Raw genomic sequence first — 43,125 nt, 5'->3', positions numbered from 1 at the left:
ACGGCGGGCGGCGGGCGCAGCCGCCGTTGCCGAACGGCCTCGCGGTGCAGATCATCTACCGTAATCAACGCGCGCAGGGCGAAGTGCGTTTGAGCGACGCGTGGCGCGTGAAGCCGAGCGACACGCTGCTCGCGGAACTGCGCGCGGCGTTCGGCGAGAGCGCGGTCGAGATCGCGTACTGAGCGCCGCGCGAAGCCTGTCCGAAGCGCCGTATCCGATTCGCCGGTTCCGCGCGCGGCCGCACGCCGCGTGGCGGAATCGGGTACATTGCCAGCCACAACCGCCCGCTCGATGGATCGTCCCTTGGCCGCCTTGTTTGCTCCCGATCGCCCGCCCCGTACCATTCTCGTCTGCAGCCCGCGCCGGATTGGCGACGTCTTGCTGACCACGCCGCTCGTGCGTTCGCTGAAGGCGCGTTGGCCCGGCGCGCAGATCGACATGCTGGTGTTTCGCGGCACCGAAGGCGTGCTCGAAGGCAATCCGGACGTGCGGCGGGTGATCGTCGTCGCGCAGCGTGCGAAGTTCGGCGAGCGCTTGCGCGATGCGATGAGGATCTGGCGCCGCTATGACCTCGCATGCGCGGCGCTCAGTTCGGACCGGCCGCGCTTCTATAGCTTCTTCGCCGGCAAGAAGCGCGTCGGCCTCGTCGATCCGGACCGCGTGACGCTGCTCAATCGCTTCATGCTCCACCGTATCGCCCTCAATCGGCACGAGTCGGTGCATACCGTCAGCAGCAGCCTGGCGCTCGCGGCCGTGCTCGGTATCGAGCCGCATGCGCAGGTCGTCGCGCCCGGCTTCGGCGACGATCCGGCGCGGCATGCGCGCTTCGATGCGAGTCTCGTCGCGCCTGCCGCGCGGCAGGCGGGGCAGGCGCTCGTCGTCGTGCATCCGGTGCCGATGTTCGAATACAAGCGCTGGCGGATCGACGGCTGGGCCGAGCTGATCCGCTGGCTGCGCGCGCGCGGCTTCGCGGTTGCGCTGTCGGGCGGGCCGGCGCAGGCCGAGCTCGACTATGCGGCGCGCGTCGCCGAGATGGCGGGCGAGCCGGTGCTGAATCTGGTCGGGAAGCTGTCGTTTGCCGAAAGCGCGGAACTGTATCGCCGCGCGCGGCTCTTTATCGGGCCGGATACCGGCGCGACGCACGTCGCGGCCGCGACGGGCGTGCCGACGATCGCGCTGTTCGGCCCGTCGGACCCGGTGCGCTGGGGGCCCTGGCCGAACGGCTGGCCGCCCGGCAACGATCCGTGGCCGCTGCGCGGCTCGGCGCAGCGCGGCAACGTCTATCTGCTGCAGGGCGAGGGCGCGTGCGTGCCGTGCAAGCTCGAAGGGTGCGAGCGCCGCCTCGACAGCCCGAGTGCGTGCCTGACGGAGCTGGCCGCGAGCCGCGTCATTGGCGTGGCGGCGCGGATGCTGGGGTGCTCGCCGTAACCGCGTCGCGGGCGCCGGCCGCCTGGTCGCGCCAGCCGCAGCCAAGCAGGATGCCGGCAAGCAGCGTGAGCAGATGCCCTTCGGTGAAGTCGAGGAGCATCGAATTCGCGAGACAGCCGAGCGCGAACGCGAACAGCCACGCGAGCAGCAGATGGCGCGAGCGCGGCTCGAGCGTGGCCGCGTCCCGCCCGATCCGGGCCAATAGGTAGACGAACAGCGCGGCGCCAATCACGCCGAGCTGCACCGCCATCAGCAGATATTCATTGTGCGGGTTGTGCGTGAGTTCGCCCTGCGCGCCGGTCTTGCCCGCCGTCAGCTTCTCGAATTCCGTGCCGAGGCCGCCCGCACCGTAGCCGATCACGGGCCGCGCCTCGATCAATTCCAGGCTCTTGCGATACCACTCGACGCGTAGGCCGGTCGAGGTGACCGCGTTCGATTCGCGATACTCGCGCACTTCGCTGACGACCTTCATCATCCGCTCGCCGGGCATCGTGCAGGCGACGACGATCACGGCCGCCGCTGCTGCGGCGATGCCGATGCCGAGCAGCAGCGGGCGGGGGCACAGCGCGTCGCGATGCTGCAGCGCATAGCGCGCGGCGATGGCGAACACGAAGAGAATCGCGACGATTTGCCCGGTGCGGCCTTGCAGCATCACGAGCACGTTGACGAGCGTGAGCAGCGCGATCGCGGCGAAGATCGCGCGCGCGCGGCGGCTGCCGGCGGCGAGCGCGAAATCGGCGGCTTGATAGAACAGCAGCGCGCCCAGCATGCCGGCGGCGATGTGATTCTTGAACACCCACGCACGCGAGAGCGGCTCGCCCGCGATATGCGCGGGGCCGATCGCGGTCAGCCCGAGATAATTGGTCGTCGACAGCACGGTGACCGTGATGAGCGTGACGAACAGGCTCCAGCAGGCGATCTTCTGCCAGCCCGAATCCTTGAACGCGATGACGGCGAGCGGCAATGCAAGCAGCTTCACGTACTTACCGACCCATGACCACGCCTCCTGCTGCGGTGCGACGCTATAGGCGACGCTTGCGGCGAGCGCGGCGAACAGCAGCAGCGCGGCGAGCGCGGACCGGTGGCGCGGCATCGACGGCAACCGACGCCAGAATTCGGGCGAGCTGACGAGCGTGAGCACGAACAGCGCGCACATGATGTTGGTGAGCGCCGTCGACAGCGGCACGCTGCACAGCGCGGCCACCGCGCAGGCGCGCGCGGCGGTCAGACGCCGCGACGCGTCGTGAGGGGCGAGCTTCATCGAGAGTTGCAATTCATCGCTCCGGAAAAAGGGGAGAGTAGTAGGTCAACGCGCGTGCGTTACGGCGCCGGCGCGAGTTCGTCGAGGCCGCACTCCGCGCGGGTGCTGCCGTTCGCGAGCCGCGCGAGCACCTTCGCGTGATTGGGTCCCTCGCGCTCGCGCGACGCTTCGCGATGCCAAAGATGCAGCACTTCGGTCGCCCAGAAGCCGCGCTTGCGCGCGACGCCCGCGTTGTGCAGCCGCGCGACGAAGTCCGCGTCCTCGTGGCCCCAGCCGGTGAACGTTTCGTCGAAACCGTTGACGGCGAACGCGTCGCTGCGCCAGACGGCGAGATTGCAGGTCTTGATGCCGCGCCAGACGAAGCCCTTGACGCGCCGCTGCGGCAGATCGGGCAGTTTCACGACGAGCGGCAGCACTTTGTTGATTCCGCCCGTCGCGCGCTCGCGCAGCCAGAACGACGCGGGTTGCGCATCGAGCGGCAGGCGCCGCGCGAGCGCCTGTTGCGTCAGGCGCGGCGACAGCAGAATGCGGCTGCCTGTCACCACGGTGCGCGGCGCGGCGAGCGTGCGGTGGCGCGCGACGAAATCGCGTTGCGGCACGCAGTCGCCGTCGAGAAAGATCAGGTAGTCGCCGCGCGCGCGGGCGATGCCCTTGTTGCGGCTTGCCGCCGCGCGAAAGCCTTCGTCGGTCTGCCAGACATGCGCGATCGGCACCGGGGCGCGCGCGGCAATCCGTTCGATTGTCTCGCGCGTCGGCGCGCCCGAGCCGTCGTCGGCGATCACGATCTCGAAGTGGCGGTCGGTTTGCGCGACGCAGCCGTTCAGCACCAATTCGAGCGCATCGGGGCGATTGTAGGTGGTGATCACCACGGTAATGAGCGGATCGCGAGTCATGGCCGGTCCTCGCGCGGCACGCTCGGCGCGTCGTGCATCAGCATCAGCTTCAAATAGCGGTAATACGTTCCTTCGGCGTTCGACACGGCAAGCATCAGGCCGGTGCGCCCGTCGAGAAAGCCGCGTTGCAGCACGTAGGTGCGCACGAACGCCCAGGCGCCGCGCGCGAGCGCCTGGGCGAGGCTGCCGCGCCGGCCCGCCGCGTGCCGCTGGCGCGCGCCGGCAGTCGAATACGAGTCGATCTTGCGCAGCACCGTCTCGAAATTCTCGTATGAATAGTGAAACAGCTTACCCGGTAGCCGTGCCGGAGCGCCGTCGAATATCAGCCGTTCGTGGACCAGATCGTCGGAGAAGCGCGCCGCGCCGCGGCGAAAGAGCCGCGGCACCCAGTCCGGATACCAGCCGCTGTGGCGCACCCACGCGCCGCAAAAGCTCGACAGCCGGTCGAGCGCGTAGACGGACGCGGCGGGCGCGGCGAGCGCCGCGCGGATCGACGCGGCTAGCTCGGGCGATACGACTTCGTCGGTGTCGATCGACAGAATCCAGTCGGTCGACAGCTCGGCGATCGCGCGGTTTTTCTGCGGGCCGAATCCCGGCCAGTCGGTTTGCACGATGACGCGTGCGCCGTGCGCGCGGGCGATGGCGGCGGTGCCGTCGGTGCTGCCGCCGTCGATGACGACGACGTCGTCGGCGAACGACAGCGCGTCGAGGCACTGCGCGAGCCGCGCCGATGCGTTGAGGGCGATGAGGGCCACGCCGAGGGTGGGTTCTGCCATGAATCGAAAGCCGGGACGGGTGCGCGTTGCGCGATGAGTATCGGACGCGAGAGTATACCTGTGCGGCGGCCGGGCCGGCCGCGGCTTCGTCGGCCGTGACGGCGGGGCGGCTATAATGTGCGGCCCCGTGTGCATGCCGGCGGCCGTCGCGGGTTTTCCCGGGCCTGGGTTCGATGCGCGCGCCGGTGCACGCCGGCCGCCGCCGTGGCCCATACCGGTATGCGGGATCCGGCCCGCGTCGGCATTGGCGCGGCGCGCGGCGGCTTCGGCAACGCTCCCCGCCTGCGGCGCGACCGCGCGCCGGCATGAGAAAGCACCGGCCGCAACCTCAGAAGGATCGCCTTGGAAACCCAGAACACTCTACGCAAGCCGACGAGCGCGGCGGGCACCTCCGCGAAATCGGTGCTCGTGCGCCTGTGGCCGTATATCAAGCCGCTGCTGGGCGCGATCGCGCTGGCCGTCATGACGATGGGCATCGTCGCCGCGACGGAGGCGGGGATTCCGGCGCTGCTCAAGCCGCTGCTCGATCACGGCTTCGGCTCGCACGGCAGCGACCGCGCGAAATGGTACGTGCCCGCCGCCGTGATCGGCCTGGCGCTCGTGCGCGGCCTCGCGCAGTATTCGTCGAATTACCTGCTGAACTACGTGTCGAACCGGATCCTGCTGAAATTGCGGCTGACGATGTTCGAGCGAATGATTCATACGAGCGCGTCGTTTTTCCAGCGGGAGACGGCCAGCACCGTGATCAACGCGATCGTCTTCGAGGTCAACCAGATCCTCAACGTGCTGACGGGCGTGATGATCACCCTCGTGCGCGATTCGTTGACGGTGATTTTCCTGCTCGGCTATCTGTTCTACTTGAATTGGCGGCTCACGCTGATCGTCGCGGTGATCCTGCCCGGCATCGGCTGGCTCGTCAGCAAGATCAACCGGCGGCTGCGGCGGCTCAACCGCGAGCATCAGACGTTGACGAACGAGCTGTCATACGTGGTCGAGGAGACCGTCGCCGGCTACAAGGTCGTCAAGGTGCATAACGGCGAGCGTTACGAACTCGACCGCTTCACCGCGATGAGCAAGCGCCTGCGCGGCTATGCGATGCGCATGGCGGTGTCGGGCGGCCTCGCGCAGCCGCTCACGCAGTTTCTCGCGTCGATCGCGCTGGCCGTCGTGATCACGATCGCGGTCGTGCAGTCGTCGAACGATCAGACCACGGTCGGCGGCTTCGTCGCGTTCGTCACGTCGATGCTGCTCGTGATCTCGCCGCTCAAGCATCTGATCGACGTGAACCAGCCGCTGCAACGGGGGATGACCGCGGCCGAGCTGATTTTCGGGCTGATCGACGAGCCGCTCGAGCCGAAGGGCGGCGGTCGGCCGCTCGCGCGCGCGCGCGGCGAAATCGAGTTCCGCGACGTGTCGTTCGATTACGGTGCGACCGAGCGGCCGACGCTCGACCGGGTCTCGTTCAAGGTCGCGCCGGGCGAGATGGTCGCGCTCGCCGGGCCGTCCGGCAGCGGCAAGACGACGCTCGTGAACCTGCTGCCGCGCTTTTTTGATCCGACGGACGGTGCGATCTATTTGGATGGCGTGCCGACATCGGATTACGACGTGCACGCGCTGCGCGCCCAGATCGCGATGGTGAGCCAGGACGTCGTGCTGTTCAACGATACGATCGCGGCGAACGTCGCCTATGGGCAGACGCCCGAGCGTGCGCGCGTGCAGGCGGCGCTCGAGGCGGCGAACCTGGCGGATGCGGTGGACGCGATGCCGGACGGCATCGATACCGTCGTCGGCGGCAACGGGATGCGGCTGTCGGGCGGCCAGCGCCAGCGTCTTGCGATTGCGCGCGCGATCTACAAGGACGCGCCGATCCTGATCCTCGATGAAGCGACCTCCGCGCTCGATTCCGAATCGGAGCGCCATGTGCAGGCGGCGCTCGAGCGGCTGATGCAAGGGCGCACGACGCTCGTGATCGCGCACCGGCTGTCCACGATCGAGCGCGCCGACCGCATCCTCGTGCTCGAAGGCGGCCGGATTGCCGAAGCGGGCAGCCACGGCGAACTGCTGCAGCGCGGCGGGCTCTACGCGCATTTGCATCGGATTCAGTACCAGCAGCAGGCGGCTTGACGGCCGCCTCGCGTCGGGCCGCTAACGCCGCCAACGACGCCAACGACGGCGCGCGCGCCGCGCCGAGCTTCCCCTTTTCAGCGCTTCAAGTCTTGGCCAGCCAGCGGCGCTCGATCTGCGTAATCGTCCAACTCACCACGGTCGCGCACGCGGTGCCGAGCGTCACCTCGCCGAGCCTGACGAGCGGCACGTCCCACAGCGGGCCGCCGCCCGGAAACAGCAGCACGATCGTCGCGGTGATCGCGCCGAGCCGCGCCGCGCTGCCGACGTTCAGGCACCAGCAGCAGACGATCGCGGCCACGATCGTCATCGCATAAGCGGCGACATGCCCGATGCCTGTCGCCGCGCCGGCGAAACCCACCAGGCCGCCGACGATCGCGCCGACGAACTGGTCGCGCGACAGACTGATCGTATCCGCGTAACTATGCTGCGTGACCGCGATCGCGGTGATCGCGGCCCATACCGCCTGCTCGGTGTGCAGCGCGCGGCCGATTCCGTATGCGAGGCACGCGCCGCTCGCCGCCTGCACGGCCATCAGCAGCCCTTGCAGCAGGCGCTCGCCGAGCGGCAGTCCCTTGAACAGGTCGAGCGCCGAGCGCTGGATCTGCTGGCGGGCGTTGTTGAAGGACTTGATCGTTTCCATCTGATCCGAATCCGTCGTCATTGCACCGGTTCGGCGGACGAGGCTTGCTCGTCGCCGACGGACGCCGTGTCGCGCGTCTCGGGCATCGCGAGCCAGACGAGCAGCGTCGCGAGCGCGCCGGCGGCCGCCAGCCCGAAGAAGCTCGCGGTGTTGCCGAAGCGATCGGCGGCGAAGCCGGCGAGCGCGGTGCTGAGCGTCGCGCCGATGCCCGCGGCGAGTCCGAACAGCCCGATGCACAGGTTGTAGCGCCCCTTGCCGCCCGCGACGTCCGCTGCGATCAGCGGCAGCATCACGCCGAACACCGCCGCGCTCAGGCCGTCGAGCATCTGCACCGGCACGAGCAGGTAAGGGCTCGACACGCCGGCGAACAGCAGCGCGCGCGCGGGCAGCGCGGCGAAGCCGAGCAGCAGCAGCGGCCTGCGCCCCCAGCGCTGCGCGCCGCGGCCCACCCACGGCGAGAGCATCGCGACGATCGCCTGCGGCACGATGATGCATGCGGCGATCACGAGCTGGACGTTTTCACCCATGCCGGCGGTCACTTCGCCTGCGGCGAGGTTGAGCATCGCCGCGTTCGATAGATGGAACAGCACGACGCACGCGGCGAAAATCAGCATGCGCCGGTCGCGCAGCAGTTCGCGCAGCGTTTCGCGCGGTTCGCCGTCATCGGCGTCCGTGCCGGCGCCGGCGCGCGGCATATGCGCGCGGGGCGGCGCGGCGTGACGCGGTAATTCGATCATCGCGAGCGCGACGAGCGCGGGCATCGCGAGCGCGGCCGTCAGCCAGAACACCGCGCGTGCGGACAGATATTCGCCGGTGAGCCCCATCAACCCCGCCGCGACCGCGCTGCCGATCGACGCCCAGCGCGCATTGCGGCCGAGCCGGTCGCCGAGGTTCTCGCGTCCGACCAGCGCGAACGAGATCGCGGCCATCGCCGGCACCAGCATGCAGCTCGCGAAGCCGTGGAACACTTCGGCGGCGATCACCGGCACGACGGTCGGGCTTGCGGCAAGCAGCACCGCGGACAGGATGATCGCGACGATCGCCCACGCGGCCGCGCCTTTCTTGTTCTTCAGCGCGTCGACGGCCGCGCCGCCCGGCACCTGGCTGACCATTGCGCTGATCGTGCCGATCGATAGCGCCATGCCGATTTCGCCCTGCGTCCATTTATGCGACGCGAGATACGACGCGATGAACGGGCCAAAGCCGGTTTGAACGTTTGCGACGAAGAAGTTGAGCCAATCGAGGGCGCGCAGGCTTCGTACGCTGAGCACGTGCCGGACCGTCATCGTTTCACACTCGACGCGGCGGCGGCCGGCATGCTTGCGCCGGCAGGCGGCGCGATGGATGAAGCAACGGGCGGCGAGACGGCGACGATCGGCCTGTCGCCCGCATACGGCGGCGATGCCTTCAGTTGCATATCGTTCATATCGAGCCACGCGCGCGGCGGCTTGTCTTTCGGCGCGAAGCGCAGCGCCGACCAGCTCGCGGCGATCGTGCGCCGGTTCGGATCGACGAGGCCGCCGACTTCCAGCACGATGGCCTGCGGATCGCCGCCGCGGCCGATCAGCACGTCGACGACGCGGCCGATCCTCGCGCCGCCGGGGCGCTCGATATCGGCGTCGATGATCCGCATGCGGCCGGTTTCGGCCAGCAAGTCGGCCGAGCCCGTGAGCGGCAGCGTCTTCGGGCGAGCCGCGGCGCTCGGCATGTCGAGCGCGATCGGCGCTTCCTTGCCGCCCGGCGTGAAGCGGAACAGCCGCCACGGCAGGATCACCTTGCGGTCGCCGACGCCCATGAAGCCTTGCAGATTCACGATCACGTCGCGCGGCGCGCCGCTTGCGTCGGCGGTCATGTCGACCGCGCGGCCGACGGTTTTGCCGTCGCGCCGCACTTCGCTGTCGAGCAGCGTGCGCACTTGGGCGCGGTCGATCGCGCGTGTCGCGATCAGCGGCGCGGGTGCGGGGGGCGGCGCAGGCGCAGGCGCGGCGGGACGGGCGGGCTTGCGCGGGCGCGGCGGCTCGCGGTGCGGCTTTTTCGGCGCGGACGCTTCGACGGGCTCGGGCGCGCTGGCGGGCTCCGGCGTGGCCGGGGGCTCGCTCGCCGGCTCGACGGGGGTGGCGACGGCTTCGACGATCGGCGCGGGCGTTTGCGGCGCACGAAACAGGGCGCAGCCGGACAGCGCGAGCAACGCGATGAACAAGGGGGCCGCAGTAGCGGTGCAACGGACGAGACGGGGGGCTGAACGCGGGAATCCGCCGCTCATGGGATCGTACTCCATGACTGGGGCAGGCCGCCGGGCACGGCGCTGCTGTCGGTGATGGCGCAGGCCCGGCGGCCTCGCGCGAGCCCAGAGTTTAACCTGTGATGAATGAGGGCCGCGAAAACAGGGGCGGGGTGGCGGCGTTTGAGGTGCCTGCGGCGTCTGCGCTGGAGGGGACGGAGGAAGGATGGTCCGCGGCGCGAAGCGTCACGCGTGCCGGGCGGCACAGCGTTGCCCGCGCGAACGGCGCCGGGCTCGCGCCGGCTTCGGCGACATGGGCGGCGGCGGTGTTGACCGCATGGCGGACTTCGCATCGATATGCGATGCCCCGAATTATTGGGGCATATGTGTGGTTTTTCTTGTGGATTTGAAATCAAACCTTGTTTTCAAGAATCGAATATTTTTTATCGATATGGCATTCATTGCCGTAATCGGATCTCGGTTTGATTTAAAAATACATCACGAAATCCCTGAATTTTTCGAAAAAATATTCATTTGACTCGCTGCGGAATGCTGCGGGCGACGAATGATCGGTCGAGGGCGAGACCTGCCGCGCCGGCGTTACGCGGTACTCGAAACGACGGCGAAGCGGCCGGGCCGTGCGAAAAAATACGTGCCTTATTCCGATTGAGATGGCGTTTAATTTATTTAGATGGAGGGATTTGAAAACAGTGGTTCGCCGGATTATTTCGTTTGTATGGATATTATTTCGTGCATTTTCCGTATGGGCGATGGCGGCGACCTATGAAATAACTCGGATGTCGGTTAAAAGTAACGGCATCCTGCGCGCCGGACGACGTTAAGACCGGCGGGCGGGTACGAGAGTGGGATCATTACTTCGTAAATATCGGCGTGACGCTCGAAACGACCTGCGACCAGCAACAATAATGGAGACGTAAATGAATTCGTTCGATAATCTATCGGAATGTGACGAGCCTGCTTCGTCGCACGGCCCGGCACTTCAGGTCGGTAAGCCAGAGGCTTCGGCCGACAGGTGTCCTCCGGCAACGGATTGCGCAATCGTAGCGGCATTTTTCTGTATTGATCTTTGAGGAGCGCACTGATGCCTAAGCAAAGCTCCTCGATTAATGGCGCTTCCTGCGCACTTTCGAGTCATCCGTCCGGAGAACCGGATTCACCGAACAACAAGCAGTCGTGCACAACCAAGGTGGTCAGGCGCGCAAGCTGGCCGCAGATGGGCGGACTCGCGTCTCTCAATGGGCTACCGCGAAAGGAGTGGTCCACGCCGGGCGCTTCGTCGATTCGCGCGCCAATATCTGCTGCGCCAGTGCCAAGCGAACCGATCCGCGCTGGATTTGGAGTGGAAATCGAAATCGACAGCGTCTTGGTAGAGGGCAATACCGGAGACGGTCGGCCGCTTCGCCAGCACGACGTTTTACTCGAGTCCCAGGATAAGAAATGGAAATTGGTATGTGACGAGACAAGGGCGGGGCTCGATCTCGAGTTCGTGACAGTGCCATTGGCGAGCAAGGACGAGGTGCGGGAGGTCGTAAAGGAAATCGCTGCCGTCTGCAATAAAATCCGCCAGAGCGGATTAGAACTCAACAAGAAAAGAGAACGCGAATCGGTCGAGGTGCAGCTCAAGAAATTGGTTGAAGGTATGAACGTGGATCTGGTGGCCGATTGCCAACTGCGGATCAAAAAGCCGGGGGCGCAGAATACGTTGCAACCTACCGGATGCCGCGATTTGCCCGTGCTGCAGACCAAGAAAACGGAAATGACGGCCGTCCTGCAAACGACGTGGGGTGTTAGTCTCGAGAAACTGCCGGAAATGATCGAGGAAGTCGATCCCTTGTATTACGCCGGTGGATCGAAATATAAAAAAGTACAGAAAGATTTCGATGAGATTGACCCGCGTTTCAGAGGCATCAAAGCCATGACGGAGAACGTAAGAAACTATGTTCTCAAACATCATGGTTTGGTTTTGAGCAAAAAGGCGGAAGGGTTTGTCAGTCTGCTGAATATGTACTTGGCCAGGGCGCAGTCGCGTAAAGCAGTTCCGTCCGGCAGCACGATTCATGTGAGATTCAGGATGGAGGCGCGCAGCGACTTTTGCTCGATATTTTCGAAGCTGCTGGACGACGGCGATCGAAGTGTCATGCGCAAGCTGCTTCTTCCGGGTGAAGGCGAAACAGTACCCCTCATGATGAAGGCTTTGAGGTGCGAGAACCCGGAGCAATGCGTCTTCGCGATGGAATATGAAACGCTGGACGGCCAGAGTAAGCAGCGGGGCAGCACGATCAAGGATTGGTTTGCGTCCATTATAAATGGTCGCGGTGAAGGCGAATTGATTAAAGATCTGATGTCGCCGCCGCGGGGCTATCGGCTGCACAACGGCAATAAAGATCAGAAAGACTATGGAATGGGGGCGGTAGGCGTTGACGAGGAAAACGGACTTGTTTTATTCGAATTCCGTGGTATGCCTGATCGTCAAAAAAATTTACCGATTCACGAATTTGAAAAAAGAGTGATGAACGAATATCGGAAGGCCTTGGAGAATAATCCGAGCCTTACGGAAAATGCCCATGAAAAAATTATGGATTTTCATGAGCGCGTGGAATTGAATAATTTGAATGCCGTGAAGGAAATAAATAGGGAAATGGAGAGGGATGCCACTGAAAGAGAGGCGGCGGCAAGCGCGAGGTATGGGTTGGTGAATAAACTTCTCGGGCGGCAGGAAAAATCGGCTGGGCAGATCAGGAAAGAAAGGCTTAGAAAGTTTTTAATCGATAAGGCCCCGGTAAAGGATAAAAAAGACGAGGCTGCGGATCAGGTCCGGAAAAAAAAGACGAAAGACGCATGGCCGCTGCCGTTCCCGTTGCCTACCAACAACCAGCCGCCCAGTGATGCGGCATTCGCGGCGGAGCGCGATGCGCCCGCCGAGGGCCGGGCCTCGAATGGCGCGCACACATCAGCGCCGGCGCATGCAAACGAACGGCCAATGGGTTCTAAAGCGGCGAATGACGCTGTATCAGTAACGAGTGCTTTATTGTCGCTTTTTTATCAAATCGGAACCGAAAACCAAGCGCGGCTGGAGAGGGCCAATGCTGAAAAAGAGGCCGAGTCCATTCGGTTCCATGCGCGGAGAAAGGCATCGTATGAACCGTCGTCGAACCCGAGATTCACCCAGCCATTGCCGGAATCAGCCTATTATCCATTCCTGGTGCCGGGCGCGAACCCAGGCCCAAGCTCAAGCTATCGTGTGCCGCCGTCCGTGACGCAACCCATGCCGCCTGCCGAAGCATTACCCCCGAGCGACGCCAGCATTGCACCAAGGGGGTTCAGAGCTAGGAGGGGCTCGATTACCGAATCGATGATTTCCCGCGAAGAAAGAGTAATGCGCGCCACGCTGCAAAGGGACGGGGAGGGCTATATCAGCCCAGAAGCGGCAGAGGAGACGCGCTGGCAGACAGCGGGCATCAATATTCAAATGGGCATCAATATTGAAGAAGATTGAATCCGCATGTACCGGCCCGGTTTCTGGAGCGGAAAGCGGCTTCGCGGGTTATCCGAGCTGCGTTCGGAAATTCCGTGATGCCGCTTCACGGCACGCGCGCAGCGCTATTTTTTTATGATTGTTGTAATGCTTACGGCCGAGCGGGGCCGCTTTCATCGATCGGGCCGGTTTTGGCGGCAGCACGGCACACATGGCTGACTGATCGAACCCCGGATGACGCGTGCTGCGCGGCACTGCCGATGCTGGACGCCCGCGCGCGACGCGTATCGCGAGCGCGTATATTCCGCCGCGCTTCCTCCGCGCGCTATCGCGAGCCGTCGTTGTGCATACCTTCGTCATTGCTCACCACGACCAGCACCTCCGCCTGCGTCGCGCCGACGATGCGTTCGACCACTATCCGCGATGGGCCGCGCAGATCGGCCCCGCGCGATGCGCTTGCCCGGCTGGGCGCCTTTGGCGAAAACCTGTCGACGCCGGGCATCACCGAGCGCGATGTGTGCGTGGGCGACGTCTTCACGCTCGGCGTCGGCGGCGCGGCGTTGCGGAATCGCGCAGGCCGCGGGCCCTACATCAGCACGATGTCGTACTGCTCCTGACTCAGATTCGACTCCACCTGCAGCGACACCGGCTTGCCGATGAAATCGATCAGCATCGCGAGATGCTGTGATTCCTCGTCGAGAAAGAGATCGATCACTTGCTGCGACGCGATCACGCGAAACTCGCGCGGATTGAATTGCCGCGATTCGCGCAGGATTTCGCGCAGCACGTCGTAGCAGATGGTGCGCGCGGTTTTCACCTGTCCCTTGCCCTGGCACACCGGGCACGGCTCGCAGAGTACGTGCGCGAGCGATTCGCGCGTGCGCTTTCTGGTCATCTCGACGAGCCCGAGCTGCGAAAAGCCGTTGACCGTTACGCGCGTGCGGTCGCGCGCGAGCGCCTTCTTCAACTCGGCGAGCACGGCGTCGCGATGCTCGGCGTTTTCCATGTCGATGAAATCGATGATGATGATGCCGCCGAGGTTGCGCAGCCGAAGCTGCCGCGCGATCGTATGCGCGGCTTCGAGGTTCGTCTTGAAAATCGTGTCGTCGAAGTTGCGCGCGCCGACGTAGCCGCCGGTATTCACGTCGATCGTGGTCATCGCCTCGGTCTGGTCGATCATCAGATAGCCGCCCGACTTCAGATCGACGCGCCGCGACAGCGCGCGCTGGATTTCGGTCTCGATGTTGTACAGGTCGAACAGCGGCCGCTCGCCGGTGTAGTGGTGCAGCTTGACGCTCACGGCCGGGGTGAACGCGGCGGCAAACTCGGCAAGCCGCTCGTGCGTCTCGCGCGAATCGATCTGGATACGCGTCGTATCGTCGTTCGCGAAGTCGCGCAGCACGCGCTGCGCGAGGTCGAGATCCTGATACAGCAGGCTCGTCGCGGGCAGCCGCTGCCCTTGCGCGACGATCGTCGCCCAGGTTTTGCGCAGATAGGCGACGTCGGCGGCGAGTTCCTCGCTGGTCGCATCCTCGGCGATCGTGCGCACGATGTAGCCGCCTTTTTCCTCGCTGGGGATGACGGCGGTGAGCCGCGCGCGCACCGCTTCGCGCTCGGCCTCGCTTTCGATTTTCTGCGAGATGCCGATATGCGGCTCCTGCGGCAGATAAACGAGCGTGCGGCCCGCGATGCTGATCTGCGTCGACAGCCGCGCGCCCTTCGTGCCGATCGGGTCCTTGATCACCTGAACCATCAGCGTCTGCCCCTCGAACACGATCTTCTCGATCGGCTGGTGCGGCGCGCTCGACGGCGCGTCGCCCGCCGGGCGCGGCTGCCAGATGTCGGCGACGTGCAGGAACGCCGCGCGCTCGAGGCCGATATCGATGAATGCCGACTGCATGCCGGGCAGCACGCGCACCACCTTGCCGAGATAGATGTTGCCGACGCGCCCGCGCGACATCGTGCGCTCGACGTGAAGCTCCTGCACCGCGCCTTGCTGGACGAGCGCGACCCGCGTTTCCTGCGGCGTGACGTTGATCAGGATTTCTTCGTTCATGATGAGTTTAGAAGGCGACGCGCGCGGCGCGCAGCAGCGTCGCAGTCTCAAAGAGGGGCAGACCCATGATACCTGAATGGGAACCGTCGATCCGCTCGACGAATTCGGCCGCGCGCCCCTGGATCGCATACGCGCCCGCCTTGCCGAACGGCTCGCGGCTGTCGACGTAGCGCTCGAGCGCGGCGGCGTCCGCCGGTGCGAAGCGGACCTCGGAGCGTGACAGCGCGGGCGGCATCAGTTCGCCCGCGGCGTCGATCACGGCCACGGCGGTCAACACCTGATGCGTGCGCCCGGCAAGGCGTGTGAGCATCGCGAGGGCGTGCGCGGCGTCGTCGGGTTTGCCGAGAATCGCGCCGTCGATCGTCACGGTCGTATCGGCGACGAGCACGGGCGCGGCCGGCTTGCCGCTCGCGACGAGCCGCGCGCGCGCCGCGTGCGCCTTCGCGACGCACACGCGCAGCACGTAATGATCGGGCGCCTCGCCGGGCTGCTCGGCCTCGAGCGCTTCGGCGTCCTCGTCGGCGCGCGGCAGCAGCAGTTCGTGGCGCACGCCGAGTTGATCTAGCAATTCGCGTCGCCGGGGGCTTTGCGATGCGAGGTAAATGAACGGGTAGGGTGGGGGAGCGTGCTCGGGCATGGTTCTTGGTGTTATCGAGCGCATGCGCGACGCGTCGGGACGACGCCCGCTCATGCGCGGTGATAGGGGTGATTCTGCGTGATGCTCCACGCGCGGTAAAGCTGTTCTGCGAGCAGGACGCGCACCATGCCGTGCGGCAGCGTGAGGCTCGAGACGCGCAGCAGCAGTTCGGCGCGCGACTTGAGCTGCGCATCGAGGCCGTCCGCGCCGCCGATCACGAACGCGACGTCGCGGCCGTCCTGCTGCCATGCGGGCAGCGCCTGTGCAAGCTGCATCGTGGTCCAGTCGCGGCCGCGCTCGTCCAGCGCGACGACGCGCGCGTTTTTTGGTAGCGCAGCATCGATGCGTTGTTTCTCGGCGGCCATCACGCTGTCGGCGCTGCGCGTGCCCGAGCGCAGCTCGGGCTTCACTTCGCGCAGCTCGATGCGCAATTCGGGCGGCATGCGCTTCGCGTATTCGTCGAAGCCGGCCGCGATCCAGTCCGGCATCTTGTGGCCGACCGCGACGATATGCAGTTTCATGAAGAGCGAAAAGGCTGAAAGGAGGGCGAAAGAGACGCGAGCAGACGACCCGCGCGGCAGGGGCGCCGGCGCAGCGCTCGCGCCGCGTCAGCGGCGGCGCGCGGCGCTCTTGCGCGGCGCGCGCACGGGCGCCGGCGCAGCGGCGCGCTCGTCGGTCTCATCGTCGTCCACGTCGGCTTCTTCGGCGGCACGCGCTCCGCGCGCGTGGGGCGCCGGGCTGCCGAGCTTCATCCGAACCGGCTTGTCGCCCCAAATTTCCTCGAGGTTGTAGTACTGGCGCAGCGCCGGCTGAAGGATATGGACGACCGCGTCGCCGCAATCGACGAGCACCCATTCGCCCGTGTCTTCGCCCTCCGAGCTGACGACGTCGCCGCCGGCTTCCTTGACTTTGTCGCGCACGTTCGACGCAAGCGCCTTGGTTTGCCGGTTCGACGTACCGGATGCGACGATCACGCGGTCGAACAGTTCGGTCAGGTGGCTCGTGTTGAACACTTTGATGTCTTGCGCCTTGATGTCTTCGAGGGCGTCGACGATCACGCGTTGGAGTTTGCGGATATCCATGAGTCAGGGATGGTAGAGACGATGTTGAAGAATATAGGCCCACACGGCGGCGGGCACATGTTCGGCGGATGCGTCGGGCACCTGCGCGCGGCGCGCGATGCATTCGCGCAGGTGCGCGCGGATATCGGTGGCGGCGACGTCGAGCGCGAGCGCCGTGTCGATCAGCAGGCAGCCGGCGGGCGTTGCCTGCAGCACGGCGGCGCTCGCTTGCCGGTGCGCGATCTCGGCGGCGACGGCGGGCGGCGCGGCGGCGAAATCGAAGCCCGGCCGCGTCGCCGCGCACACGTGCGCGAACTCGAACAGGCGCCGCCAGTCGCGCCACGTATCGAGCCGCACGAGCTGATCGGCGCCGATCAGCAGTGACAGCGAGACGTCGGGACCCAGACGCGCGCGCCAGCGCGCGAGCGTCTCGACGGTGTAGGTCGGGCCGGCGTGCTCGATCTCGTCGGTCGCCACCGATACGGCCACGCCCGGCAGCGTGAGCGAGCCGGCCGCCGCGCGCGCCATCGCGAGCCGATGCCCGGCCGCCGACACGTCCCGTTTCTGATACGGCTGGCCCGCCGGCATCAGCACGAGTTCGGTGAGCCGCAGCACGTCGGCGAAGCGGCGCGCGAGCGCGAGATGTCCGTCGTGAATCGGATCGAACGTACCGCCCAGAATGCCGATGCGGCGCGGCAGCGGGGCGAGGTGGGGCGAGGCGGGCGGCGCGTGTCCTTGGGCGCGGGTGTCGCGGCGGGCGGCGAAGCGGTTCATGCCCAGTCGCGCGGTACGAGAAAATCGCTGTAGAGGCGCGCCTCCGGCGTGCCCGGCTCGGGGCGCCAATCGTAGCGCCAGTTTGCCGTCGGCGGCATCGACAGCAGAATCGACTCGGTGCGCCCGCCGCTTTGCAGGCCGAACAGCGTGCCGCGGTCGAACACCAGGTTGAATTCGACGTAGCGGCCGCGCCGGTACGCCTGGAATGCGCGTTCGCGCTCGCCGTAACGCGTGTCGCGGCGGCGCTCGATGATCGGCAGATACGCGGGCAGGAACGCATTGCCGACGCTTTGCAGCAGGTCGAACGCGCGCTCGAAGCCCGGCTCGGAGAAATCGTCGAAGAAGATGCCGCCGACGCCGCGCGCCTCGCCGCGGTGCTTCAGATAAAAGTAATCGTCGCACCATTTCTTGAAGCGCGGATACAGCTCGGCGCCGAACGGATCGAGCGCCGCGCGGCAGGTCTGGTGGAAATGCCGGGCATCCTCCTCGTAGCCGTAAATCGGCGTCAGGTCCATGCCGCCGCCAAACCAGAATACCGGCTCCTCGCCCGGTTTCGTCGCGATCAGCATCCGCACGTTCATGTGCACAGTCGGGCAGTGCGGATTGCGCGGGTGCAGCACGAGCGATACCCCGAGCGCCTCGAAGCCGCGTCCGGCGAGTTGCGGGCGTGTGGCGCTCGCGGACGGCGGCAGCGCGTCGCCCGCGACGTCGGAAAAGCCGATGCCCGCGCGCTCGAAGAAGCCGCCGTCCTCGAGGATGCGCGTCGTGCCGCCGCCGCGCAGCCGCTCGCCGGGGCCGCGCCGCCACGCGTCGGCGGACAGCGCGGTGCCGTCGAAGGTGCCGAGCGCGTCGGCGATGCGCGTCTGCAAGCCTTGCAGGTACGCGCGTACACGGTTGACGTCGTAGTTCGAATCGGTCATCGGATGAGAGGCGGCTTCCGTCGTTCGGACGCCGCTAAAAATAGCTTCTTGTCGGGTATTTTAGCGCCCGGTGCGGGAGCGCTCCGTCGCGGCGGCGCAGCGCGGCGTCATGATCACGGCAGGCAACGCAACGACAGGCCGGCGTGCAGCCCGCCGCACCCCGCCGCAGCCCGCGCATGCGGCGCGGCCCGCCGGCCGGCTGGCCTCCGCGCGCGCCACATTCGGCGTGCGCGCGGCGTTCAGGACGGCTTGCGGTTCAGCGCGCGGTGGCCGATGTCGCGGCGGTACTGCATGCCCTCGAAGTGAATCTGGTTGATCGTTTCGTATGCGGCCTGCTGGGCGCCGCGCACCGAATCGGCGAGGCCCACCACGCACAGCACGCGGCCGCCCGACGTGACGAGCTTGTCGCCGTCGAGCGTCGTGCCCGCATGGAACGTCACCGCGTGCGCGTTTTCCTCCGGGATGCCGTTGATCCGGTCGCCTTTTCTCGGCGCGTTCGGATAGCCGTGCGCGGCGAGCACGACGCCGAGCGCGGTGCGGCGGTCCCAGTCAAGCTCGACCGTATCGAGCGTGCCCGCGATCGCCTGCTCGACGACTTTCGAGAAATCGCTCTTCAGGCGTGACATGATCGGCTGCGTCTCCGGGTCGCCCATCCGGCAATTGAATTCGAGCGTGCGCGGATTGCCGTCGCGGTCGATCATCAGGCCCGCGTACAGGAAGCCCGTGAAGCGGATGCCGTCGTTCTCCATGCCGCGCACGGTCGGCATGATGATCTCGCGCATCACGCGCGCGTGCATTTGCGGCGTCACGATCGGCGCGGGCGAATACGCGCCCATGCCGCCCGTGTTCGGGCCGCGGTCGCCGTCGAGCAGGCGTTTGTGATCCTGGCTCGAGGCGAGCGCGAGCGCATGCTTGCCGTCGACCATCACGATGAAGCTCGCTTCCTCGCCGTCGAGGAATTCCTCGATCACGACGCGCGCGCCCGCTTCGCCGAGCTGGTTGCCGGACAGCATCATGTCGACGGCCGCATGCGCCTCCTCCAGCGTCGTCGCGACGACCACGCCCTTGCCGGCCGCGAGCCCGTCGGCCTTCACGACGATCGGCGCACCCTTCGCGTCGATGTATGCGTGCGCGGCGGCCGCGTCGGTGAACGTTTCGTAGTCGGCCGTGGGGATGCCGTGGCGCTTCATGAACGCTTTCGCGAAGTCCTTCGAGCTTTCGAGCTGCGCGGCTTCCTTCGTCGGGCCGAAGATCTTCAGGCCGCGCGAGCGGAAGTGGTTGACGATGCCCGCGGCGAGCGGCGCTTCCGGGCCGACCAGCGTGAACGCGACCTGCTCGGCTTCGGCGAAATCGGCGAGATCGTCGAGCGAAGTCAGATCGACGTTCTTCAGGCGCTCGTCCTGCGCGGTGCCGCCGTTGCCGGGCGCAACGTAGACGAGCTGGACGCGCGGCGATTGGGCGAGCTTCCAGGCGAGCGCGTGTTCGCGGCCGCCGGAGCCGACGACGAGTAATTTCATGGGATTCCCCGCAGACTAGAAAATAGGACGGCCGTTTGCGCGGCCGGCGCGTGATGCGCGGGCCGGCCGCGAAAAACGGCTGCGGCCGCCTTTCGTCTGGTCACGGCGAAAGGGCGGCCGCGCGGCATCGTTATGCCTCGACGATCACGGCGTTGGTGTAGACCTCCTGCACGTCGTCGAGATTTTCGAGCGCGTCGAGGAGCTTTTGCATCTTGACGGCGTCGTCGCCGGTGAATTCGACTTCGTTTTGCGGCTTCATCGTGACTTCGGCGAGTTCCGCCTTGAAGCCCGCCGCTTCGAGCGCGTCCTTCACCTTCGAGAATTCCTGCCAGTCGCTCAGCACTTCGATCGAGCCGTCGTCGTTCGTGTTGACGTCGTTCGCGCCGGCCTCGAGCGCGGCTTCCATCAGCTTTTCCTCCGGCGTGCCCGGCGCGAACAGGAACTGGCCGACGTGATCGAACATGAACGCGACCGAGCCGTCGGTGCCCATGTTGCCGCCGAATTTCGAGAACGCGTGGCGCACTTCCGCGACGGTGCGGGTGCGATTGTCGGTGAGCGTGTCGACGATGATCGCCGCGCCGCCGATGCCGTAGCCTTCGTAGCGGATTTCCTCGTAGTTCGCGCCGTCCGCGCCGCCGACGCCGCGATCGATCGCGCGCTTGACGTTGTCTTTCGGCATGTTCGCGTCGGCTGCTTTGTCCACCGCCAGGCGCAGGCGCGGGTTCGAGCCCGGATCGCCGCCGCCCAGGCGCGCGGCCACCTGGATTTCCTTGATGAGGCGCGTCCAGATCTTGCCGCGCTTCGCGTCGGCCGCTGCTTTTTTATGCTTGATGTTGGCCCATTTCGAGTGACCAGCCATGCTTTTCTCCGTCCGCCCGCGCGCGTTGCGCGCCGGCGCTTAACCAAGTGTCTGTCGTTGAGAGTCGGCGGCCGCGCGAAGCGCGGCGAGTGCCTGCTTCGAGATCGAGCGGGCCGCGCGTCGTCGAGTAAAACAAAATTTTATCACGCGGCGCTTGCCGCTTTGACGGCGGCGCTGCGCGAGCGTGTGGCGCGTCGGGGCTTGGTGCCCGATGCCCGGTGCCCGATGCCCAGTGCCCGCACCATCACAATCGCGGGGCGCCAAGCCGGGGCGAAGGCAGGCTGCCTTTTATGCGGCGCAGCGGACCGCGCCGGGGCCGGCGGCTTGCGCCGCCTGAGGCGCGCGTGAGCGGCGCGCGTGGGGCCGATATGCGGCGCGCGCCGGCCGCGGTCAGTTTTTCGTGCCGAACAGGCGGTCGCCCGCGTCGCCCAGGCCGGGAATGATGTATGCGTCGGCGTTCAGATGCGAATCGAGCGACGCGACGTAGAGCTTCACGTCCGGATGCGCGTCCTGGAACACCTGCACGCCCTCCGGCGCGGCGACGAGCGCGACAAACGAGATCCGCTCGCCAGGCACGCCGCGACGCTTGAGCACGTCGACCGCATGCGCGGCCGAGTAGCCCGTGGCCACCATCGGGTCGCACAGGATGAAGATCCGGTCTTCCAGATCCGGCAGCCGCACCAGATACTCGACGGGGCGATGATCGTCCGCGCGGTACACGCCGATATGGCCGACCCGCGCGGACGGGATCAGCTCGAGCAGGCCGTCCGACATGCCGACGCCGGCGCGCAGCACCGGCACGATCGCGAGCTTCTTGCCGGCGATCACGGGCGCGTCGATCTCGACGAGCGGCGTTTCGACCCGCTTGGTCGTGATCGGCAGGTTGCGGGTGATCTCGTAGCCCATCAGCAGCGTGATCTCGCGCAGCAGCTCGCGGAACGTGCGCGTCGACGTGTCCTTGTCGCGCATGTGCGTGAGTTTGTGCTGGATCAGCGGGTGATCGAGGATGAAAAGATTCGGGAAACGGCTGTCCTGTTTCATGAAGGCGGCGCTCAAGGGGATTCCGGGGCGCGCGGGCCGGTTGGGCGCTCGCGCGAAACAGCTGCAAGTTTACCGAAATGAGCCCGCGCGATCCGGATATTATCGACGTTCGGCTATCGGATGGCACCGATTGCATCGGATTTTCGTCAAACGTCGGCAAGGAGCCCGTTCAATGGATTTCGGCATCGCAGGACGGACCGCGCTCGTATGCGCGGCCAGCAAGGGGCTCGGACGCGGATGCGCGCAGGCGCTCGCGGCCGAGGGCGTGAAGCTCGTGATCGTCGCGCGGACCGCAGCCACGCTCGACGCGACCGCGGCCGAGATTCGCGCGAAAACGGGCGCGGACGTGACGGCCGTCGCGTGCGACATCACGACGCCCGAAGGCCGCGCGGCCGCGCTCGCCGCGTGCCCGCAGCCCGATATCCTCGTGACGAACGCGGGCGGCCCGCCGCCCGGCGATTTTCGCGATTTCTCGCGCGACGACTGGATCCGCGCGCTCGACGCGAACATGCTCACGCCGATCGAGCTGATCCGCGCGAGCGTCGACGGGATGATCGCGCGCCGTTTCGGGCGCATCGTCAACATCACGAGTTCGGCGGTGAAGGCGCCGATCGACGTGCTCGCACTGTCGAACGGCGCGCGCTCGGGGCTGACGGGCTTCGTCGCGGGGCTCGCGCGCAAGGTCGCGGAGCACAACGTGACGATCAACAACCTGCTGCCCGGCTTCTTCGATACCGACCGGATCGCGACGACGCTCGCCGCCGCGGCCAAAGCGAGCGGCAAGACGCTCGACGAGGTGCGCGCGCGGCGCACGAGCGAGATTCCCGCACGGCGGCTCGGCACGCCCGACGAGTTCGGCGCCGCGTGCGCGTTTCTGTGCAGCGCGCATGCGGGCTACATCACCGGGCAGAACTGGCTGATCGACGGCGGCGCGTATCCCGGCACGTTCTGACGCCGGCGCCGCGTTGCGGCGCGGCGATTCCACACGATCACGAAGCAATAGCCGAAGGATTGGAGATGAGCACACCTCGCATCGCGCTGATCGCGCATGACGCGAAGAAGGACGATATCGTCGCGCTCGCGGGCGAATACCGCGACACGCTCGCGCAATGCCGGCTCGTCGCAACCGGCACGACGGGCGGCCGGATCGCGGCCGCGCATGGGCTCGAGGTCGAGCGCAAGCGTTCCGGGCCGCTCGGCGGCGATTTGCAGATCGGCGCGGAACTCGCCGACGGGCAGGTCGACATCGTGATCTTCCTGCGCGATCCGATGACCGCGCAGCCGCACGATCCGGATATCACCGCGCTCGTGCGGGCCTGCGACGTCCACGATGTGCCGTGCGCGACCAATGTGGCGACCGCGCGCGTGCTGCTCGCGGAGTTGGCGCGCAGGCTGCGGGCGCCGGGCTGACGGCACGCGGGGCGCATGCTTTGCGCCGCGTTTTGCCGAGTGACGCGCGGCGTATTGCAGTGCAGGCGCTGTGCCGTCGCGTGCGTTTGCAGGGCCGGGCTGGATGGCACGGTTTTGTCGCATCGCGGCGCATCGAACTGAATCGAACCGCATCGGATCGCACCGCGGTGTATCGAAACGCGTTGCGCCGTCGCGTGTGCCCGCACGGCCGGCGCGCGGCATGGCAGCGTTTTACCGCATCGCATCGCATCGCATCGCACTGCACTGCACCACGCCGCATCGCATCACAGCAGAGCACAGCACAGCACCCCTGTCCGCGCCGCCGCATCCAATCGCACCGCGTCACGCCGGCCCGGCGCCGCGCCTCTCTCTCATCCCCCGTTATCCCTGACGCAATCAGGGCGATGCAAGAACGCGCGGCGCGCGCAATAATCGTGCGGCGCGCTGCAATGCAGCGCAGTGCGGTTGCCGCGCCACGCGCCGGCCGTCGCATTCGTCCACACACCGATCGACAGAGGAGCACAGCATGCCGAAAGCCATTCGATACGACCAGCCGGGCGGCCCGGAGGTCTTGAAGTGGGTCGACGTCGACGTCGGCGATCCGCGGCCGGGCGAGGTTCGTATCCGCCAGCACGCGGTCGGCCTCAACTACATCGACGTCTATTTCCGCACCGGCCTGTATCCGCAGCCGCTGCCGGGCGGGCTGGGGATGGAGGCGGCGGGCGAGGTGAGCGCCGTCGGCGACGGCGTGGCGGGGATCAAGCCGGGCGATCGCGTCGCGTATGTGGCGCAGCCGCCGGGCGCGTATGCGCAAGAGCGCGTGCTGAGCGCCGACAAGCTCGTCAAGCTGCCGGATGCGATCGGCTACGACGACGCGGCGTCGGTGATGCTGCAAGGGCTGACCGCGCAATACCTATTGCGCCGCACGTATCCGGTGAAGGCGGGCGACACGATCCTGATCCACGCGGCGGCGGGCGGCGTTGGCCTGCTCGTTTGCCAATGGGCGAAGGCGCTCGGCGCGACGGTGATCGGCACCGTCGGCTCCGACGCGAAGGCCGAACTCGCGGCCGCGCACGGCTGCGACCATCCGATCGTCTACACGCGCGAGAACTTCGCCGAGCGCGTGAAGGCGATCACGAACGGCGCGGGCGTGCCCGTCGTCTACGATTCGATCGGTCACGACACCTACGTCGGCTCGCTCGACTGCCTTGCCCCGCTCGGGCTGTTCGTCAGCTTCGGCAATGCGTCGGGGCCGCTGCCGCTGATCGATTCGAAGGAATTCGCGTCGCGCGGCTCACTGTTCTTCACGCGGCCGACGCTGTTCTCGTACATCGCGAAGCGCGACGATCTCGAGCGCAGCGCGGCGGAACTGTTCGACGTGATCACCTCGGGCCGCGTGAAGACGAGCATCCGCCAGCGTTACGCGCTCGAGCGCGCGGCCGATGCACACCGCGATCTCGAGGCGCGCCGTACCACGGGATCGACGGTCCTGCTTCCGTAGAGCAACGTCCGGCGGCGCGCCAGTGCGGGCCGAATCAGCGACGGGGCGCGGGCCGCAGGCCACGCGCCCCGTCTGCGTTTACGGGTTTTTTACGCCCATCTCGAAATCTTTGACCTGCCCTTTACGCGCATTCCTCTAACGTGTGACCGGTTCTATCTGGAACACGGAGAAACAAGAAATGGATGCGGTGTACATAGGGGGTCTCGCACTTTTCGCGGTGCTGATCTTCGGGCTGATCGCCGGTTGCGAAAAGCTTGCGCAATACGGTCGCGGGGGGCGCTCATGAGCTGGATATTGTGGCTGGCGGGGATCTCGAGCGCGTTGCTGTTCGCGTATCTCGTCTATGCGCTGCTGCGCGCGGAGGATATCGAATGAACGCGAACAATGGGTTGCAGGCGGCGCTGTTCATCGCCGTTTTATTGGCGGCGGCCGTGCCGGTCGCCCGTTATCTGACGCGCGTGATGGACGGCTCGTCGGTGGTCGTGCGGGTGTTCGGCCCGCTCGAGCGCGCGCTGTACCGGCTCGCGGGCGTCGATCCGGCGGCGGAGATGGGCTGGAAGCAGTATGCGATCGCGACGATCGCGTTCAACGTGCTCGGCGTGCTGTTCCTTTACGCGCTGCTGCGCGTGCAGGGGCTGCTGCCGGGCAATCCGCAAGGCCTCGGCGCGATGACGGTCGACGGCGCGTTCAATACCGCCGTGTCGTTCGTCACGAACACGAACTGGCAGGATTACACGCCCGAGCAGACCGTCAGCTATCTGACGCAAATGCTCGGCCTGACCGTGCAGAACTTCCTGTCGGCGGCGACCGGCATCGTCGTCGTGATCGCGCTGATTCGCGGCTTCGCGCGGCACAGCGCGCAGACGATCGGCAATTTTTGGGTCGACGTGACGCGCGTGACGCTATACGTGCTGGTGCCGATGGCGGCGATCGTCGCCGCGCTGCTGATGAGCCAGGGCGTGATTCAGAACCTGAAGGCGTACCAGGAGGTGCCGACGTTGCAGGCCACCACCTACGCCGCGCCGAAGCTGGACGCGCAGGGCAATCCGCTCAAGGATGCGCAGGGCAATCCGGTGAGCGTGCCGACGCAGGCGAAGTCGCAGACGCTCGCGATGGGCCCGGTGGCGTCGCAGGAGGCGATCAAGATGCTCGGCACCAACGGCGGCGGCTTCTTCAACGGCAATTCGGCGCATCCGTTCGAAAACCCGACGCCGTTCTCGAACTTCGTGGAGATGTTCGCGATCCTGATCATTCCCGCCGCGCTCTGCATCGTGTTCGGCCATGTGATTGGCGATCGCAGGCAGGGTTTCGCGGTGCTCGCGGCGATGACGATCGCGTTCGCGGTCGCGATCGGCGTCGAGGCGGGCGCCGAGCAGGCGGGCACGCCCGCGCTCGCGGCGCTCAACGTCGATCAGGCGGCGGGCGCGCAGCAGGCGGGCGGCAATATGGAAGGCAAGGAAACCCGCTTCGGGATCGCGCAGACGAGCCTGTTCGTCGTGGCGACGACGGCCGCGTCGTGCGGCGCGGTCAATGCGATGCACGATTCGCTCACGCCCGTCGGCGGCCTCGTGCCGATGCTGCTGATGCAATTGGGCGAGGTGATCTTCGGGGGCGTCGGCTCCGGCCTCTACGGGATGCTCGTGTTCGCGCTGCTCGCGGTGTTCGTCGCGGGCCTGATGATCGGCCGCACGCCCGAATACGTCGGCAAGAAGATCGAATCGTATGAGATGAAGATGGTGTCGATCGTCGTGCTGCTCACGCCGCTGCTCGTGCTGGTCGGCACGTCGATCGCCGTGCTGGCCGACGCGGGCCGCGCCGGTATCGCCAATCCTGGCCCGCATGGCTTCTCGGAAGTGCTGTACGCGCTCAGCTCGGCCGCGAACAACAACGGTAGCGCGTTCGCGGGCCTGTCGGTCGGCACGCCGTTCTACAACTGGCTGACGGCGATCGCGATGTGGTTCGGCCGCTTCGGCACGATCGTGCCGGTGCTCGCGATCGCGGGCTCGCTGGCCGCGAAGAAGCGGATCGCCGCGACGGCCGGCACGCTGCCGACGCACGGGCCGCTGTTCGTCGTGCTGTTGCTCGGCACGGTGCTGCTGGTCGGCGCGCTGACCTACGTGCCGGCGCTCGCGCTCGGCCCCGGCGTCGAGCACCTGATGATGTTCGCCGGCGCGCAATGAGCGTGCGCGGCGCAAACAAGAGGATTTTGGCGCGGCGTCCGCCACAACTGGACCCGCGCGTTTGAGGATCGCAATGACTCAACACTCCGCTACGAGATCGATGTTCGACCCGGCGCTCGTGCGCCCGGCGATCGTCGATTCATTCAAAAAACTCACGCCGCGCACGCAGTTTCGCAATCCGGTGATGTTCTGCGTGTATGCCGGCAGCATCCTGACCACGATCCTGTGGGCGGCCGCGCTGATGGGGCAGGCTGAAGCGCCCGCGGGGTTCATTCTCGCGGTCGCGCTATGGCTGTGGTTCACCGTGCTGTTCGCGAACTTCGCCGAGGCGCTTGCCGAAGGGCGTTCGAAGGCGCAGGCCGCGTCGCTGCGCAGCGTGAAGAAGGACGTGATCGCGAAGAAGCTCGACGCACCGAATTCTGACGCGTCGGTGCGGATCACGACCGCGAGCGATCTGCGTCGCGGCGACGTCGTGCTCGTCGAGACGGGCGACACGATTCCGGCCGACGGCGAGGTGATCGAAGGCGTCGCATCGGTCGACGAATCGGCGATCACCGGTGAATCCGCGCCGGTGATTCGCGAATCGGGCGGGGATTTTTCGTCGGTGACGGGCGGCACGCGCGTGCTGTCCGACTGGATCGTCGTGCGGGTGACGGCCAATCCCGGCGAGGCGTTCCTCGACCGGATGATCGCGATGGTCGAAGGCGCGAAGCGCAAGAAAACGCCGAACGAGATCGCGCTGACGATCCTGCTCGTCGCGCTGACGATCGTGATGCTACTCGCCACCGCGACGCTGCTGCCGTTTTCGATGTTCTCGGTGACGGCGATGAAGGCCGGCCACGTGGTGACGATCACCGCGCTCGTCGCGCTGCTCGTGTGCCTGATTCCGACGACGATCGGCGGTTTGCTGTCCGCGATCGGCGTGGCCGGGATGAGCCGGATGATGCAGGCGAACGTGATCGCGACGTCGGGCCGCGCGGTCGAGGCCGCGGGCGACGTCGACGTGCTGCTGCTCGACAAGACCGGCACGATCACGCTCGGCAACCGTCAGGCGTCGGCGTTCGTGCCCGCGCCGGGCGTGTCCGAGGAGGCGCTCGCCGACGCCGCGCAGCTGTCGTCGCTTGCCGACGAGACGCCCGAAGGCCGCAGCATCGTCGTGCTCGCGAAGGAGCGCTTCAACATCCGCCAGCGCGACATGGGCGCGCTGCACGCGACGTTCCTGTCGTTTTCCGCGCAGACGCGCATGAGCGGCGTCGATCTGCCCGGCCGCGAAATCAGAAAGGGCGCGGCTGACGCGGTGAGGAAATACGTCGACGCGCACGGCGGGCGCTTTCCGGACGACGTGACGAGCGCGGTGACGGACATCTCGCGGCGCGGCAGCACGCCGCTCGTGGTCGCCGAGATGCAGCGCGCGGCCGGCGAGCACGCGGCGGCGGGCGACGCAGTGGCGACGCTTGCGTGCACCGCGCGCGTGCTCGGCGTGATCGAGCTGAAGGACATCGTGAAGGGCGGCATCAAGGAGCGCTTTGCCGAGCTGCGCAAGATGGGCATCAAGACCGTGATGGTGACGGGCGACAACCGGCTGACGGCAGCGGCGATCGCGGCCGAGGCGGGCGTCGACGATTTCCTCGCCGAGGCCACGCCCGAGACCAAGCTCGCGACGATCCGCGAGCATCAGTCGGCCGGGCGGCTGGTCGCGATGACGGGCGACGGCACCAACGATGCGCCCGCGCTCGCGCAGGCCGACGTCGCCGTCGCGATGAACACCGGCACGCAGGCGGCGAAGGAGGCGGGCAACATGGTCGATCTCGATTCGAACCCGACCAAGCTGATCGAGATCGTCGAGATCGGCAAGCAGATGCTGATGACGCGCGGCTCGCTGACCACGTTCTCGATCGCCAACGACATCGCGAAGTACTTCGCGATCATCCCGGCTGCGTTCGCGACGACCTACCCGCAATTGAACGCGCTGAACGTGATGCATCTGGCTACGCCCGCGTCGGCGATCATGTCGGCGGTGATCTTCAACGCGTTGATCATCGTGCTGCTGATTCCGCTCGCGCTCAAGGGCGTCAGATATCGGCCGCTCGGCGCCGCGACGCTGCTGCGCCGCAACCTGCTGGTCTACGGCCTCGGCGGAATTCTCGTGCCGTTCGTCGGCATCAAGCTGATCGACGTCGTGCTCGCCGCGCTGGGCTGGGTTTGAAGTCGGCATTCAAAGGAACATCGCCATGAAATCATTGTTTCGTCCGCTCGTCGTCGTGTTCGCCGTGCTGAGCGCCGTGACCGGGCTCGCGTATCCGGCCGTGATGACGGCTTTCGGCCAGGCCGTGTTTCCATCGCAGGCGAACGGCAGCCTGATCGAGAAGAACGGCCGCGTGGTCGGCTCCGCGCTGATCGGCCAGCAATTCGACGCGCCGCAGTACTTCTGGGGCCGTCTGTCGGCGACAAGCCCGATGCCGTACAACGCGGCCAATTCGGGCGGCTCGAACCTGGGGCCGCTCAACCCGTCGCTGAAGGATCAGGTGAAGGGGCGCCTCGACGCGCTGAAGGCCGCCGGCACCGATCTGTCCAAGCCCGTGCCCGTCGATCTCGTGACGGCCTCGGGCAGTGGCCTCGATCCGGAGATCAGCCCGGCCGCGGCCGACTACCAGGTGGCGCGCGTCGCGAAGGCGCGCCACCTGCGGGAAGCCGACGTGCGGCGGCTCGTGGCCGACCATACTGCGGGGCGGCAGTTCGGCCTGCTCGGCGAGGCGCGGGTGAACGTGCTGAAGCTGAACCTCGCGCTGGATGCGGCTCAAGCCGCTCGAGCCGCGCACTGACCCGCGCGGGCGGCGCGCGCATCGTGCGCGCGGCGCCGCCCGTCGGGTTGGCCACAGAGTTGACCACTCGGTCGGCCACTCGGTGGGCCACTCAGTCGACCAGTCGATCGGCCATTGGACGGACCGCTGAGCCAGTCGCTTCGCCGGACCGCCTCCGTCATGCCCGATGACGTCAGGACGGCGCATTCGCGCCGTCCTTTCCCTTTTTTGTGTTTTGGAACGACAATGATTCAATGTCCGCCGCGCCACGGAAACGCCCGCCTCGCATGAACCGCCCCGATCCCGATGAACTTCTCGACAAGATCCAGCGAGAAGAGGAAAAGCAGCAGCGCGGCAAGCTGAAGATCTTCTTCGGCGCGTCGGCGGGCGTCGGCAAGACCTATGCGATGCTGCAAGCCGCGCGTGCGCGCCGGCAAGACGGCGTCGACGTGCTGGTCGGCATCGTCGAGACGCACGGGCGCCGCGAGACGGCCGCGCTCGTCGAAGGCCTGGACGTGCTGCCGCTCGCGCAGATCGTCTATCGCGGCCGCTCGATCGGCGAGTTCGATCTCGATGCGGCGCTCGCGCGCAAGCCGCAGCTCGTGCTGGTCGACGAGCTTGCGCATTCGAACGTGCCGGGCGCGCGGCACCTGAAGCGCTGGCAGGACGTGTACGAACTGCTCGACGCCGGCATCGACGTCTATACGACCGTCAACGTCCAGCATCTGGAAAGCTTGAACGACGTGGTCGGCGCGATTACCGGCATCCGCGTGTGGGAGACCGTGCCCGATCGCGTGTTCGACGCCGCCGACGAAGTCACGCTCGTCGATCTTCCCGCCGACGAACTGTTGAGCCGGCTGCGCGATGGCAAGGTCTATATCGCGCAGCAGGCCGAGCGCGCGGTGCGCAATTTCTTCCGCAAGGGCAATCTGATCGCGCTGCGTGAGCTGGCGCTGCGCCGCACGGCCGATCGCGTCGACGCGCAGATGCGCGAATACCGCGCCGACCGTTCGATCCAGCGAATCTGGCAGGCGCGCGAGCGGCTGCTCGTCTGCGTCGGTCCCGGCCCCGAGGCGCCGACGCTCGTGCGCGCGGCCGCGCGGCTTGCCGCGAGCCTGAAGGCGGACTGGCTCGCGGTATACGTCGAAACGCCGCGCCTCGCGCGGCTGCCGGACGCGTTGCGCCAGCGCACGTTGAACGCGCTGAAGCTCGCGGCCGAACTGGGCGCGCAGACGGCGACGCTCACGGGCACCGACGCCGTTGCCGCGCTGATCGGCTATGCGCAGGTGCGCAATGCATCGAAGATCGTCGCGGGCGGCTCGTCGAAGACGGGGCTGATGCGGCGTCTCGCGCGCCCGTTCGGCGAGGAGCTGGCCGAGCGCGCGGGCGACATCGATCTGATGCTGATCCGTGCGCACGCGGGCGGCGGCGCGTCGGGCGAAGCCGCGCGCCCGGGGCTCGATCCCGCCGCGCGCGCGTGGCGCGACGCGCTGTCCACCGTCATCGACGGCCGTTCGCCGCCGCGCAACTACACCTACGCGGCAATGATCTGCGCGGCGATCACCGGCGTCGCGAATCTGCTGCACGGCAGTCTCGATCTGACCAATCTCGTGATGCTGTATTTGCTCGGCGTGGTGTTTTCGGCGGTGCGCCTCGGGCGTGGGCCGGGCGTGCTGCTGTCGTTCCTGTCGGTTGCCGCGTTCGATTTCTTTTTCGTGCCGCCGCGGATGTCGTTCTCGGTATCCGATACGCAATATCTGCTGACCTTCTTCGGGATGCTGCTGACGTCGCTCGTGATCAGCCATCTGACGTCGAGCCTCACACGCGGCACGCAGATCGCGCAGCGCCGCGAGCGGCGCACGGGCGCGATGTATGCGATGGCGCGTGAGCTGGGCGCGGCGCTCACCACCGAGCAGATCGTCGAGATCGGCAGCCGCCACGTGTCCGAGGTGTTTCGCGCGCGCGTCGCGGTGCTGCTGCCCGACAGCGCGGACAAGGTCCGCCAGAAGCTCGAAAACCCCGACGAAGCGGTGACGCTCGCGGGCGACGCGCTCGATGTCGACGTCGGCCAGTGGGTGTACGACCAGCAAAAGCCCGCGGGCCACGGCACCGACACGCTGCCCGCCGCGGCCGCGCGCTATCTGCCGCTGAAGGCGCCGATGCGCACGCGCGGCGTGCTCGCCGTCGTCACGAAAGATCCGCGCGAGCTTGAAGTGCCGGAGCAGCAGCGCATGCTCGATGCATTCGCCGCGCAGATCGCGCTCGCGCTCGAGCGCGTCCACTATGTCGACATCGCGCGCGACGCGCTCGTCAACATGGAATCCGAGCGGTTGCGCAACTCGCTGCTGTCGGCGATCTCGCATGATCTGCGCACGCCGCTCACGGCGATCGTCGGGCTGTCGTCGATGCTCGTGAACGCGCGCGCGGCGGCCGCGCGCGGCGCCGGCCACGTGAGCGGGCGCGAGGACGAGCTGGCCGAGTCGATTCACGACGAGGCGCTGCGCATGACCGGCATCGTCACGAATCTGCTCGACATGGCGCGGTTGCAGGCGGGCAGCCTGCAACTGAAGCGCCAGTGGTCGCTGCTTGAGGAGACGGTCGGCGCGGCGCTTGCCGCGTGCAAGCGGGTGCTGGCGCGCCATCCGGCGCAGGTGCGGCTGCCGGCCGATCTGCCGCTGCTGCAGATGGACGCGGTGCTGATGGAGCGGCTGTTCGCGAACCTGTTCGAGAACGCCGCGAAGTACGCGCCGCCCGATACGCCGATCGAAATCAGCGCCGAGCGCATCGTCGATGAGGACGCGCCGTTCGTGCGCGTGTGCGTCGACGATCGCGGGCCCGGCTTGCCGGCAGGCATGGAGGCGCGGATCTTCGAGAAATTCACGCGCGGCGAGAAGGAATCGGCCAAGCCCGGCATCGGACTTGGTTTGGCGATTTGCCGCGCGATCGTTCAAGCGCACGGCGGTAAAATCGGTGCGCTCAACCGGCTTTCGCCCGAGCGCGCGGTCGAAGGCGCGCGCTTTTGGTTTACGTTGCCCGTCGACGCGCCGCCGCCCGCGCCGGGCGCGGCGGACGACGATACGCTCGACATTGCCGGCGCCAACGCCAACGCCAACGCCGCGGCGGCCGCCCCCCGCGCCGCCGAGCCCGCGCCTGTTTCCCCGGATCATCCGCCTACCCATGAGTGAACCGACCATCACCGTCGTTCTGATCGAAGACGAAAAGCAAATCCGCCGTTTCGTGCGCACCGCGCTCGAGGACGAGGGAATCGCGGTGTTCGACGCCGAGACCGGCCGCCAGGGGCTGATCGAAGCGGCGACACGCAAGCCCGATCTCGCGATCGTCGATCTCGGGCTGCCCGACGGCGACGGCCTGGACGTGATCCGCGAGCTGCGCGGCTGGTCCGAAATGCCGGTGATCGTGTTATCGGCACGCACGCACGAGGAGGAGAAGGTGGCCGCGCTGGACGCCGGCGCCGACGATTACCTGACCAAGCCGTTCGGCGTATCCGAACTGCTCGCGCGGATTCGCGCGCATTTGCGGCGGCGCAACCAAGGCGGCGCGGCCGAGACGCCGCAGGTGAGCTTCGGCGACGTGAGCGTCGATCTCGGGCTGCGCCGCGTGTGGCGCGCGGGCGAGGTCGTTCATCTGACGCCGCTCGAATACCGGCTGCTTGCGACGCTCGTGCGCCACGCGGGACGCGTGCTGACGCACCGGCAATTGTTGCGCGACGTGTGGGGGCCGTCGCATGTCGAGAGTCATCACTATTTGCGGATCTACATGGCACATCTTCGGCAGAAGCTCGAGACCGATCCGGCGCAGCCGCAGCACATCATCACCGAGACGGGGGTCGGGTATCGGCTCGTCGGTGTCGGGGCTGATGCGGCGGGGTGAGCGCGCGCCGCGCCGGAGCGGTCTTCGCGGCAAGCGCGGCGCGCGCTGCCGGGAGCGCGCGTCGGCGACGGTCCGCGGGCGCCGTCCAGGCGAGCGGACGTGCGCAACCGCATCAACCGGCGCGGCCGCCGCGATCCGTGCGGCGCCGCCACGGCCGGGATCGTGATCGCGGCACGGCAACTGATGTGCGCGCCCGCTGCCTGCCAACCGCGCCGGGCGCCATTGCGCCGATTTTTGCCTATGCTGAACACTCGGCAATCTCGATAGGAGGTCCGCCATGTTCGCTCGTTCATTGCGCAGCCTCGCGTGGGTCGCGGGCATCGCGCCGGCGTTCGCGCAGCCGCAGCCGGCTGCGCCTGACGCCGCACATGCGAATCCGGCATCGGTTCATTGCGAGAAGCTCGGCGGCAAGGTGGCGATTCACGACGGCGCGCACGGCCAGTACGGCGTTTGCGTATTCAAGGACGGCCGCGAATGCGACGAATGGGTGCTATACCGCGACGGCCGGTGCGTGCCGCTCGACGCGCGCGGCTGGCCGATCGCGGCGCGCAGCGCGAAGCCCGCGTCGAAGTAAGGGGCGGCCGGCCGTATCGTAGGCGTTTCGTTATAATCGACCGCGCCCGGGGACGACCCCGGGCAGGCAGCCCCGGGCGGCCCGCGCAAACCTGGCTTTTTGTCTGCGTGCGCAGCCCCCGGCCGCCGACATTCAACGGGGACGACCCCATCGGTTTGCGGAGCGTCTCATCATGCCCTGGTTGTGGCTTTGTCTTGCCGGCCTGCTCGAAGTCGCGTGGGCGGCGGGTCTCAAATCGTCCGAAGGCTTCACGCGCGTCGGCCCTTCCGTTTTCACGATCGTCACCGCACTCGGCAGCTTCGGGCTGCTCGCGGTCGCGATGCGCGAGCTGCCGCTCGGCACCGCTTATGCGGTGTGGACGGGCATCGGCGCGCTCGGCGCATTCGTGTTCGGGATCGTGATGCTCGGCGAGGCGGTGACGCTCGCGCGCATCGCCAGCGCCGCGCTGATTCTCGCCGGGCTGATCGGCCTGAAGCTGACGTCGGCCGGCTGAGCGCCTCGGCGCGGTTTGTCCGGTTGACGTGCCGCGGCGGCGGTCTATCGCGCGTCTATAATGGAGCGGTATTCATCGGACGATGTCCCGTTGCCGCGAGCGAACGGACGGGACCGCCGCGGCGATCGACCGATCCGCCCGGCACCGGGCGGATCGGTCGATCGCCCGCGAACCGCGCGTATCGCGCAAGGAGGCGGCTATGATTGAAGCCATTTCGCTCGGCGCGGGGCTCGCGTGGGCGAGCGGCCTGCGCCTCTATCTGACCGTGCTGATCGCGGGCGTTTGCGCGCGCATCGGCCTGATCCATCTGCCCGATACGCTTGCCGTGCTGACGTCGTCGTGGGTGATCGGCGTGGCCGCCGTGCTTGCGCTCGCCGAATTCCTCGCGGACAAGATTCCCGCGTTCGATTCGCTGTGGGACGCGGTTCACACGTTTATCCGGATTCCCGCGGGCGCGGTGCTTGCCGCCGGCGCGCTCGGCCATGCCGATCCGACGCTGCTCGCGGTCGCCGGCCTCGCGGGCGGCACGCTCGCCGGCTCCGCGCACATCGCGAAGGCAGGCACCCGCGCGCTGATCAACTTGTCGCCCGAGCCGATCTCGAACTGGATCGCTTCGACCACCGAGGACGGTCTCACGGTTGGCGGTCTCGCGCTTGCGTTCTTCATGCCGCTCGCGTTCATCGTGCTGGTGATCGGCTTTCTCGTGTGCGCCGCCTGGGCGCTGCCGCGCCTTTGGCGCGGCGTGTCGGGCGGTTTTCGCGGGATGGCGAACCAGATGGTGTCGCGGCTGAACTCGATCGGGAGCAAGCGCGATTGACGGCGGCGGGTAACGGCATGCCGCCGCCGGGCCGCCGCTTCGGCGCCGGCGATCTCCTGCGGTTGGCCGGGCGGATGACACTGCGCGACTGGCGCTCGGGCGAGCTGACGCTCGTCGCGCTCGCGCTCGTGCTGGCCGTGGCCGCGCTCACGAGCGTCGGTTTTCTTGCCGACCGGCTGCGCCAGGGCCTCGAGCGCGACGCCCGCCAGATGCTCGGCGCGGATTTCGTCGTCAGGGCGGATCATCCGGTCGATCCGTCGTTCGCCAACGAGGCGCGGGCGCTCGGGCTGAAAACCGCGACGACGGCGATTTTTCCAAGCATGGTCGGTGTGGCGGGGCAAGGCCCGGCGGCGGCAGCGGGCGGTTCGGCCGCCGCCAGCTCGGCGGGCGTTTCGGGCACGCCGGCCGGTACGCCGAGCGCGGCCGCGTCGCGGCTCGCGGCGCTCAAGGCCGTGTCCGCCGGCTATCCGTTGCGTGGCGCGGTGCAGATCGCGCACAGTGCGAACGAGCCCGGCCGGCCAGCCGGTACGATTCCGGCCCCCGGCACCGTTTGGGCCGATCCGGCGCTTCTCGACGCGTTGCATCTGCAAACCGGCGATACACTGCGCGTCGGCACCCGCACCTTCTCGATCGCCGCCGTCATCACGCGCGAACTCGATCGCGGCTTTTCGTTCGTCAATTTCTCGCCTCGCGTGATGATGCGCGCCGACGAGCTTGAATCGACCGGGCTCACCGGCTATGGCAGCCGCGTGACGTACCGGCTGCTCGTCGCCGGCGAAGCCTCCGCGGTCGCGCGCTTTGCGCGCTACGCGCATGCGCGTGTCGACGGCGGCAAGCTGCGCGGCGTCGCGCTCGAATCGCTCGAGCAGGGGCAGCCACAAGTGCGCCAGACACTCGACCGTGCGCGCCACTTCCTCACGCTCGTCGCGCTGTTGAGCGCGCTGCTCGCGGCCGTGGCGATCGCAATGGCCGCGCAGCGTTACATGCGGCGCCATCTCGACGGCTGCGCGGCGATGCGCTGTCTCGGCGCGAGCCATCGCACGCTGTCCGCGCTGTTCGCGATCGAATTCGTGCTCGTCGGCGCCGTGGGCGGCGCCGCGGGCGCGGCGCTCGGCTATGGCGGCCATCTGGTGCTGCTCGCCACGCTCGGCAGCCTGATCGACGTGGTGTTGCCGCCGCCTTCCGCATGGCCGGCGGCGATCGGCGTCGCGACCGGCCTCGTGCTGCTGCTGGGCTTCGCGCTGCCGCCGCTCGCGCCGCTGACGCGCGTGCCGCCGGTGCGTGTGCTGCGCCGTGATTGGGGCGACGCAGGGCGCGTCGCGTGGCTCGGCTATGCGTTCGGCATCGCGCTGTTCGCGGCGCTGATCGTCGCCGCGGCGGGCGAGCTGAAGCTGGGCGCGATCGTCGCGGGCGGCTTCGCGGGCAGCCTCGTGCTGTTTGCGCTCGTCGCGCGGCTCGTGCTGTTCGCGGCCGCGCGGCTCGTGCGCGACGGCCGCGTCGCGGCGGGGCTGGGCTGGCGCTATGCGCTCGCGTCGCTCGACCGGCGCGGCATGGCCAGTGCGCTTCAGCTCACCGCGCTCGCGCTCGGCCTGATGTGCCTGCTGCTGATCGCGATCACGCGCAACGATCTCGTCGCCGGTTGGCGGCAATCGACGCCGCCCGATGCGCCGAACCAATTTCTGATCGACATTCAGCCCGACCAGCGCGACGGCGTGATCCGCTATCTGGCGGCCAACGGCATCGCGGACCCGGCGCTGGCGCCGATGGTGCGCGCCCGGCTGATCGCGGTGAACGGCAAGCCGGTGAATCCGGACGACTACAAGAGCGACGACGCGCGCCGCCTCGTCGAGCGCGAGTTCAACTTGTCGTACACGGCGCGCTTGCCCGATGACAACCGGATTGTCGCGGGCGACTGGTACGGCGCGTCGAGCGCGCCGCAGATCTCGATCGAAGCGGGGCTCGCGAAGCTGATCGGCGTGAAGCCCGGCGACACGCTGCGCTTCGACGTGACGGGCCTGACGATCGACGCGCCGGTGACGAGCGTGCGCAAGCTCGACTGGGGCACGTTCCGCGTGAATTTCTTCGTGCTGATGCCGCCTGCCGCGCTTGCGGATTTTCCGGCGACCTACATCACGAGCTTTCATCTGCCGGCTGCCCGGCAGCGCGTGCTCGACGGGCTGATCGCCCGCTATCCGAACCTGACCGCGATCGACGTCGCGCCGATTCTCGCGCAGCTCGAACGCGTGCTGCTGCAGGTGGTCGGCGCGGTGCAGTTCCTGTTCGCATTCACGCTGGCGGCGGGCGTGCTCGTGCTGTATACGGCATTGGCCGCTTCGCGAGATGAACGCGTGCGCGAGGCGGCGCTGATGCGTGCGCTTGGCGCATCCCGCGCACAGATTGCCGCGATGCAGCGCGCGGAGTTCATCGTCGTCGGCGCGCTGGCGGGCGCGATGGCGGCATGCGGCGCACTGGGCGTCGGCTCGGTGCTGGCCTCGCGCGTGTTCGATTTTCAGCTTGCGCTCAATCCGTGGCTCGCGCCGGCCGGCATCGCGGCGGGCGTGGTCTGCGCGGGCGCGGCCGGCTGGCTCGGCCTGCGCAGCGTGCTGCTACGGCCTGCGCTGCAATCGTTGCGCGACGGCTGAGCCGCGCGCCGCGCCTGGCCGTTCGGTCGGCCGCGGGTGGCCGGTTTTCCTTCTTCATTTGACTGGATTGATGTTTGCATGACCGATGTGACCGATGACGCGCCGTCGCAGCCGACGGCGTTCGAACGGGTGGGCGGCGAGGCGCGCGTGCGCGAGCTTGTCGACCGCTTCTACGACTTGATGGATCTCGAGCCCGAGTTCGCCGGGATTCGCGCGCTGCACCCGCCGGCGCTCGACGGCTCGCGCGACAAGCTGTTCTGGTTTCTGTGCGGCTGGCTGGGCGGGCCCGATCATTACATCGAGCGCTTCGGCCATCCGCGGCTGCGCGCGCGGCATCTGCCGTTTCCGATCGGATCGTCGGAGCGCGACCAGTGGCTGCGCTGCATCGCATGGGCGATGGAGGACGTCGGCATCGACGAACCGTTGCGCGAGCGGCTGATGCATTCGTTCTACGATACGGCCGACTGGATGCGCAACCGTCCTGGTTGAAACGCCGGTACGCCGCCGCACGCGCGAGACGCAACCGCCTCTGTCGAACGGCATGCGCGGCGCTGCATACTGTCCGCTCTGATTACCCTCGATACGCCAGCCGAGTTTTTCGATGCCCACCCATGCTTTGTTTCGCGAAGACGCCTATTTGACCCATTGCGACGCCACCGTGACGGCCGTCGATGAAGCCGGCATTCATCTCGACCGGACCGTGTTCTATCCGCTCGGCGGCGGCCAGGCGGGCGACAGCGGCACGCTGACATTGCCGGGCGGCGCGACGCTCGCGATCGCCGACACGCGCAAGGCCAAGTTCGACGGCGCGACGCCCGACGATGCCGTGCATGTGCCCGCACCGGGGCAGCACGCGCTCGCCGCGACGCTCAAGCCGGGCGACAGGATCACTGCCGCGATCGATTGGGCGCCGCGGCATCGGCGCATGAGGCTGCATACCGCAAGCCATCTGTTGTGCGCGGTGCTGCCTTATTCGGTCGACGGTTGCAGCGTGAGCGCCGATTACGCGCGGATCGATTTCGCGACGACCGAGCCGATCGAGCGCGAGTGGGTCGACGCGCGCTTGGCCGAACTGGTTGCCGGCGCGCATGCGGTGTCCACCGAATGGATCACCGACGACGAACTGGCCGCGCGCCCCGAACTCGTGCGCACGATGAGCGTGAAGCCGCCGATGGGGCTGGGGCGCGTGCGGCTGCTGCGGATCGAAGGCGTCGATCTGCAACCGTGCGGCGGCACGCATGTGCGCAATACCGCGGAAATCGGCGTGTTGCGCGTCGCGAAGCTCGAGAAGAAGAGCGCGCGCACGCGTCGTCTCGTGCTGGAGTTGGGATGACGCGGCGCGTCGTGCCGGGTGCGTGCGATACGCGGGGTGTGCGGCGCGCATGGAACGTTCGACGCGTTTGATCGGTCTTTAGTGTCTGAAGCGCCAAGCATCTCGACGCGCCCAAGCCCGGAACACCACCATGTCCCCATCACCCGACGATCTCGAAGCACTCGGCGCAAACGCGCCGGGCGAAGCATGCGCGGCGCGCGGCGCGCCAACGCAGCCCAGCGTACCCGGCCGCGCCGGCGAAGCCGTGCCGGACGCGCCGGACACTCGGAACGCTGCGGGCGCTCCGGACGATTACGCGGCGCTCGATCCCCGCGCACGCGATGTGCTCGATTTTTGGTTCGGCGCTCCCGCCGATCCGGCATTCGGCCATGCGCGCAAGCAGTGGTTCAATGGCGGCGAGGCGTTCGATGCGCAAATACGCGAGCGCTACGGCGCGCTGGTCGGCGCGGCGACGGCGGGCGCGCTCGACGCCTGGGCGCAACGTCCGCTCGGCGCGCTCGCGGTGATCTTGGTGCTCGATCAGTTCTCGCGCAACATCCATCGCGGCACGCCGCTTGCATATGTATCCGACCGGCACGCGCTTGCGCATGCGAAGGCGCTCGTCGCATCCGGTGGCGACCGCGCATTGCCGACCGGCCATCATCGCGCATTTGCCTATCTGCCGTTCGAACACGACGAATCGCTCGACAGCCAGCGCGAAGCGGTGCGCCTGTGTGCGCAGATCAAGCACGAGGCCGGATGCAGCGACTATTACGACCATGCGCTGCGCCACGCGGCCGTGGTCGAGCGCTTCGGGCGGTTTCCGCATCGGAACGCGATTCTCGGGCGCACGTCGACCGACGGCGAAATCTCGTTTCTCAAGACGCCAGGCTCGTCATTCTGAGCGGTTTAACCGTCGATGGCGCTGGGCGCGATGGTGCGGGCCGTTTCCGGCAACCGCCGGTTGTGCCGTGAGACTTTGACGCAATGTATTCGCTCGATGGGCGGTGCGTGCCGCGATCGACAGGGATTTCGGCAGGCCGGCGAGCGGTGAACGGCAGCGGGCTCCGAGGAAACTGAATAGTGCTTTCGACAGAGCAGGGCGTGCGTACACCGAGGCGATGTCGAGCCTGTCGCGACACGGTCAGGCCATCGCGATCGCCGGCAGCCGGCGGGCAGGGCGCTCGCGCGATGACGCGCGCGTGACGAACTGAAGCTGGGCATCGAGCGTTCCCGCTTTCGATCGACGCCCGCGCGGCACGCGTGGCGTGCCGCGCCGCGCCGTGCGCCGAATCAGTGCGGACACGCCCGTCGCCGCAGGCACGCGCCCACGCGCTTCGTGGCCCGCTGCGAAGCGCTCGAAGCGCTGCCGCTGTTCAGTTCACGGCCGGCCGTCGCCTGCCGCGGATGGCGCGGCCGCCGTTTTCGCGAACAGTGGCGTGCGCACGTACACGCGCAACATCTCCTGCGTATCGCCCGGCCGTGCGCCCGACCAGAACGGCTCCCAGGTATCGTCGAGCTTGGGTGGTTGATCGCGAGTGCCTTGCACGATGAGCCACGTGCACGCGCTCGCGTCGGGTTGATCGGTCGGCTGATGCAGAATGCCCGAGAAGTAATAGAGCATCGGCGCTTCCGATTCGCCCAGGCCGACGCTCGCCATGCAGTCGCCGTCGTTCCATTCGAGCGCGAGCCGCTGGCTCAGATCGTCGAACACGGAACGGTAGCTCTTCGCGACGTCGAGCCACGGCAGCAGCAACGTAAACACGAGTCCCCATCCGACGATCACACCCATCGTCCACGACAGCGCGCCGCGCCACTTGCCCGCGAGCCGCAGCGTCGGCAGCAGCGCGAGCCAGCCGATCGTGAGCGCGAGCGCCGGCAGCACGAGCGCGGGCTCGAACGGCATCGTCCAGTCGAGCGGCAGCCAGCGTCCGAGCCAGGCGATGGCCGCATGCGAGGCGTCGCGGCTGGACATCAGCGACCAAACGATCCACGCCGCCGCGGCCACGCTGCCGAACAGCAGCCGGCTCGCATAGTCCCACGCGGTGGCAAGCCGCTGCGGCATGCGCCCGACCGCCTGCGCGGCAACAAGCGCGAGCGGCGCGATGAAAGGCAGGATATACAGTTGCCGGGCGGTGGCCGACAGATGCAGCACGACGAGACCGATGCCGGCGAACACGAGCGGCAGCGCGACGCGCGGGGCGCGCCATTCGCGCCACAGGCCGAGCGCGAGCGCGGCGAGCGCGAGCGGGCCGGCCGGAAAGCCGACTGTCAGCAGCGCCCGCCAGATGAACAGCGGTTTGTCGTTTTCGGCGCCGAGCGTCGGCACCGAAAAACCGAAGAAGCGCCCGACGTTATTGTCCCAAAACCAAGTCATGAACAGCGACTCGGAGCGCAGCCACAGCGCGACCGGCCAGATCAGCGCGAACGGCGCGCACGCGAGCGCGGCAATGCCGAGCGAGCGGGCGAACGAACGGCTGCGGCAACCGGGGTACAGCGCGAGCATGGCGAGCGTCGTCGCGCCGAACACGAGCGGCACGAACAATCCCTTCGACATCAGCGAGATGCCGACACCCGCGCCGAACAGCAGTGCCGCGAAGCCATTCGAGCGGCCTGGCTGGCTCGACAGGCGCGGGTCGTCTTCTGCATCGTCCACGCCGCCCGCGTGCCGGTGCACGAGTTCGAGCAGCCCGCAAAAGCCGATCGCGGCGCCCGCCATCAACGCGACGTCGGTCATCAAATCGTGCGAGTGTTTGACGACAACGAGCGAGCCCGCGGCAAGCGCGACGGTGCCGATGACCGGCAGCGAGAGCCAGCGCGACTCGCCCGTCGCGACACGCGCGGCGCGCGCGGCGAAGCCGAATGCGAGCGCGGCGAACAGCGCGCTCGCGAGCCGCGCTGCGTCGTGCAGCGGCAGATAGCGTTCGAAGATCCACGCGAGGCTTGTCGCGACCCAATCGAAGAGCGGCGGTTTTTCGAGGAACGGCTGACCGGCATTGGTCGGTACGACGAGGTCGCCGCTTTCGAGCATGTGCTGGATGATGCCGAACGTATAGGTTTCGTCCTGCTTCCACGGATCGTGGCCCAGGATGCCCGGCAGCAGATACGCGCATAGCACGGCCGCCGCGACGAGCCATACACGCAACCCGGCGAACGCCGTGCGTCCGGCTTGCGCGCGGGGGATGCGCGCATCGGCGGCGCGGCCATGCTGGCCGGCCGCGGCCGGTGCGACGGCCGTCAGCGCGGCGGCCGTCGTGGCATGCGGGCCCGTTTGGGATCGGTGAATGTGTTGAGCCGCGGCGGGCACACGCGAGTGCCCGTCGCCGGGTGTGCTTCCCTGCATCTGGTGATCTCTTGATGGATGCGCGGCCGGCTGGATGGATCAAGCTGGATCAAGCCGGTCGTGAGGCCGCGCAGCGGCGCTGACGCCGAAAAGGCGGATGCGGCAGTCCAGCCCGCGCCGGACGTTAGTAGACCACGGGGTTGTTACGAATGTTTACGAAAATTGTGAGGGAATGCAGCGAAATGAGAGGGAATGTAGAGTTTTGTATTCGAGCACACCAACCATCGAGGGCGCTTGGCGGCAACGTGGGCGAGCAGGTATGGCGGCATGGCACGCGATGCGCGGCCGATTTCGTGTGCCGGATGCCGCTGTATGGCTATGCTGCCGGCCAAGCGGCCAAGCGGCCAAGCGGCCAAGCGGCCAAGCGGCCAAGCGGCCAAGCGGCCAAGCGGCCAAGCGGCCAAGCGGCCAAGCGGCCAAGCGGCCAAGCGGCCAAGCGGCCAAGCGGCCAAGC

The 43,125-nt window shown here is 67.5% G+C and carries 38 protein-coding genes and 1 pseudogene; 22 read left to right on the top strand and 17 right to left on the bottom strand.

Features of this window, described 5'->3' with window-relative positions; genetic code table 11:
* Nucleotides 1-182 (top strand): hypothetical protein (locus BSIN_RS15465; RefSeq protein WP_143757464.1); only part of this gene is annotated, 182 nt, incomplete at its 5' end.
* A 109-nt stretch (nucleotides 183-291) separates the two neighbouring features.
* Entirely contained in the window at nucleotides 292-1,428 is a 1,137-nt protein-coding gene (locus BSIN_RS15460; RefSeq protein ID WP_089341156.1) for a glycosyltransferase family 9 protein, read from the top strand.
* On the opposite strand, the gene BSIN_RS15455 is transcribed toward BSIN_RS15460, so the two are convergent.
* From BSIN_RS15455 to BSIN_RS15445, 3 genes are read right to left on the bottom strand one after another with little or no spacing between them, the layout of a single operon-like run.
* Nucleotides 1,388-2,689 (bottom strand): O-antigen ligase family protein, encoded by a 1,302-nt coding sequence (locus BSIN_RS15455; protein WP_089341155.1) that lies wholly within the window; start codon nucleotides 2,687-2,689, stop codon nucleotides 1,388-1,390. The genes BSIN_RS15460 and BSIN_RS15455 overlap by 41 nt on opposite strands.
* Nucleotides 2,690-2,748: 59 nt before the next feature.
* Nucleotides 2,749-3,582, bottom strand: coding sequence for a glycosyltransferase family 2 protein (locus BSIN_RS15450; protein ID WP_089341154.1), 834 nt, complete (start codon nucleotides 3,580-3,582; stop codon nucleotides 2,749-2,751).
* Nucleotides 3,579-4,358, bottom strand: a complete 780-nt coding sequence (locus BSIN_RS15445; RefSeq protein ID WP_059513058.1) for a glycosyltransferase family 2 protein — start codon at nucleotides 4,356-4,358, stop codon at nucleotides 3,579-3,581. Before BSIN_RS15445 ends, BSIN_RS15450 begins: the two co-directional genes overlap by 4 nt.
* Before the next feature lie 342 nt (nucleotides 4,359-4,700).
* On the opposite strand from BSIN_RS15445, the gene msbA reads away from it, so the two are divergent.
* Nucleotides 4,701-6,482: a lipid A export permease/ATP-binding protein MsbA gene (gene msbA, locus BSIN_RS15440; RefSeq protein WP_143757463.1), complete on the top strand. Its 1,782-nt coding sequence runs from the start codon at nucleotides 4,701-4,703 to the stop codon at nucleotides 6,480-6,482.
* An 85-nt stretch (nucleotides 6,483-6,567) separates the two neighbouring features.
* Here msbA and BSIN_RS15435 read toward each other — a convergent pair whose 3' ends face one another.
* Genes BSIN_RS15435 through BSIN_RS15425 form a run of 3 tightly spaced genes read right to left on the bottom strand, consistent with a single transcriptional unit; the run spans nucleotide 6,568 to nucleotide 9,388 of the window.
* On the bottom strand, nucleotides 6,568-7,125 hold the full coding sequence (locus tag BSIN_RS15435; RefSeq protein WP_059513275.1) for an FUSC family protein: 558 nt from the start codon (nucleotides 7,123-7,125) through the stop codon (nucleotides 6,568-6,570).
* Between the two features lie 17 nt (nucleotides 7,126-7,142).
* On the bottom strand, nucleotides 7,143-8,411 hold the full coding sequence (locus BSIN_RS15430; RefSeq protein ID WP_089341153.1) for an MFS transporter: 1,269 nt from the start codon (nucleotides 8,409-8,411) through the stop codon (nucleotides 7,143-7,145).
* Complete coding sequence (locus tag BSIN_RS15425; protein ID WP_173678694.1) at nucleotides 8,408-9,388, bottom strand: PRC-barrel domain containing protein; 981 nt, start codon at nucleotides 9,386-9,388, stop codon at nucleotides 8,408-8,410. The genes BSIN_RS15430 and BSIN_RS15425 overlap by 4 nt, the downstream gene beginning before the upstream one ends.
* Before the next feature lie 184 nt (nucleotides 9,389-9,572).
* On the opposite strand from BSIN_RS15425, the gene BSIN_RS25420 reads away from it, so the two are divergent.
* The 3 genes and pseudogenes from BSIN_RS25420 to BSIN_RS15415 form a co-directional block, all read left to right on the top strand.
* Nucleotides 9,573-9,884: a hypothetical protein gene (locus tag BSIN_RS25420; RefSeq protein ID WP_143757462.1), complete on the top strand. Its 312-nt coding sequence runs from the start codon at nucleotides 9,573-9,575 to the stop codon at nucleotides 9,882-9,884.
* 822 nt (nucleotides 9,885-10,706) lie between these two features.
* The gene (locus tag BSIN_RS15420) at nucleotides 10,707-12,863 is read left to right on the top strand and encodes a DUF3824 domain-containing protein (RefSeq protein ID WP_089341151.1); all 2,157 of its coding nucleotides are present in this window, start codon (nucleotides 10,707-10,709) and stop codon (nucleotides 12,861-12,863) included.
* A gap of 382 nt (nucleotides 12,864-13,245) precedes the next feature.
* Nucleotides 13,246-13,429 (top strand): annotated as a pseudogene (locus BSIN_RS15415) (MOSC domain-containing protein); the annotation flags it as partial.
* On the opposite strand, the gene rng reads toward BSIN_RS15415, so the two are convergent.
* The 9 genes from rng to upp all read right to left on the bottom strand — a co-directional run bounded on the left by rng (nucleotide 13,429) and on the right by upp (nucleotide 21,707).
* Nucleotides 13,429-14,898, bottom strand: coding sequence for a ribonuclease G (gene rng, locus BSIN_RS15410; RefSeq protein ID WP_089341150.1), 1,470 nt, complete (start codon nucleotides 14,896-14,898; stop codon nucleotides 13,429-13,431). The pseudogene BSIN_RS15415 and the gene rng overlap by 1 nt on opposite strands.
* A gap of 7 nt (nucleotides 14,899-14,905) precedes the next feature.
* A complete protein-coding gene (locus BSIN_RS15405) occupies nucleotides 14,906-15,535 on the bottom strand; it encodes a Maf family protein (RefSeq protein ID WP_089341149.1) in 630 nt (209 codons plus the stop codon).
* A gap of 50 nt (nucleotides 15,536-15,585) precedes the next feature.
* Complete coding sequence (gene rlmH / locus BSIN_RS15400; RefSeq protein WP_089341148.1) at nucleotides 15,586-16,056, bottom strand: 23S rRNA (pseudouridine(1915)-N(3))-methyltransferase RlmH; 471 nt, start codon at nucleotides 16,054-16,056, stop codon at nucleotides 15,586-15,588.
* A gap of 87 nt (nucleotides 16,057-16,143) precedes the next feature.
* Nucleotides 16,144-16,617, bottom strand: coding sequence for a ribosome silencing factor (gene rsfS / locus BSIN_RS15395; RefSeq protein ID WP_089341147.1), 474 nt, complete (start codon nucleotides 16,615-16,617; stop codon nucleotides 16,144-16,146).
* 3 nt (nucleotides 16,618-16,620) lie between these two features.
* Complete coding sequence (locus BSIN_RS15390; RefSeq protein ID WP_256583820.1) at nucleotides 16,621-17,370, bottom strand: nicotinate-nucleotide adenylyltransferase; 750 nt, start codon at nucleotides 17,368-17,370, stop codon at nucleotides 16,621-16,623.
* Nucleotides 17,367-18,290 carry an oxygen-dependent coproporphyrinogen oxidase gene (gene hemF, locus BSIN_RS15385; protein WP_089341146.1) on the bottom strand — a complete coding sequence of 308 codons (924 nt, stop codon included), beginning with the start codon at nucleotides 18,288-18,290 and terminating at the stop codon, nucleotides 17,367-17,369. Before hemF ends, BSIN_RS15390 begins: the two co-directional genes overlap by 4 nt.
* Nucleotides 18,291-18,529: 239 nt before the next feature.
* Nucleotides 18,530-19,807, bottom strand: coding sequence for a phosphoribosylamine--glycine ligase (gene purD, locus BSIN_RS15380; RefSeq protein WP_089341145.1), 1,278 nt, complete (start codon nucleotides 19,805-19,807; stop codon nucleotides 18,530-18,532).
* A 130-nt stretch (nucleotides 19,808-19,937) separates the two neighbouring features.
* Nucleotides 19,938-20,666, bottom strand: a complete 729-nt coding sequence (locus tag BSIN_RS15375) for a YebC/PmpR family DNA-binding transcriptional regulator (RefSeq protein ID WP_059513097.1) — start codon at nucleotides 20,664-20,666, stop codon at nucleotides 19,938-19,940.
* A 390-nt stretch (nucleotides 20,667-21,056) separates the two neighbouring features.
* Nucleotides 21,057-21,707: a uracil phosphoribosyltransferase gene (upp, locus tag BSIN_RS15365; RefSeq protein ID WP_059513099.1), complete on the bottom strand. Its 651-nt coding sequence runs from the start codon at nucleotides 21,705-21,707 to the stop codon at nucleotides 21,057-21,059.
* Nucleotides 21,708-21,879: 172 nt separating this feature from the next.
* On the opposite strand from upp, the gene BSIN_RS15360 reads away from it, so the two are divergent.
* The 16 genes from BSIN_RS15360 (at nucleotide 21,880) to BSIN_RS15275 (ending at nucleotide 40,232) form a co-directional block, all read left to right on the top strand.
* On the top strand, nucleotides 21,880-22,659 hold the full coding sequence (locus BSIN_RS15360; protein WP_059513101.1) for an SDR family oxidoreductase: 780 nt from the start codon (nucleotides 21,880-21,882) through the stop codon (nucleotides 22,657-22,659).
* A 65-nt stretch (nucleotides 22,660-22,724) separates the two neighbouring features.
* Nucleotides 22,725-23,117, top strand: coding sequence for a methylglyoxal synthase (locus BSIN_RS15355; RefSeq protein ID WP_059513102.1), 393 nt, complete (start codon nucleotides 22,725-22,727; stop codon nucleotides 23,115-23,117).
* 526 nt (nucleotides 23,118-23,643) lie between these two features.
* Nucleotides 23,644-24,618, top strand: a complete 975-nt coding sequence (locus BSIN_RS15345; RefSeq protein ID WP_089341143.1) for a quinone oxidoreductase family protein — start codon at nucleotides 23,644-23,646, stop codon at nucleotides 24,616-24,618.
* Nucleotides 24,619-24,900: 282 nt separating this feature from the next.
* Nucleotides 24,901-24,993: a K(+)-transporting ATPase subunit F gene (gene kdpF / locus BSIN_RS15340; protein WP_089341142.1), complete on the top strand. Its 93-nt coding sequence runs from the start codon at nucleotides 24,901-24,903 to the stop codon at nucleotides 24,991-24,993.
* On the top strand, nucleotides 24,990-26,798 hold the full coding sequence (kdpA, locus tag BSIN_RS15335; RefSeq protein WP_089341141.1) for a potassium-transporting ATPase subunit KdpA: 1,809 nt from the start codon (nucleotides 24,990-24,992) through the stop codon (nucleotides 26,796-26,798). Before kdpF ends, kdpA begins: the two co-directional genes overlap by 4 nt.
* Before the next feature lie 73 nt (nucleotides 26,799-26,871).
* Nucleotides 26,872-29,004, top strand: coding sequence for a potassium-transporting ATPase subunit KdpB (gene kdpB, locus BSIN_RS15330; RefSeq protein WP_089341140.1), 2,133 nt, complete (start codon nucleotides 26,872-26,874; stop codon nucleotides 29,002-29,004).
* Nucleotides 29,005-29,029: 25 nt separating this feature from the next.
* Entirely contained in the window at nucleotides 29,030-29,620 is a 591-nt protein-coding gene (kdpC, locus tag BSIN_RS15325; protein WP_089341139.1) for a potassium-transporting ATPase subunit KdpC, read from the top strand.
* A 266-nt stretch (nucleotides 29,621-29,886) separates the two neighbouring features.
* Complete coding sequence (locus BSIN_RS15320) at nucleotides 29,887-32,784, top strand: DUF4118 domain-containing protein (RefSeq protein WP_089341138.1); 2,898 nt, start codon at nucleotides 29,887-29,889, stop codon at nucleotides 32,782-32,784.
* Nucleotides 32,777-33,490 carry a two-component system response regulator KdpE gene (kdpE, locus tag BSIN_RS15315; RefSeq protein ID WP_089341137.1) on the top strand — a complete coding sequence of 238 codons (714 nt, stop codon included), beginning with the start codon at nucleotides 32,777-32,779 and terminating at the stop codon, nucleotides 33,488-33,490. The genes BSIN_RS15320 and kdpE overlap by 8 nt, the downstream gene beginning before the upstream one ends.
* A 277-nt stretch (nucleotides 33,491-33,767) precedes the next feature.
* Nucleotides 33,768-34,064, top strand: coding sequence for a putative hemolysin (locus BSIN_RS15305; protein WP_059513122.1), 297 nt, complete (start codon nucleotides 33,768-33,770; stop codon nucleotides 34,062-34,064).
* A gap of 172 nt (nucleotides 34,065-34,236) precedes the next feature.
* Nucleotides 34,237-34,557, top strand: a complete 321-nt coding sequence (gene sugE / locus BSIN_RS15300) for a quaternary ammonium compound efflux SMR transporter SugE (protein ID WP_089341135.1) — start codon at nucleotides 34,237-34,239, stop codon at nucleotides 34,555-34,557.
* A gap of 199 nt (nucleotides 34,558-34,756) precedes the next feature.
* Nucleotides 34,757-35,374 carry a DUF4126 domain-containing protein gene (locus BSIN_RS15295; RefSeq protein ID WP_059513280.1) on the top strand — a complete coding sequence of 206 codons (618 nt, stop codon included), beginning with the start codon at nucleotides 34,757-34,759 and terminating at the stop codon, nucleotides 35,372-35,374.
* Nucleotides 35,371-38,016 carry an ABC transporter permease gene (locus BSIN_RS15290; protein ID WP_089341134.1) on the top strand — a complete coding sequence of 882 codons (2,646 nt, stop codon included), beginning with the start codon at nucleotides 35,371-35,373 and terminating at the stop codon, nucleotides 38,014-38,016. Before BSIN_RS15295 ends, BSIN_RS15290 begins: the two co-directional genes overlap by 4 nt.
* Before the next feature lie 78 nt (nucleotides 38,017-38,094).
* The gene (locus tag BSIN_RS15285; RefSeq protein ID WP_059513128.1) at nucleotides 38,095-38,505 is read left to right on the top strand and encodes a group II truncated hemoglobin; all 411 of its coding nucleotides are present in this window, start codon (nucleotides 38,095-38,097) and stop codon (nucleotides 38,503-38,505) included.
* A gap of 112 nt (nucleotides 38,506-38,617) precedes the next feature.
* Nucleotides 38,618-39,349, top strand: a complete 732-nt coding sequence (locus tag BSIN_RS15280; RefSeq protein ID WP_089341133.1) for an alanyl-tRNA editing protein — start codon at nucleotides 38,618-38,620, stop codon at nucleotides 39,347-39,349.
* A gap of 130 nt (nucleotides 39,350-39,479) precedes the next feature.
* A complete protein-coding gene (locus BSIN_RS15275; RefSeq protein WP_089341132.1) occupies nucleotides 39,480-40,232 on the top strand; it encodes a DUF924 family protein in 753 nt (250 codons plus the stop codon).
* A gap of 240 nt (nucleotides 40,233-40,472) precedes the next feature.
* On the opposite strand, the gene BSIN_RS25845 is transcribed toward BSIN_RS15275, so the two are convergent.
* Nucleotides 40,473-40,634, bottom strand: a complete 162-nt coding sequence (locus BSIN_RS25845; protein WP_159935987.1) for a hypothetical protein — start codon at nucleotides 40,632-40,634, stop codon at nucleotides 40,473-40,475.
* Between the two features lie 75 nt (nucleotides 40,635-40,709).
* Entirely contained in the window at nucleotides 40,710-42,671 is a 1,962-nt protein-coding gene (locus tag BSIN_RS15265) for an ArnT family glycosyltransferase (RefSeq protein ID WP_089341130.1), read from the bottom strand.
* Nucleotides 42,672-43,125: the final 454 nt, after the last annotated feature.

It is taken from the genome of Burkholderia singularis, from assembly GCF_900176645.1.
In the GTDB taxonomy this organism is placed as follows: Bacteria; Pseudomonadota; Gammaproteobacteria; order Burkholderiales; family Burkholderiaceae; genus Burkholderia; species Burkholderia singularis.
The sequence above is the reverse complement of the archived record's forward strand: the minus strand, read 5'-3'. Positions and strand labels throughout refer to the sequence as shown.

Excerpts from the sequence above, each read along its gene's own strand:
- BSIN_RS15460 (WP_089341156.1), top strand. The coding sequence starts at position 292 with ATGGATCGTCCCTTGGCCGCCTTGTTTGCTCCCGATCGCCCGCCCCGT.
- BSIN_RS15455 (WP_089341155.1), bottom strand. The coding sequence starts at position 2,689 with ATGAAGCTCGCCCCTCACGACGCGTCGCGGCGTCTGACCGCCGCGCGC.
- BSIN_RS15450 (WP_089341154.1), bottom strand. The coding sequence starts at position 3,582 with ATGACTCGCGATCCGCTCATTACCGTGGTGATCACCACCTACAATCGC.
- BSIN_RS15445 (WP_059513058.1), bottom strand. The coding sequence starts at position 4,358 with ATGGCAGAACCCACCCTCGGCGTGGCCCTCATCGCCCTCAACGCATCG.
- BSIN_RS15435 (WP_059513275.1), bottom strand. The coding sequence starts at position 7,125 with ATGGAAACGATCAAGTCCTTCAACAACGCCCGCCAGCAGATCCAGCGC.
- BSIN_RS15430 (WP_089341153.1), bottom strand. The coding sequence starts at position 8,411 with ATGACGGTCCGGCACGTGCTCAGCGTACGAAGCCTGCGCGCCCTCGAT.
- BSIN_RS15425 (WP_173678694.1), bottom strand. The coding sequence starts at position 9,388 with ATGAGCGGCGGATTCCCGCGTTCAGCCCCCCGTCTCGTCCGTTGCACC.
- BSIN_RS25420 (WP_143757462.1), top strand. The coding sequence starts at position 9,573 with ATGGTCCGCGGCGCGAAGCGTCACGCGTGCCGGGCGGCACAGCGTTGC.
- rng (WP_089341150.1), bottom strand. The coding sequence starts at position 14,898 with ATGAACGAAGAAATCCTGATCAACGTCACGCCGCAGGAAACGCGGGTC.
- BSIN_RS15405 (WP_089341149.1), bottom strand. The coding sequence starts at position 15,535 with ATGCCCGAGCACGCTCCCCCACCCTACCCGTTCATTTACCTCGCATCG.
- rlmH (WP_089341148.1), bottom strand. The coding sequence starts at position 16,056 with ATGAAACTGCATATCGTCGCGGTCGGCCACAAGATGCCGGACTGGATC.
- rsfS (WP_089341147.1), bottom strand. The coding sequence starts at position 16,617 with ATGGATATCCGCAAACTCCAACGCGTGATCGTCGACGCCCTCGAAGAC.
- BSIN_RS15390 (WP_256583820.1), bottom strand. The coding sequence starts at position 17,370 with ATGAACCGCTTCGCCGCCCGCCGCGACACCCGCGCCCAAGGACACGCG.
- hemF (WP_089341146.1), bottom strand. The coding sequence starts at position 18,290 with ATGACCGATTCGAACTACGACGTCAACCGTGTACGCGCGTACCTGCAA.
- purD (WP_089341145.1), bottom strand. The coding sequence starts at position 19,807 with ATGAAATTACTCGTCGTCGGCTCCGGCGGCCGCGAACACGCGCTCGCC.
- BSIN_RS15375 (WP_059513097.1), bottom strand. The coding sequence starts at position 20,666 with ATGGCTGGTCACTCGAAATGGGCCAACATCAAGCATAAAAAAGCAGCG.
- upp (WP_059513099.1), bottom strand. The coding sequence starts at position 21,707 with ATGAAACAGGACAGCCGTTTCCCGAATCTTTTCATCCTCGATCACCCG.
- BSIN_RS15360 (WP_059513101.1), top strand. The coding sequence starts at position 21,880 with ATGGATTTCGGCATCGCAGGACGGACCGCGCTCGTATGCGCGGCCAGC.
- BSIN_RS15355 (WP_059513102.1), top strand. The coding sequence starts at position 22,725 with ATGAGCACACCTCGCATCGCGCTGATCGCGCATGACGCGAAGAAGGAC.
- BSIN_RS15345 (WP_089341143.1), top strand. The coding sequence starts at position 23,644 with ATGCCGAAAGCCATTCGATACGACCAGCCGGGCGGCCCGGAGGTCTTG.
- kdpF (WP_089341142.1), top strand. The coding sequence starts at position 24,901 with ATGAGCTGGATATTGTGGCTGGCGGGGATCTCGAGCGCGTTGCTGTTC.
- kdpA (WP_089341141.1), top strand. The coding sequence starts at position 24,990 with ATGAACGCGAACAATGGGTTGCAGGCGGCGCTGTTCATCGCCGTTTTA.
- kdpB (WP_089341140.1), top strand. The coding sequence starts at position 26,872 with ATGACTCAACACTCCGCTACGAGATCGATGTTCGACCCGGCGCTCGTG.
- kdpC (WP_089341139.1), top strand. The coding sequence starts at position 29,030 with ATGAAATCATTGTTTCGTCCGCTCGTCGTCGTGTTCGCCGTGCTGAGC.
- BSIN_RS15320 (WP_089341138.1), top strand. The coding sequence starts at position 29,887 with ATGAACCGCCCCGATCCCGATGAACTTCTCGACAAGATCCAGCGAGAA.
- kdpE (WP_089341137.1), top strand. The coding sequence starts at position 32,777 with ATGAGTGAACCGACCATCACCGTCGTTCTGATCGAAGACGAAAAGCAA.
- BSIN_RS15305 (WP_059513122.1), top strand. The coding sequence starts at position 33,768 with ATGTTCGCTCGTTCATTGCGCAGCCTCGCGTGGGTCGCGGGCATCGCG.
- sugE (WP_089341135.1), top strand. The coding sequence starts at position 34,237 with ATGCCCTGGTTGTGGCTTTGTCTTGCCGGCCTGCTCGAAGTCGCGTGG.
- BSIN_RS15295 (WP_059513280.1), top strand. The coding sequence starts at position 34,757 with ATGATTGAAGCCATTTCGCTCGGCGCGGGGCTCGCGTGGGCGAGCGGC.
- BSIN_RS15285 (WP_059513128.1), top strand. The coding sequence starts at position 38,095 with ATGACCGATGTGACCGATGACGCGCCGTCGCAGCCGACGGCGTTCGAA.
- BSIN_RS15280 (WP_089341133.1), top strand. The coding sequence starts at position 38,618 with ATGCCCACCCATGCTTTGTTTCGCGAAGACGCCTATTTGACCCATTGC.
- BSIN_RS15275 (WP_089341132.1), top strand. The coding sequence starts at position 39,480 with ATGTCCCCATCACCCGACGATCTCGAAGCACTCGGCGCAAACGCGCCG.
- BSIN_RS15265 (WP_089341130.1), bottom strand. The coding sequence starts at position 42,671 with ATGCAGGGAAGCACACCCGGCGACGGGCACTCGCGTGTGCCCGCCGCG.